The organism is Streptomyces sp. NPDC017936 (assembly GCF_044328485.1).
Classification (GTDB): domain Bacteria; phylum Actinomycetota; class Actinomycetes; order Streptomycetales; family Streptomycetaceae; genus Streptomyces.
In genome coordinates, this window is sequence record NZ_JBIRHK010000021.1 from 1 (window position 1) to 53,685 (window position 53,685).

41 protein-coding genes and 13 pseudogenes are annotated in these 53,685 nt (G+C 70.1%); 23 read left to right on the plus strand and 31 right to left on the minus strand.

Features of this window, described 5'->3' with window-relative positions:
* Window positions 1–200: 200 nt before the first annotated feature.
* The 4 genes and pseudogenes from ACH4F6_RS33815 to ACH4F6_RS33830 all read left to right on the plus strand — a co-directional run.
* Window positions 201–842, plus strand: coding sequence for a carbonic anhydrase (locus ACH4F6_RS33815; RefSeq protein WP_397964203.1), 642 nt, complete (start codon window positions 201–203; stop codon window positions 840–842).
* 296 nt (window positions 843–1,138) lie between these two features.
* Window positions 1,139–1,534, plus strand: coding sequence for a hypothetical protein (locus ACH4F6_RS33820; protein WP_397964204.1), 396 nt, complete (start codon window positions 1,139–1,141; stop codon window positions 1,532–1,534).
* Window positions 1,535–1,736: 202 nt separating this feature from the next.
* Window positions 1,737–2,372, plus strand: a complete 636-nt coding sequence (locus ACH4F6_RS33825) for a LysE family translocator (protein WP_397964205.1) — start codon at window positions 1,737–1,739, stop codon at window positions 2,370–2,372.
* Window positions 2,373–2,648: 276 nt separating this feature from the next.
* Window positions 2,649–2,849 (plus strand): annotated as a pseudogene (locus ACH4F6_RS33830) (AAA family ATPase); the annotation flags it as partial.
* Between the two features lie 465 nt (window positions 2,850–3,314).
* On the opposite strand, the pseudogene ACH4F6_RS33835 reads toward ACH4F6_RS33830, so the two are convergent.
* Both ACH4F6_RS33835 and ACH4F6_RS33840 read right to left on the minus strand, forming a co-directional pair.
* Window positions 3,315–3,527, minus strand: a pseudogene (locus tag ACH4F6_RS33835) (transposase); the annotation flags it as partial.
* A gap of 10 nt (window positions 3,528–3,537) precedes the next feature.
* Window positions 3,538–3,879 carry a hypothetical protein gene (locus tag ACH4F6_RS33840; protein WP_397964206.1) on the minus strand — a complete coding sequence of 114 codons (342 nt, stop codon included), beginning with the start codon at window positions 3,877–3,879 and terminating at the stop codon, window positions 3,538–3,540.
* A 537-nt stretch (window positions 3,880–4,416) separates the two neighbouring features.
* Between ACH4F6_RS33840 and ACH4F6_RS33845 the strand changes: the two genes are divergently transcribed.
* Both ACH4F6_RS33845 and ACH4F6_RS33850 read left to right on the plus strand, forming a co-directional pair.
* Window positions 4,417–4,743, plus strand: a complete 327-nt coding sequence (locus ACH4F6_RS33845) for a hypothetical protein (RefSeq protein WP_397964207.1) — start codon at window positions 4,417–4,419, stop codon at window positions 4,741–4,743.
* 120 nt (window positions 4,744–4,863) lie between these two features.
* A pseudogene (locus ACH4F6_RS33850) lies at window positions 4,864–5,091 on the plus strand (transposase family protein); the annotation flags it as partial.
* Window positions 5,092–5,120: 29 nt separating this feature from the next.
* Here the strand turns inward: ACH4F6_RS33850 and ACH4F6_RS33855 are convergent.
* Complete coding sequence (locus ACH4F6_RS33855) at window positions 5,121–5,690, minus strand: SMI1/KNR4 family protein (RefSeq protein WP_397964208.1); 570 nt, start codon at window positions 5,688–5,690, stop codon at window positions 5,121–5,123.
* A gap of 431 nt (window positions 5,691–6,121) precedes the next feature.
* On the opposite strand from ACH4F6_RS33855, the gene ACH4F6_RS33860 reads away from it, so the two are divergent.
* Together ACH4F6_RS33860 and ACH4F6_RS33865 are read left to right on the plus strand one after the other, a co-directional pair.
* Window positions 6,122–7,075, plus strand: a complete 954-nt coding sequence (locus ACH4F6_RS33860) for a site-specific integrase (protein ID WP_397964209.1) — start codon at window positions 6,122–6,124, stop codon at window positions 7,073–7,075.
* Window positions 7,076–7,194: 119 nt separating this feature from the next.
* Window positions 7,195–8,757 carry an FAD-dependent monooxygenase gene (locus ACH4F6_RS33865; protein WP_397964210.1) on the plus strand — a complete coding sequence of 521 codons (1,563 nt, stop codon included), beginning with the start codon at window positions 7,195–7,197 and terminating at the stop codon, window positions 8,755–8,757.
* Between the two features lie 59 nt (window positions 8,758–8,816).
* Here the strand turns inward: ACH4F6_RS33865 and ACH4F6_RS33870 are convergent.
* A pseudogene (locus tag ACH4F6_RS33870) lies at window positions 8,817–9,704 on the minus strand (DUF4158 domain-containing protein); the annotation flags it as partial.
* A 103-nt stretch (window positions 9,705–9,807) separates the two neighbouring features.
* A pseudogene (locus ACH4F6_RS33875) lies at window positions 9,808–10,622 on the minus strand (IS5 family transposase).
* 194 nt (window positions 10,623–10,816) lie between these two features.
* Here ACH4F6_RS33875 and ACH4F6_RS33880 point away from each other — a divergent pair.
* Window positions 10,817–11,407 carry an SMI1/KNR4 family protein gene (locus tag ACH4F6_RS33880; protein ID WP_397964346.1) on the plus strand — a complete coding sequence of 197 codons (591 nt, stop codon included), beginning with the start codon at window positions 10,817–10,819 and terminating at the stop codon, window positions 11,405–11,407.
* Between the two features lie 15 nt (window positions 11,408–11,422).
* Here ACH4F6_RS33880 and ACH4F6_RS33885 read toward each other — a convergent pair.
* The 3 genes and pseudogenes from ACH4F6_RS33885 to ACH4F6_RS33895 form a co-directional block, all read right to left on the minus strand.
* A pseudogene (locus ACH4F6_RS33885) lies at window positions 11,423–12,281 on the minus strand (IS5 family transposase).
* Between the two features lie 381 nt (window positions 12,282–12,662).
* Window positions 12,663–13,550 carry a helix-turn-helix transcriptional regulator gene (locus ACH4F6_RS33890; protein ID WP_397964211.1) on the minus strand — a complete coding sequence of 296 codons (888 nt, stop codon included), beginning with the start codon at window positions 13,548–13,550 and terminating at the stop codon, window positions 12,663–12,665.
* Window positions 13,551–13,622: 72 nt separating this feature from the next.
* The gene (locus ACH4F6_RS33895; RefSeq protein WP_397964212.1) at window positions 13,623–14,417 is read right to left on the minus strand and encodes an SDR family NAD(P)-dependent oxidoreductase; all 795 of its coding nucleotides are present in this window, start codon (window positions 14,415–14,417) and stop codon (window positions 13,623–13,625) included.
* A gap of 460 nt (window positions 14,418–14,877) precedes the next feature.
* On the opposite strand from ACH4F6_RS33895, the gene ACH4F6_RS33900 reads away from it, so the two are divergent.
* The 3 genes and pseudogenes from ACH4F6_RS33900 to ACH4F6_RS33910 form a co-directional block, all read left to right on the plus strand.
* Window positions 14,878–15,698 (plus strand): IS5 family transposase gene (locus ACH4F6_RS33900; RefSeq protein WP_397964347.1). Its coding sequence is split into 2 segments (ribosomal slippage): window positions 14,878–15,214 and window positions 15,214–15,698, totalling 822 coding nucleotides; the frame shifts between segments, so codons are not numbered across the junction.
* Window positions 15,699–15,971: 273 nt separating this feature from the next.
* On the plus strand, window positions 15,972–16,250 hold the full coding sequence (locus ACH4F6_RS33905; protein ID WP_397964213.1) for a peptidase inhibitor family I36 protein: 279 nt from the start codon (window positions 15,972–15,974) through the stop codon (window positions 16,248–16,250).
* A 259-nt stretch (window positions 16,251–16,509) separates the two neighbouring features.
* Window positions 16,510–16,710, plus strand: a pseudogene (locus ACH4F6_RS33910) (IS5/IS1182 family transposase); the annotation flags it as partial.
* A gap of 11 nt (window positions 16,711–16,721) precedes the next feature.
* Here ACH4F6_RS33910 and ACH4F6_RS33915 read toward each other — a convergent pair.
* From ACH4F6_RS33915 to ACH4F6_RS33935, 5 genes and pseudogenes are all read right to left on the minus strand, one after another.
* Window positions 16,722–17,462, minus strand: a pseudogene (locus ACH4F6_RS33915) (helix-turn-helix domain-containing protein); the annotation flags it as partial.
* Window positions 17,463–17,498: 36 nt separating this feature from the next.
* Complete coding sequence (locus ACH4F6_RS33920) at window positions 17,499–17,831, minus strand: glyoxalase superfamily protein (RefSeq protein WP_397964214.1); 333 nt, start codon at window positions 17,829–17,831, stop codon at window positions 17,499–17,501.
* A 171-nt stretch (window positions 17,832–18,002) separates the two neighbouring features.
* A complete protein-coding gene (locus ACH4F6_RS33925) occupies window positions 18,003–18,284 on the minus strand; it encodes a hypothetical protein (protein WP_397964215.1) in 282 nt (93 codons plus the stop codon).
* A gap of 71 nt (window positions 18,285–18,355) precedes the next feature.
* Window positions 18,356–19,215 (minus strand): IS5 family transposase gene (locus ACH4F6_RS33930; RefSeq protein ID WP_397964348.1). Its coding sequence is split into 2 segments (ribosomal slippage): window positions 18,356–18,867 and window positions 18,867–19,215, totalling 861 coding nucleotides; the frame shifts between segments, so codons are not numbered across the junction.
* Between the two features lie 96 nt (window positions 19,216–19,311).
* On the minus strand, window positions 19,312–19,611 hold the full coding sequence (locus ACH4F6_RS33935; protein WP_397964216.1) for a hypothetical protein: 300 nt from the start codon (window positions 19,609–19,611) through the stop codon (window positions 19,312–19,314).
* A 251-nt stretch (window positions 19,612–19,862) separates the two neighbouring features.
* Here ACH4F6_RS33935 and ACH4F6_RS33940 point away from each other — a divergent pair, with 251 nt between their 5' ends.
* Window positions 19,863–20,369 carry a hypothetical protein gene (locus ACH4F6_RS33940; RefSeq protein WP_397964217.1) on the plus strand — a complete coding sequence of 169 codons (507 nt, stop codon included), beginning with the start codon at window positions 19,863–19,865 and terminating at the stop codon, window positions 20,367–20,369.
* 307 nt (window positions 20,370–20,676) lie between these two features.
* Here the strand turns inward: ACH4F6_RS33940 and ACH4F6_RS33945 are convergent, their stop codons facing one another.
* On the minus strand, window positions 20,677–21,189 hold the full coding sequence (locus tag ACH4F6_RS33945; protein ID WP_397964218.1) for a hypothetical protein: 513 nt from the start codon (window positions 21,187–21,189) through the stop codon (window positions 20,677–20,679).
* A 104-nt stretch (window positions 21,190–21,293) separates the two neighbouring features.
* Here ACH4F6_RS33945 and ACH4F6_RS33950 point away from each other — a divergent pair.
* Window positions 21,294–21,506, plus strand: a pseudogene (locus ACH4F6_RS33950) (DUF5131 family protein); the annotation flags it as partial.
* Between the two features lie 192 nt (window positions 21,507–21,698).
* Here ACH4F6_RS33950 and ACH4F6_RS33955 read toward each other — a convergent pair.
* Window positions 21,699–22,436, minus strand: a complete 738-nt coding sequence (locus ACH4F6_RS33955) for a TetR/AcrR family transcriptional regulator (RefSeq protein ID WP_397964219.1) — start codon at window positions 22,434–22,436, stop codon at window positions 21,699–21,701.
* Window positions 22,437–22,523: 87 nt separating this feature from the next.
* Here ACH4F6_RS33955 and ACH4F6_RS33960 point away from each other — a divergent pair, with 87 nt between their 5' ends.
* Window positions 22,524–23,384 (plus strand): SDR family oxidoreductase, encoded by an 861-nt coding sequence (locus ACH4F6_RS33960; protein ID WP_397964220.1) that lies wholly within the window; start codon window positions 22,524–22,526, stop codon window positions 23,382–23,384.
* A gap of 301 nt (window positions 23,385–23,685) precedes the next feature.
* On the opposite strand, the gene ACH4F6_RS33965 is transcribed toward ACH4F6_RS33960, so the two are convergent.
* From ACH4F6_RS33965 to ACH4F6_RS34000, 8 genes and pseudogenes are all read right to left on the minus strand, one after another.
* Entirely contained in the window at window positions 23,686–24,117 is a 432-nt protein-coding gene (locus ACH4F6_RS33965) for a hypothetical protein (protein WP_397964221.1), read from the minus strand.
* 130 nt (window positions 24,118–24,247) lie between these two features.
* Window positions 24,248–24,526, minus strand: a complete 279-nt coding sequence (locus ACH4F6_RS33970) for a hypothetical protein (RefSeq protein WP_397964222.1) — start codon at window positions 24,524–24,526, stop codon at window positions 24,248–24,250.
* Window positions 24,527–24,822: 296 nt separating this feature from the next.
* Window positions 24,823–25,250, minus strand: a pseudogene (locus tag ACH4F6_RS33975) (hypothetical protein); the annotation flags it as partial.
* Between the two features lie 265 nt (window positions 25,251–25,515).
* Window positions 25,516–26,127: a hypothetical protein gene (locus ACH4F6_RS33980; RefSeq protein WP_397964223.1), complete on the minus strand. Its 612-nt coding sequence runs from the start codon at window positions 26,125–26,127 to the stop codon at window positions 25,516–25,518.
* 18 nt (window positions 26,128–26,145) lie between these two features.
* Window positions 26,146–28,980 (minus strand): DNRLRE domain-containing protein, encoded by a 2,835-nt coding sequence (locus ACH4F6_RS33985; protein WP_397964224.1) that lies wholly within the window; start codon window positions 28,978–28,980, stop codon window positions 26,146–26,148.
* Between the two features lie 420 nt (window positions 28,981–29,400).
* A pseudogene (locus ACH4F6_RS33990) lies at window positions 29,401–29,555 on the minus strand (IS5/IS1182 family transposase); the annotation flags it as partial.
* Between the two features lie 1,347 nt (window positions 29,556–30,902).
* Window positions 30,903–31,679 carry a hypothetical protein gene (locus ACH4F6_RS33995; protein WP_397964225.1) on the minus strand — a complete coding sequence of 259 codons (777 nt, stop codon included), beginning with the start codon at window positions 31,677–31,679 and terminating at the stop codon, window positions 30,903–30,905.
* Between the two features lie 226 nt (window positions 31,680–31,905).
* Window positions 31,906–32,493 carry an ALF repeat-containing protein gene (locus ACH4F6_RS34000; protein WP_397964226.1) on the minus strand — a complete coding sequence of 196 codons (588 nt, stop codon included), beginning with the start codon at window positions 32,491–32,493 and terminating at the stop codon, window positions 31,906–31,908.
* Between the two features lie 360 nt (window positions 32,494–32,853).
* Here ACH4F6_RS34000 and ACH4F6_RS34005 point away from each other — a divergent pair.
* A pseudogene (locus ACH4F6_RS34005) lies at window positions 32,854–32,925 on the plus strand (alpha/beta hydrolase); the annotation flags it as partial.
* Between the two features lie 412 nt (window positions 32,926–33,337).
* Here ACH4F6_RS34005 and ACH4F6_RS34010 read toward each other — a convergent pair.
* A complete protein-coding gene (locus ACH4F6_RS34010; RefSeq protein ID WP_397964227.1) occupies window positions 33,338–34,477 on the minus strand; it encodes a PucR family transcriptional regulator in 1,140 nt (379 codons plus the stop codon).
* Window positions 34,478–34,564: 87 nt separating this feature from the next.
* Here ACH4F6_RS34010 and ACH4F6_RS34015 point away from each other — a divergent pair, with 87 nt between their 5' ends.
* The 5 genes and pseudogenes from ACH4F6_RS34015 to ACH4F6_RS34035 form a co-directional block, all read left to right on the plus strand.
* Window positions 34,565–35,620, plus strand: coding sequence for a ferredoxin reductase (locus tag ACH4F6_RS34015; protein WP_397964228.1), 1,056 nt, complete (start codon window positions 34,565–34,567; stop codon window positions 35,618–35,620).
* A 7-nt stretch (window positions 35,621–35,627) separates the two neighbouring features.
* Window positions 35,628–36,746, plus strand: coding sequence for a fatty acid desaturase family protein (locus tag ACH4F6_RS34020; protein ID WP_397964229.1), 1,119 nt, complete (start codon window positions 35,628–35,630; stop codon window positions 36,744–36,746).
* A gap of 362 nt (window positions 36,747–37,108) precedes the next feature.
* Complete coding sequence (locus ACH4F6_RS34025; protein WP_397964230.1) at window positions 37,109–37,759, plus strand: hypothetical protein; 651 nt, start codon at window positions 37,109–37,111, stop codon at window positions 37,757–37,759.
* A gap of 217 nt (window positions 37,760–37,976) precedes the next feature.
* Window positions 37,977–38,864: a neutral zinc metallopeptidase gene (locus tag ACH4F6_RS34030; RefSeq protein WP_397964231.1), complete on the plus strand. Its 888-nt coding sequence runs from the start codon at window positions 37,977–37,979 to the stop codon at window positions 38,862–38,864.
* Window positions 38,865–39,176: 312 nt separating this feature from the next.
* Window positions 39,177–39,245 (plus strand): annotated as a pseudogene (locus ACH4F6_RS34035) (IS6 family transposase); the annotation flags it as partial.
* 244 nt (window positions 39,246–39,489) lie between these two features.
* On the opposite strand, the gene ACH4F6_RS34040 reads toward ACH4F6_RS34035, so the two are convergent.
* The gene (locus ACH4F6_RS34040; RefSeq protein ID WP_397964232.1) at window positions 39,490–40,623 is read right to left on the minus strand and encodes an FAD-dependent oxidoreductase; all 1,134 of its coding nucleotides are present in this window, start codon (window positions 40,621–40,623) and stop codon (window positions 39,490–39,492) included.
* 189 nt (window positions 40,624–40,812) lie between these two features.
* Between ACH4F6_RS34040 and ACH4F6_RS34045 the strand changes: the two genes are divergently transcribed.
* Window positions 40,813–41,439: a TetR/AcrR family transcriptional regulator gene (locus ACH4F6_RS34045; protein ID WP_397964233.1), complete on the plus strand. Its 627-nt coding sequence runs from the start codon at window positions 40,813–40,815 to the stop codon at window positions 41,437–41,439.
* A gap of 718 nt (window positions 41,440–42,157) precedes the next feature.
* Here ACH4F6_RS34045 and ACH4F6_RS34050 read toward each other — a convergent pair.
* Entirely contained in the window at window positions 42,158–43,027 is an 870-nt protein-coding gene (locus tag ACH4F6_RS34050; protein ID WP_397964234.1) for a helix-turn-helix domain-containing protein, read from the minus strand.
* 279 nt (window positions 43,028–43,306) lie between these two features.
* Here ACH4F6_RS34050 and ACH4F6_RS34055 point away from each other — a divergent pair, with 279 nt between their 5' ends.
* Entirely contained in the window at window positions 43,307–44,029 is a 723-nt protein-coding gene (locus ACH4F6_RS34055) for an alpha/beta fold hydrolase (RefSeq protein WP_397964235.1), read from the plus strand.
* A gap of 233 nt (window positions 44,030–44,262) precedes the next feature.
* Here ACH4F6_RS34055 and ACH4F6_RS34060 read toward each other — a convergent pair whose 3' ends face one another.
* Genes ACH4F6_RS34060 through ACH4F6_RS34080 form a run of 5 tightly spaced genes read right to left on the minus strand, consistent with a single transcriptional unit; the run spans window position 44,263 to window position 53,508 of the window.
* Window positions 44,263–45,951 (minus strand): thiopeptide-type bacteriocin biosynthesis protein, encoded by a 1,689-nt coding sequence (locus ACH4F6_RS34060; protein WP_397964236.1) that lies wholly within the window; start codon window positions 45,949–45,951, stop codon window positions 44,263–44,265.
* 39 nt (window positions 45,952–45,990) lie between these two features.
* On the minus strand, window positions 45,991–47,913 hold the full coding sequence (locus ACH4F6_RS34065) for a TOMM precursor leader peptide-binding protein (RefSeq protein ID WP_397964237.1): 1,923 nt from the start codon (window positions 47,911–47,913) through the stop codon (window positions 45,991–45,993).
* Window positions 47,910–49,667, minus strand: a complete 1,758-nt coding sequence (locus ACH4F6_RS34070) for a hypothetical protein (protein WP_397964238.1) — start codon at window positions 49,665–49,667, stop codon at window positions 47,910–47,912. The genes ACH4F6_RS34065 and ACH4F6_RS34070 overlap by 4 nt, the downstream gene beginning before the upstream one ends.
* The gene (locus ACH4F6_RS34075) at window positions 49,664–50,824 is read right to left on the minus strand and encodes a lantibiotic dehydratase C-terminal domain-containing protein (protein ID WP_397964239.1); all 1,161 of its coding nucleotides are present in this window, start codon (window positions 50,822–50,824) and stop codon (window positions 49,664–49,666) included. The genes ACH4F6_RS34070 and ACH4F6_RS34075 overlap by 4 nt, the downstream gene beginning before the upstream one ends.
* The gene (locus tag ACH4F6_RS34080) at window positions 50,821–53,508 is read right to left on the minus strand and encodes a lantibiotic dehydratase (RefSeq protein WP_397964240.1); all 2,688 of its coding nucleotides are present in this window, start codon (window positions 53,506–53,508) and stop codon (window positions 50,821–50,823) included. The genes ACH4F6_RS34075 and ACH4F6_RS34080 overlap by 4 nt, the downstream gene beginning before the upstream one ends.
* Window positions 53,509–53,685: the final 177 nt, after the last annotated feature.

The window sequence follows — 53,685 nt, forward strand, 5'->3', positions numbered from 1 at the left end:
TGCCCGCGCAGCTGGTCAGCGTCACCGCGCGCCGGGCGGAGCAGAGCGAAACCGACCGCGACGGCGACGCCTCCCGCCCGCTGCACGAGGCCGCCCTGGCCCGGCGCCTGGGGCGCCCAAGCCGTCAGTATCTGCCGACCTGGCGATGACAGAGGGGACCAGGCGGTGCGACGGCTGGTGCCGGCTCGTAGGCTGCTGGCATGAGCGAGATCAAGACCCCGACGCCCCGTGACGCCTTCGAACTGCTGCTGGCCGGTAACCAGCGCTTCGTGGCCGGCACCCCAGAGCACCCGAACCAGGACGCCACCCGCCGCGCCGAGACCGCACCGTCCCAGCAGCCCTTCGCCGTGCTGTTCGGGTGTTCCGACTCCCGGCTGGCCGCCGAGATCATCTTCGACCGCGGCCTGGGCGACCTGTTCGTGGTGCGCACCGCGGGCCACGTCATGGGCCCGGAGGTGCTGGGCAGCATCGAGTTCGGCGTGGAGGTGCTGGGCTGCCCGCTGGTCGTGATCCTGGGACACGACTCGTGCGGCGCGGTCGGCGCGGCGTGTGCCGCCCTGGAGGACGGCATGACGCCGGCCGGGTACGTCCGGGACGTCGTCGAGCGGGTGACCCCCAGTGTGCTGGCCGCGCGGGCCGCCGGACAGGTCGAGCCCGAGGAGATCCTCGCCGAGCACGTGAGGCACACCGCCGACCTGATGCTGGACCGCTCCCGGGTGCTCGCCGAGAAGGTCGCCGCCGGGCAGACCGCCGTGGTGGGCCTGCGTTACCGCCTGGCCGACGGCAGCGCGCAGCTCGTCGCCTCCCGCGGTCTCGATGTGGCGGGGATCGCCGCATCCTGACCTCTGTCGGCCGCGGCTGATCAGCGTGATGTGCCGCGGCCAGAGGGACAACGGCGGAGTGCGTGCCGGAGGTGCCTGCGATGGAGGCTGCCTCCCACGGCAGCGGACGCGCTCGCGGTTGACGGCCGCATGTCCCGCCTGTGGTGGAGCGTGTCAGGGGCCTGGCTGTCACCGGCGTCGCGTCAGGGGCTGCGAGCGGTCGAAAGCCGCTGGTTCGCACCAGAGGCGGTCACTCAACGTGACCCGTCATCGCGTCGCGGGCGCGCCATGACGGTACCTCTTGGCAGAATGTACAGGTGCAGCCACTGCAGGTTCCCTGCCCTGCTCACCTCGTCCCGGACGCCACCGGCACCAACGCCTTCCATGACGCCTACCGCAATGCCGTGACGCACAACGCTGTATTCGTCGCCATCGAATCCGAAGGCCAGCAGTGGACCGTGAAGGCGGACACCCTCGCCGCCGGCTCCGGCCACATGGTCGCCGGTGCCGTCAGCGATGCCATCCGGGCCGCGATCCTCCGCCTGGTCGACCACCACGAGGTCGATCTCGGCGCCTCCGCAGGACCGGTCCACTTCATGGTGCACAGCGTGCGGAACGAAGAACGAACTCGCCGCCGCACTCCACGCTGCCCTCTCCAAAGCCCTTGCACCCCTGGCCCGCGCCGTCCTTCCCGCATCCTGACACTCTCGTAACCACCCAGGCTGCCGTCATCTCCTGCGTCTTCCGGCCGTACGCGGCCGCGGTAGGGAACAGCTTCTTGAAGGCACGGCGTCGGTGGTGGTCACACCGTGGGCCGGAGCCGGCTGGCGATTGCCGGTCCCGGCAGCCGGTAGCTCTGGCAGGGTTCTTGAGACGCTCCAGGGCCTGGATCGAGGTCACGACGATAATGCGCTCATGTCATCGTTACTCGCCTTCTCCGCTCTGTCCGTGGTCCTGGTCGTCATTCCTGGACCCGCGGTCATGCTGGTCCTCAAGAGTGCGGTTGCTCGCGGCCGTGGCCCGGCGCTCCTCACCGCGCTGGGAGTCCTGGTCGCCGATCTGGTGTGGGCCGCGGCCTCGGTTGCGGGCCTGACCGCCCTACTCGTTTCCTCGCAGATCGCGTTCGACGTGGTTCGGTACCTCGGAGCCGCATACCTGGTCTACCTCGGTATCAAGCTCCTGGTGGCCCGGGTCTCCGCCACGTCGCCGGAGCACGGCGCAGTGCCCTCACGCGTGGGCGATCCGCACAGCCGGCTGCGCGCGTTCCGGGAAGGCCTTGTCAGCGACCTCTCCAACCCGAAGACGGTGATCGTCTTCACCAGCGTCATCCCCCAGTTCATCGACCACGGCGCGCGGCCTCTCGACACCCTGATCCTCGGTGTCGTGTTCGCGGTGATCGGCTTCCTGTCTCTGGTCGCATACGCCCTCGTCTTCAGCGCCGCTGCGAAGATGCTGCGCGACGCGCGGGTGACCCGCGCGATTCTCCGTGTGGGGGGCGCGATCCTGGCGGCGTTCGGTGTCGGACTCGCGGTCGAGCGCCCCGCCGTGTGAACCGCTACCACGCTGCCTTCGTCGGATACCCGACTCACCCACTCCGATCACAAAGAGCTACCTGTCACTTCGCGGCAGCCGACAGCACGGCGAGCACCCCCGCTGACCGGCTTGAGGCCGGTCCACCCGGACATCACGTCGGGTGGACCGGCTCATTCGGGTCGGGTGACCAGCCGGCCCCCACAGACGCCCTGTTCGAATCGCAGGAGTGCACCCCGCTGTCCGAAGTCGTAAGCAGCGCTGCGATCCTCGTGAACCGAGCCGACCGGCAAGGACGTGAACGAACCCAACGACTCGCCGGGGGACGCCACGAACGTCACCCGCGAAGCCCGTGAGCCGCTGGTCGCCGCCGCCAAGCGGCACGACATGCCTGTCATCGTGGTCTTGATGGCCACCCCGGCGTCCGTGTGCGTGGAGCGCCAACGTCCGCGGCCGGCCAACCGCACCGTGCCGGACGACACAGTGCGTGCGCAGCACAAGGCGATGGTTCACTCCCCTTCCACGCTGCTGGCGGAGGGCTTCAACGGGGTGGTCTTCGCCGACAGCCTCTGCCAGTTGCTGCCCTGCCTTCAGCGGCTGAGCAAGACGCGGATCGCCGATCGCGGCCTGGACGGCGGCGCAGGACTGGGCGATCTGCTGCTGGTGCGCCAGGTGTTCGGCCCGGAAATCCTGCCGCCGTGGCGGTGGAAACCCGGCTCCGACATCGCCGACGATGACCGTGTCGGCGAGATCCACCTCGACCAGCAGTGGGTCCGCTTTGGGGCCCCTGCGTGCGGCCCGGACGGAGGTGGGGGTGCCCCCGGCGAAGCCAGGAGGAGAGTCGATCACCGCCCGAAACCAGTCCAGCTGGTTCTTCGACCGCATTTTGTTCAGCAGCAGCTGGTGCAGTTGGTCCCAGACGCCGGCCTCGTTCCAGGCCGCCAGGCGGCGCCGGCAGGTCATGCCCGAGCCGAGGCCGAGCTCCTGGGGCGGGTACTCCCCCAGGATGCCGGTGTGCAGGACGAACAGGATGCCGCACAGGGCCTGACGGTCGGGCACCCGAGGCCGTCCCTCCACCTGCTTCGGCGGCGGCTCGGGCAGCAACGGCTCGATGAGCGACCACAGTTCGTCCGACACGGTCCACGACCGCGACCGACGCCTCCCCCCTGCCCACACCAACGAGCGATCAAGCCGACAGCCACATGATCGAACCGCTTCTGTGAGAGCCAGTTACACGTGACTGGCCGTCGCTGACTCGACCTTGGGAATCTGCACCACGTGACCACTGGCCACGTCGACGGCCGACGTGCCCGAACAGGCCACTCGTCGCGATGGCGACCAGCCCCCGCTCACCGATCCCCCCGAAGTACACCGGCTCGCTCAGCGGCCGGTACTCGTATCCGATCAACCCGCCTGGGATGCCGGTCTCCCCGAGATCCACAGCGATCTGGGTGGGCATCTCGGGTCGGGCCTCGATGGGGATCAGGACGAACTCGGGCTTCGGCAACTGCGGCAGCGGCCGGCTCACGGGAGGATCCTCTCCTGACGGACTGTCCGGCAAGACCCATGCGCCCGCGAGACGAGCGACGCATGCCGGGCGGCCGCGACATCGCCCAATCAAGCCTGCATATGCCCGCAAGGGAGCCAGGCCACTCGGCTACTGCGTCGAGGGCGTGGAAATGCCAGGCCCGATCTGTGCCCGGATGCGAGGGCAGGAGTCGTGTGGCAGAGTTCTGTTGTCGGCATATGCCAACTGCCTGGGGCCCCCGGTACGGGATCGGGACTTGACGGAAAACCCGCCATAGAGGGTGTCAGTTTCAGCGGCACAGCCCCCATCCCGGGTTCTCACTAAAGACTGTCCTGCAATTCAATGACCTCGCCCATCAGTCCAAGCTCACCCACTCAACGGGCTTCCGTTTGGGCCGGTTTCAGCCAGGAGCGAAAGTCGTTCATCGAGGCAGAGCAGGCGCCGGCAGGGTGAAATCTGAGTTGCGGGAAAATCTTTATCCACCGAATTGCCGGTTGCCCCTGGCGTCCGAATACCTCATGTGAGGTGAAACAAGCAATGGCACGCAGTTTCAGAAAATTCTACCTGAACCAGCAGGGGCGCGTCGCAAAGAATTTCAACATCGGCGGCTTCGACATCACGAACAGCTCCGCGGTCTTGGTGACGGCGGCCGAATGGAACCCTGTAGGCGCGTTCGGCCCCACCATTGACACGAGACTGAAGGTCAACGGGCCCAACGTGTGGGTATCGAACATCGTCCCGCACGGCGGCCCCACCGAAGCCGGCGGGGTCGAGTTCATGCTGCATGTGGACTCGAACCAACCCATCGCCGTCGCTGTCACGATCACCGTGTTCGAGCGCTGCGAGGCAATCCAGGGCCCGTGAAGGTTCCAGCGGGAGTCCCAGCGAGTGATCAGCAGGGCGCTGCGAAGTGTCAGGCCAGCCGGTCTGTTCCTCAGTACTCCAGCAGCGGTTCGTGTCCTGAGCTGTGTTTTCGGTGGTGGCGAACGTCAGGGCGTTCCCGTTCTCGCCGACCGCGCCTGCATCGGGGCCGGCTCCTGGGTGACCACGCCGATCAGACGTCTTCCGCACCAGGACCTCACAGCGACCCAGCGGACGATCAATCGGGCCCTGTCAGTCGCGTGGGCACCAGTCGAATGAAGCGTCGCGAGACTGAGATCCTGGCGCATCTTCCGCAGAGCCCGCTGCGGTCCCAATCGCATGACGGTCATCCAGTTGGGGCTGACACGAGATCTTTTGTTTCACGACCAGACGAGTCGCCCTTCGGCGACCTCACAGACCGGATGGTTTCCATCGGCGACCTTCGTCAGCATCTCCGCCACCGAGTCGAAATAGTGAGCCAGCGATTCGTACTCGCCCGTGATCGTGATCTCACCCACGAACCACCTGCCGACACGCCCGTCCCGCACGTCGATGAACTTTCCCATCCAGCCGTCCTGGTCCGACAGAAAGGGGATCCACTCATTACGCCAGAATGGATCGTCAGGCCGGTCCGGAGGATCGAATCCACCGGGCATGAAGCGATTCGCGTAGAGCTTCTCCATCGCCCGGATGCCCAGAAAGAAGCTTCCTTCGTCCGGGAACCCGGCGAAGCCGCAACATGCCACATCGTCGTCGACATCTTCCTCAGGAAGATCCAGGTTGTTCTGCAGCAGCCACGCCCGCAGATCCTGCGGAAGGGGGATACCCATCCGGTCCTCGGCGGCCGCGAGCATTTGTTCCGTAGCGGGCCCGGGCAGATCCGCATGATCGGCCGGGGCATGCTGCCGAAGAAGATTCATCACGCGGGACCAGCTCTCCGCCACACTCATTCCCCTCTACCCTCTTTACACGGCTGCCCCCGTACGACTGCGTCACTGGGGGTCGGAGCGCCGACCGGAGAACCTCGCAGGGATGGTACTCCGAGCAAGCTTCCTGCCTCCATCCCACGACCACCTTGAGGCCCGAAGTGCAGGACTGACCGCTCAGCGAGGTGGCCGCCCGCCAACTCCTCGCAACAAGGCCGCTGTGCCCGGCGGACCCAGCCGAGGAACCTGCACGGCACCAGCGAGGACGACGTCCGCCGTGGCGCCCTGCAGAAGAACCGCACCGGCCGCCTGGCGAGGCCGTCGAGTACACAGACCGAACCACTCCGCTCCTGCGTTTCCTTGCCGAATTGCTCTTGGGCCCCGGGCCAGTTGGCCGGAGCCCGCATCAGCTCCCAGCGCATGACGTCAGTCGCCAAGGTCGTCCTCACCCTGACGTGGCGAAGCTGGAAACGCTCACTGTCCGCGCGGCGGACGTGTTTCTCGACTCGCTTGGTAACCCGAACACGGTCCAGGACTACAGGATCGGGGGAGGCAAGACTGCCGAACGGCTCGGCAAGGCCCGGCCACTGGCGTCGGTTGCGGACGACGAGGTCGGCGAGGCCTTCGAACTGCTCTGGGGCACCGCGGTGGTCAACACCTGGAATTCCCGCCGGGCGGGGGTGCTGTCCTGGCTCGGTCGGTGCCGTGAGCGAGGTTACGAGGGACCGATGCTCCCGGCCTGGGCGAAGCGGCTGGTGGTGCCGGACTCCGAGACCCCGGCGCGCTCCAAGATGGCGATCGACCGGCTGATCGCGCGGCGCGAGGTCCACCTGCAGGAGAAGACGCTGTGGCGGATGCTCTACGAGACCGCCGGGCGGGCCGAAGAGGTCCTGGGCGTCCATATCGAGGAGTTGGACTTCGCCGGGCGTCGTTGCCTGGTCAAGGCCAAGGGCGCCCGAACCAAGGCCCGCCGCCGCGGCCAGGCGCGCGAGGACTACGTGCTGGAAACCGTGTGCTGGGAGGCCGGTACCGCCCGGCTCCTACCCCGGCTGCTCAAGGGCCGCACCCGCGGACCTGTGTTCGTCACCCACCGCCGTCCGGGGCCGGGCAAGGTCGTCAGCCCCCGCGACGTCTGCCCGGACACCGGGCTGGCCAGGCTGTCGTACGGGCAGGCCCGAGCACTGCTGGACGAGCACACTGCCTTCCGCGGCCCCGGTGCAGGCTGGGACCTGCACGAATACCGCCACTCCTCTCTGACCCACCTCGGCGAGCAGGGATCGTCGCTCCTGATGCTCATGGCGAAGTCCCGGCGCAAGAAGCCGGAGAACGTCCGCCGCTGCTTCAAGCCGTCCCCAGAGGCGATCGCCGAGCTCACGAGCCTGCTCGCTCCCGGCGATAGCAGCCGATGAGCCTCGTTCCTTGAGCGTTGTCAGCGCTAACTGTGCCGACCCCCTTCTCCTCGCGGGGCCGACCCCTTGACACCGCGGCGCCTTTTTGGCCTTTTTGGCCCTCGGTCATAGTCGGCGCCATGGACTATGACGTAGTGGTGGCCGGGGGCGGCCCGGTCGGACTGATGCTGGCCTGCGAGCTCCGGCTCGGAGGCGCGCGGGTGGCCGTCCTGGAGCGCCTCACCGAAGTGGACCCGACGATCAAGGGCGGGGCGATCACTACGCCCAGCGCCGAGGCGCTCTACCGCCGAGGCATGCTGCCCGCGCTGGCCAAGGTGCAGCGGCAGGCGATGGGCCGCTTCCAGGCATTCATTCGGGAGCGGAGCGGCGGGGACGGAGGTGGGGCCGCGGGTCAAGGGCTCGGGTTCGTCGGGCACTTCGCCGGAATCATGCTGCGCGCCGACTTGGTCGACCGTACGGAGCCGGGCCTCGGCGACGCCGGACCCGCCGCCGAGATCGCTTTCGTGGCGCAGCAGGACATCGAGCGGCTGCTCGGCGGGCGGGCGGGCGAGCTCGGCGTCGACGTGCGCCGGGGAGTGGAACTGACCGGCTTCGACGCGGATGACGGGGCCGTCACCGTGCGGACCGGCCACGGGGCCATACGCGCCGGCTGGCTCGTCGGCTGCGACGGCGGCCGCAGCGCGGTCCGCAAGCTCGCAGGGTTTGAATTTCCCGGTACGGACCCGGAGATCACCTGTCACCAAGCGGTCGTGGAGATGACCGGCGCCGAGGACCTGAAGGTCGGCTGGACCGCCACGGACACCGGGGTGTACGCCTACGGGCCGATGCCGGGCCGCGTCGTCATCGTGGATTTCGACGGCCCGCCGGCCGACCGGGACGCGCCGGTCACCGCCGAGGACCTCCAGGCGCGGCTGCGCCGCGTGTCCGGCGTGGACGTCACGATCACCGGGGTGCGGACCGCGACCCGCTTCACCGACCACGCCCGCCAGGTCACCGAGTACCGCAAGGGCCGGGTGCTGCTGGCGGGCGACGCGGCGCACGTGCACTCCGCGTTCGGGAGCCAGGGGCTGAGCCTGGGTATCGGGGACGCGATGAACCTCGGCTGGAAGCTCGCCGCGGTGATTGGCGGCCGGGCTCCGGAAGGGCTGCTGGACACGTATACCTCCGAGCGGCACCCGGTCGGTGCGTGGGTCCTGGACTGGACCCGGTCCCAGGTCGCGGCCATGCGCCCGGATCCGCAGTCCCGGGCCCTGCGCGAGATCGTCAGCGACCTGGCGGGGACGGTCGTGGGCACCACGTACCTCACCTCACGGCTCAACGGTGGCGGGGTGCGGTACGAGCTGCCGGGCGAGCACCCGCTGACCGGCCGCAGCACCCCGGACCTCGAACTCACCGACGGCAGCCGCCTCGCGGACCACCTCCACGGCGGCCGGGCGCTCCTGCTCGACCTCACCGACGACCAGGAGCTCCGGACCCTCGCCGCGGGGTACGCCGGCCGCGTCGACACCCTGACGGCCGGCTGCCCGTCCCGCCCGGAACTGGCGGCGGTCCTCGTCCGTCCGGACGGCTTCACGGCCTGGGCGGCCGACGCGGGGGCGCAGGCGCCGATGTCGACGGTCGGGCTGGCGGAAGCGCTGGAGGGGTGGTTCGGAGTGCCGGAAGGTGCGGTGACGCCGGACTGATCCGCTGCTCCGGCCGCCGTCCACCCCGCCCGCGCTACGAACCTCCTACCGCACCTGCCAGCACGCATAGCCGCTACGCCCTCCGGCGTGGCGCCGAAGTCGACCACCGTCACCAGGAGCTTCAGGAACGGCCGCACGGTGCCGAACCGGGTGACCAGCTGGGCCCGCCATGCCTCGTCGGCGTCCGAGTCGAGCGGCGGGGTCAGCTCGAACAGCGCGGTGATCGCCGCGGCCGGCTCATGCCGGGGCACCACCTGCTCAATCCGCTCCCACATCGCCGCCGGCGTCTCCACCTCGGTCGGGCTGATCTCCCCGGTGTCGGTGTCGACCTGCTCGCTGGTGGTGTCGAACACGATCTGGAACGCGGCGGCCGGCTTCGCCGACGCCCTCTCCACCCGCGGCAGGGTCTTCAGCTTCTCCTTCGCCGTCTCCCTCACCGCGGCCACCAGCCGGGTCAGCGTCGTCACCCCGGGCAGCAGCACCCGCCGCTCACGCAGCCACCCGGCCGCCGCGTCGAACAGTGCCTTCGGCCCCTCCCCGGTCGTCCAGGCCCGCGCATCCACCCACGCCCGCAGCTCCGCCTCCATCTCGGCGAACTCCGTGTACTCCAGGACCCGCCGCAGCTCACGAACGTGATCGAGCCGGGTGTTCTCCCGCTCGCCGTACGCCTTCAACGCCGACGCGTTCGCGACGCCCAACTGCTCGGCGAGGTAGTCGACCGCCTCCGCCGGCACGTCCGTCGGATCCTCCAGGAACACCCCGAGGAACCGCACCGTGGTTATCTGCACCGCGAACCCGAGCCGGTTGCGGGCCCGCCGCTACGGCTCGATCAACGCCCGGTCCGCGTCGTCCATGAAGAAGAACCGCTCCAACTCCGTACGGGACGGCGCCCCGTCGTACGCCGCATACTTCGCGGCTTGCTCACCCGTCAGAAACTCGACCGGCACCCCGGACCTCCAGACAGTCAGTGATCAATACGACTGCCGAAGGCTCCGCCCCCGCCGAACCCCAGGTCAAAGCGCTTTCAAGCCCTCCAGGGGCTTACTGGCCCTAACAAAGTTTCTGGACGTGCCGGTGGGTGATCAGGCAGACGGCGAGGCCGAGGAAGGCCTCGTGGATGTCGTCGCGTCTCTCCATCGGATGCGCAGGCGGCGGAAGCCGTGCAGCCAGGAGACCGTGCGCTCGACGACCCAGCGGAAGGTGCCCAGGCCGATGCCGTGCGGCTGGCCGCGTTCGGCGATCACCGGGCGTATGCCCCGCGCGCGAAGGAGCCGACGGTACTTGTCATGGTCGTAGCCGCGGTCGGCGGAGAGCACGTCCGGGCGGCGTCGGGGGCGGCCGACCACCCCGGCGACCGCCGGGATCTTGTCCAGCAGGGGCAGCAGTCGGGTGACGTCGTGGCGGTTTCCGCCGGTCAGCGACACCGCGAGCGGGATGCCCTGGCCGTCGGTGACGAGGTGGTGCCGCTGCCCGGGCGTGCGCGGCCGACCGGGCCGGGGCCGCTTTGGGGCCCCTGCGTGCGGCCCGGACGGGGGTGGGGGTGCCCCCGGCGAAGCCAGGAGGAGAGTCGATCACCACCCGGGACCAGTCCAGCTGGTTCTTCGACCGCATTTTGTTCAGCAGCAACTGGTGCAGTTGGTCCCAGACGCCGGCCTCGTTCCAGGCCGCCAGGCGGCGCCGGCAGGTCATGCCCGAGCCGAGGCCGAGCCCCTGGGGCGGGCACTCCCCCTGGATGCCGGTGTGCAGGACGAACAGGATGCCGCACAGGGGGCCTGCCGGTCGGGCACCCGAGGCCGTCCCTCCACCTGCTTCGGCGGCGGCTCGGGCAGCAACGGCTCGATGAGCGACCCCAGTTCGTCCGACACGGTCCACGACCGCGACCGACGCCTCCCCCCTGCCCACACCGACGAGCGATCAAGCCGACAGCCACATGATCGAACCGCTTCTGTTGGAGCCAGTTAGGTTCTGTCTCTTTGGCTTCGCTCGGTGAGACGGAGGTTGGTCTGCAGCTCGGCGTGGTTGACCGCGTGAGCCCGGATGGATGATGTTCTGCATGATGATGCGACCTCCTCGCCGAGGCATAGATCCTGTCGTACCCCCGGTCGCGACGTCCTGGCGCCGCATCGACGGTTGGTTGTCCCGACACGCGTCGAAGGCTCTGGCAGACCTCAGGCCCCCGGCTTCGTGGCAGTCCATTCAGGAAGCCGAGGCACGCTTGGGGTTCCCGCTTCCTGCGGATCTCCGCGAGTCGCTGCGGTGTCACGACGGAGATACATCCCTGCTGGGTGTGCTCCCCTGTCGGAGGCTGTATTCGGTGTCGGAGATCATCGAGGTCCGCGAGATGCGGATGGGGATATGGGAACCGGACGACCCGGACCAGGCGCAAACGCCCTGGTGGGGCACGAAGTGGGTTCCCGTCTCCGGAGGTGACGGAGACGACCACTTCATCGATGCCGGGGAAGGGATGTGGCGCAACCACCTCGGCGATGCTGTTCACGATGACCAGGCATGTTTTCTGGGGTGGCCGAGTCTGGGTTCATGGCTCCACGAAGTGGCGGAAGCCATGGAGCATCACGGTCAGTCGTCCTGGTTCGGCGCGGTGACCGCCCCCGAGGTCGACAGCAGCGGAGACATCGACTGGTGGAACTGAGTCCTGCCTCCTTGATCACCTTCGCACCCAGATGAGGATGCTCGCGAGGTGGAGGGCGGCCCGGTAGGCGATCGCGAGCTTGTCGGTTCGCATGGCCAGGCCGTGCCACTGCTTGAAGCGGTTGATGCATCGTTCGATGGTGTTGCACTGCTTGTATGCCTCGGCGTCGAAAGCGGGCGGTCGGCCGCCGGCCCGGCCGCGTCGGAGACGGTGGCCGGCCTGGTCGCTGGGCTGAGGGATGACGGCACGTATGCACGCCGGCGAAGGTGGCTCCTGATGGCTCGGGATGAATACGCGCGGTCGGCCAGGACGGCATCCGGCCGCGTCCTCGGTCTCCCGGGCCCACTTCGCGGAACGCGGATGCCGGCCATGACGGCCTCAAAGGCCGGTGCGTCACCTGCCTGCCCCGCGGTGACGCGGATGGCCAGCGGCCGCGCATGGCTGTCGCCGGCTAAGTGGATCTTCGTGCTCAAGCCGCCTCGGGAGCGTCCCAGCGCGTGGTCTTCGGGTTCGGCCCGGCCTGACGCCCCCTTTTCCAGGCACCGGCAGCGTGCTGGTGGGCTCGGCAGACGGTGGAGTCCACCGACACGGTCCAGCCGATGTCGTCAACGTCATCGGCCGCTGCCAGGAGCGCGACGAGGATCCGTTCCCAGATGCCGTCCAGGGCCCACCTGAGCAGCCGTTTGTGAGCGGGTCCGGAACGAGCCGAGCTCGTCCGGCAGGTCCCGCCAGGGTGAACCGGTGCGGTACTTCCACGCGATGGCCTCAAGGGTGCGGCGGTGGTCGGCCCACCGCCGCCCACGGACCGAATCGACCGGCATCAGCGCTCGATCCGGTCCCACATCGCATCAGTGATCACTAACCGGACGGACACATCCGATCAACTGACCAACGGATCAAAGAGACACGGCCTAGGTGTGTTGTCCCGGGACGTTGGTGACACGCGTGCTGGGTGCTTGAACGGGTGAGGGCCTTCTGGGTTCGGCGTGGATTGCGACATCTACCGCCGACCGCCAGGAGGCCCTCGTGTCCCACCGTAATGCCCCGCTGACGCCGACCGGCAGGCTGCGTCTGGCCCGGTGTGTCGTGGACGATGTAGGAAGCGAGCGCGGGGCTCGCCACGCACCATGGAATCCGCCGGGACCGGGCCTGCCGGTCTACGGTGCTCTATTCGTCGATGTGCTGGTCGGGGCATTGATGGCGCGTGTGACGTGGGTGTGGGTCGCCGGCGGTGAGGCCCGGACTGCCCAGAAGGTCAACGCGCGCGGTCGTCGTCCGGCATCGGGGAGGGGGAGGGTGCCTCAGTGGCCCAGGCCAGCAGCATCCGCAGGCCGTCGTGTGATGGGCTGCCTGGCTCGGCGGCATACGTGATCAAGGCCTGATCAGGATCGTCCGCTGCGCGCAGGGTCTCGTAGGCCAGTTCCAGATCGCCGACCACCGGATGACGGAATCGCTTGGTCCCCGAGGTCTTGTCCTGCACCGGGTGCTCAGCCCACCAGCGACGGAAGTCCTCGCTCTTCATCGACAGTTCGCCGATCAGGCTCGCCAGCTGGGGGTCCTCGGGGTGCCGTCCCGCGTCCAGGTGGAGGTAGGCCACGTTCTCGCGGGCGCAAGAGGTCCAGTCTGCATATAGTTCCCGGGACGTCTCGTCGAGGAAAGTGATCCGGGCGATGTTGCGCTCGGCTCGGTCAAGGGCTGCGTAGTCACCGAAGAGGGCGACCGCTGCCGTGTTCCAGGCCAGTATGTCCATGCGCCGGCCCATCACCATCGCCGGCATGTCCACCAGATCGTCCAGCAACCGCTGGAGCATGGGGCGCACGCATTGCGGCCGGGCCTGGCGCCGGGGAACGTGCCGGGCGGCGGACTGCGGTCGGGCAAGGCGGTGCAGGTGCCGCCTGGCATCCCCGTCCAGCCGAAGTGCGCGGGCGAGGGCGTCGAGAACCGCGCCCGAGGGGTTGGGCACGCGACCCTGTTCCATCCGGGTGTAGTAGTCGACGCTCACTCCGGCGAGCTGCGCGATCTCCTCGCGGCGCAGGCCCGCGACCCGGCGCTGGCCTCCGAAGTCGGGCAGGGCAACGTCCTCGGGATGCAGAAGAGAACGGCGGGTGCGAAGGAACTCGCCCAGGTTGATCGCTGTGCTCATACGACGATTGTGGCCGATCGTGATGGGTGGCTGCCTGGCCCTGCCGGGGCCAGGCAGCCACCACACCCGCCGTCAGGAGGCGGGGATGGCAGTCACCAGGCCCCCGTCGACGGCGATGTCCTGGGCAGTGATGTACGACGACCGCGGGGAGAGAAGGAAGGCCACGGTCTCGGCGATGTCCTGGGCCTGGCCCAGCCGCCGCAGCGGCACCTGGGAGCGGATGGCATCGTGCGAGGCAGGGTCCGGGTTGGCGGCATCGAACATCTCGGTCACGATGTAACCCGGGCTGATCGAATTGACCCGGATACCGCGCCCGGCGAGATCACTGCCCAGCGTGCGCGCCAGATTGTGGACGGCGGCCTTGGTGGCCGCGTACACCGGTGCGACAGCCAGGCCCCGGTGCAGTGTCCACGAGGCGTTGATCACGATGGAACCGCCACCCGCCGCCTTGAACAGCGGCAGAACCTTCTGGACCGTGAAGAACACCCCCTTGAAGTTGACGTCAACGCTGAGGTCGAAGTCCTGCTCAGTGACCTCGCCACTGCGCTGGAACACTCCGACCCCGGCGTTGGCGAACACCCCGTCCAGACGTCCGTGGCGTTCACGGATCAGGGCGGCCAAGCGGTCGAGATCGGTGAGGCTGGCGGAGTCGGCCCGGACCGTGAACAGCCGGGCACCCTGGTCGGACACCTTGTCCAGTTGTTCAGCAGCGTGGTCGAGGCGGGCATCGTCGCGGCCGGTGATGACGATATCGGCGCCGGCTTCCAGGAGCAGACGCGCGGTGGCCAAGCCCATCCCGCTGGTTCCGCCGGTGATCAGGACGACACGGTTGTGGAAGCCGGTCACATCGCTGTTGCTGTCGGTCATGACCACAGCCTCGCCACCAACCGTCGGGCCAACCAGGCCCAAAACAACCTGTGTCTCCCAGAGCCCCCTTCTGCAGGCAGCCGAGACAGCCGTCACCCCGCCGCCCTGGACGTCCAACGATGCGACACGCACCACCCGGCCCTGGGCGTCAACCCCCGAAGGGCTTCCGGAGCCGACCCCTTAGGGCTCGCAGAAAAACAACACGCTGATTTTCAAGCCTCGTTGAGCAACTGTGGTAGCGGCCGTCGACCTGCTGCGATCTCCCGTGTGGCAAGGTAAGGACCTCTCCGGACCCGCGCGGTGCAGATCGCTATGACCTGCAAGTCCAGCGTCCGATACCATAACGACGCGCTCCAGAACCAGAACCGACGCGTTGTTTTTCTGCGAGTTACTGATCATTTCAGAATGAGTTTGACTCAGAGGCCTGGCAGTTGAGCTGGTGGGCGGCAGAGTTCTGCAGGTGTCGGATGACCTTGTGCCTGACGATCTGTGGGAGCGTGTCGCCCCGCTGCTCCCGCCTCGCCCGCCGCGGCGTCGGCGGTATCCAGGCAGTCTGCCTGCGGATGACCGTGTGGCTCTGCGCGGGATCGTCTACGTCCTGTGCACGGGTGTGACCTGGGCGGACGTGCCAACAGAGACGATCGGCTGCAGCGGGGTGACGTGCTGGCGGCGCCTGCGGGACTGGACCGAGGCCGGCGTCTGGTCCCGTCTGCATGAGATCCTTCTCGCGGAACTCCGCGGAGCCGGCCTGTTGGACATGGACGACGCCGCGATCGACGGCTCGCATGTACGGGCCCTGAAAGGGCGGCTCACACCGGACCTTCGCCGGTCGACCGTGGCCGCCGCGGCAGCAAGCACCATGTGATCACCGACCGGCACGGAACACCCCTTGCCATGTCGTTGACCAGCGGAAACCGTCACGACGTCACCCAGCTCATGCCGCTGCTGGACGCGATCCCCCGCATCCGCGGCCTGGTAGGCCGGCCGCGCCACCGGCCACGACGGCTCTTCACCGACCGCGGCTACGACTACGACAAGTACCGCCGACTCCTCCGCGCTCGTGACATCACGCCGAAGATCGCACGCAAGGGCACCGCCCACGGATCCGGCCTGGGCAAGACCAGGTGGGTCGTCGAGCGGACCTTCGCCTGGCTCCATCAGTTCAAACGCCTGCGGACCCGTTACGAGATACGCGCCGACCTCCACCTCGGACTGCTCCAACTCGCCTGCAGCATCATCTGCTTGCGACGACTCCGAATCCCCTGCCGAAACGACCGGTAGGCCGCGAGAACGCCATGGCCCACCCCTTCCGGAGACTGTGACCTATGTCATCTCTGTGAACCGCATGCGCGCGGTGATCGTCTTACGACCGGATTCCTTCGAGGAGTGACAGCTGGACGCGGCGACCGTGGCCGCGCTCCCACAGGCAGCAACGGGAAAGAGGTAGGTATGAAGCTGACAGTCAAGACCGCGGTATTGGGAGCGGTCCTCGCCTCTACCGCCGTACTGGCAGCTCCGGGAACCGCATCGGCTGACCCCGCCAAGGACGGGATCGTGAGCAGCTGTCGGGAAGGCATGATCTGCTTCTTCGACGGCCACAACCTCACCGGGGACGTCGTGCAGCTCTATCCGGTGCAGACCCCCAACATCGGCTGGGCGTGGAACGACCGGGCCAGCTCGGTGTGGAACCGCAGCGGCGACGAGCTCTGCATCTGGACCGATGTCGACTACAACGGCATCTCCTACCCCATCGCGCCGGGTGCAACACAGGAACTTCTGTTCCTCTACGACAACGCGGTGTCCGGCTTCTCGATCAATCAGTGCGGAGGCTGAACCGGCCGGTTGGTCGAACCCGCCATCCTCCCGCGCAGCGCGGGAGGATGGCGGGTTCGGCCAGGTGGCGTCCCGTGAGACACCGTGGGCGCATTCGGCGGTGGCCGCCGGATGACCTCGCGCGGGACCGTGACTGATCGCTTCATCAGGTCTGTGGCGAGCCTTGGTATCCCGGCCGCGTAGCGGCACGGTTCTGCAGGTGCCGGACGATCTTGCGCCTGATGACCTGGGAGAGCGCATCACCCCGCTGCTCCCGCCCCGCCCCCGGATCGCCCGCCGTGACGCTTCGCGCGGCTCAGGGCCGGGCAGGACCCGCTGGGTCGCCGAGCAGAACTTTGCCTGGCTCCACCAGTCCGGACGGCTGCGCACCCGCTACGAGATACGCGCCGACCTCCGCCCCGGCCTCCTCCAACTCGCTTACGGCATCATCTGCTCGGGACGACTCCGAACCTCGTTTTGAAACGATCAGTTAGCCAGGTCGTAGGCAGCGAAGAGGTGCCTGACCCCGTGCGGGCAGGGGTAGGTCGCCCGCCGCCGGGGCCGGGGCTCCCGGTCGGGGTCCTTGTGCCGTCCGCCGCGCTCGGCACACTGTCGACCGGGTTGGGGCTGGAGGTTGAGCGGGCCGAACTCGTCCAGGCATAAGACGACTTCGGGCTCGCCGTCCTCGGGTATGACCTCCCCGTCGGCGATCGCGTAGAGGTGCTCGACGCGGGCCTTCTTGGCGGCATAGTCGGGATCGCGGGAGGTCTTCCAGGTCTTCATGCGTTGAAACGACACGCCCTCCTCGCGGAGCAAGATCCGAGGGCCCTCATGGCTGATGTCGTCGACCACCCCCTCGGCGACCAGGAAGTCGGCCAGCTCGGCCAGGCTCCAGGTCGAGAACGGCAGACCGTGCTCGGTCGGCCTGGACCTGGCGATCTTCATGATCTCGCCCCGCTCCGGCAGGGTGAACGTCCTGGGCCGACCGCCTTTGTACTTCGGGTAGAGGCAGTCGAAGCCGTCGGCGTTGAAGTGGTGGATCACATCCCGGACCCGGTCCGCGCTGTTGAACGTCACCTCGGCGATCTTCGCCACGGGCATGCCCCGCGCAGACAGCAGCACCATCTGCGCCCGCCGCCAGGTCACCACCGACCCGCTGCCCCGGCGGACGATCCGCAGCAGGCGCTGCCCCTCGTCGTCATCGATCTCGCGGACGCGTACCCGCTCAGCCACCAGCACAGCTTCTCTGCCGCGCGCTGCCAGCGATGGTCATTCCGTCGGCGTGCCGATCCGCAGCCGGTTGCCGTCAGGGTCACGCAGCTCAATCTCACGCCCCCACGGAGCATCCTTCGCCTGCACCCCGAACTCGGAGGCGATGGCATCGACATCACGAACGCGGAGGTAGACCAACGTGTCGGGACGGGCATCGCCCCTGTGCTCCGACAAGAACAACCGCACCCCGCCCCGAGCGACTTCGACGAACGCGGGAAGTCCCGGTTCGAAGCGGTGTTCCCACTGCTTGGCGAAGCCCAGTCGCTCGTACCACCCGACCGCCACCGCAGCGTCCTCGACGCGAAGAATGGGAATGACTTCCTCGTCCATGGCGTCATCGTCGCAGACCGCCCAGGGCGGACGTTGCCTGATGCGGCACTGGCTCGTGATCACCGTATTGATCACGAGCGTTGTCAACAGTGAGTGGTTGAGGCGTGTTTCAAGGTTGGCGGGGCGTTATGGACGAGGGGAAACCGGTTGCTCGCCATCGCACTCGTGGTCCTAGGGGATGTCTCTTCGGTCGGCTGACGGACGCCACTCCTGGCGGTACTGGGAGTGCTCGGCGTAGGACTGTGCCGGCACTTTGAGCGCATGAGCGAGCCCTGCGCGACGTGAATCCGCCGAGTCCATCGCCTGGTAGTCCCTGGCCAGCATGTCGACCAGATCGAGCATCGGCAGGTGGCTGTCGAGGAGGGCGTCGGCACCGAGGCGGTGGGCCACCTCGGCATAGGCGTGGTTGTCCTCCATGTTGCGGTCCCGAAGGAACTTCACGAGGTCGTCCATAGGTCGGTCTTCGCGCAGAAGCAAGGGCCATCGGGTGGGTTCACCGTGATCAGTTCAGCTGCGGAGCTGGGTCACCTACGGGCCCAGATAAGGATGGCAGCGAGGTGGAGTACGGCTTGGTAAGCGATGGAGAGCTTGTCCGTCCGCAGGGCCAGACCGCGCCACTGCTTGAGCCGGTTGATGCATCGCTCGACCGCGTTGCGCTGCTTGTACGCCTCGGCGTCGAAGGCCGGCGGGCGACCGCCTGCGCTACCTCGCCGCAGACGGTGACCAACCTGATCGGACGGCTGCGGAATGACAGCACGGATCCCTCGTCGGCGCAGCTGCCCACGGATCGCACGCGATGAATACGCGCGATCCGCCAGGACGGCCTCCGGACGCGTCCTCGGTCTGCCGCGTCCGCTCCGGGGAACGCGGATGCCAGCCATGATGGCCTCGAAGGCCGGTGCGTCACCCGCCTGGCCTGCGGTGACGTGGAGGGCCAGGGGTCGTGCATAGCTGTCGCTGGCGAGATGGACTTTTGTGCTTAGGCCGCCGCGGGAGCGTCCGAGACCGTGATCGTCTGGTTCGGAGCGGTCCGCAGCCCCCTTTTCCTGGCTCCGGCGGCATGTTGATGGGCTCGGCAGACGGTGGAGTCCACCGACACGGTCCAGCCGATGTCGTCGCTGTCATCGGCCGCTGCCAGGACTGCGGCGAGGATCCGTTCCCAGGTGCCGTCCACGGCCCACCTGATCAGCCGTTTGTGAGCGGTCCGGAACGAACCGAGCTCGTCCGGCAGGTCGCGCCAGGGCGAGCAGGTGCGGTACTTCCACGCGATGGCCTCCAGCGTGCGACGGTGGTCGGCCCACCGCCGCCCACGGACCGGATCGGCCGGCATCAGCGGCTCGATCCGGTCCCACATCGCATCAGTGATCACTAACCGGACAGGAATATCCGATCAACTGATCAGCTCTCGAAGAGACACGCTCTAGTCAGACTGGAAAGACGCATAACCGCTCCGGCACGCCGCCGAGTCCGGGCACGGCTGTCAGGCGCCTGGTCGTCGAGCAACGCTGAGTCGCGCCTCTTCACCCCTCATGTCCTGGGGCCGGCGTTCATCGATCACCGCCGCCGCCTCACGGCAGGCGCCGCAAGCGTTCTCCCGCTCCGGCAGCCACAAGTGGTCAGACGGCGACATGCCATCTTCCTGGATGCCGCACAGGGTTTCGTCGAAGACTCCAAAGGCGTGCGACACGTCGGCAGGCAGGCCGTCCGCGACGGCTCTCTCCCCGCGCATCTCCATCGGCAGGTATGGCGGCCGCGCGATCTCGAACGACTCACCACCCACCTGTGTGACGGTATGGCACCACCAGCAGGACCAGATCTGCTCTTCCCGGACAGTCGGCGCCACTGGCCATCGCCACATAGCCCGTCTCCACACATCGCACTCCACGAACGGATCCTGGCACGCGCACATGCACAGCCACCAACCCCGTGACCGGCCTCGACGTACCGAACACCCCTGCCAGGACGAAACGCTCTTTCGGCTCGAGGTTCAACCCGTAGGAGCCTTGGGTGCGTGGCTCGCATACTGGTCCAATGAGTTCGACCTCCACGCGCCACCGGTTCCGGGACCCCCGGAGCACGAAGTACGACTTCCTCACGTCGGTTCTCGTGCGCTGTCCCGGCTGCGAAAAGGTCGCGCACATCGGTACAGCACCAGACCCGTCCCGGGTTCACGACCAGGGCCTTTTCGCGCCGAGGCGTCTCGTTTGTCGGAGCTGCGGGATGGCGAAGGACTGGAGCCGCGGCGGTGTGGCCTTGCACCGGGACCGGCACGCGCCGGCCACAGACCCGTCCTTCGATGCCCGCCTCTGGCTGCAGACCGAGACCCGGCACGGGTGGGTATGGGCCTACAACCTGGAACACCTGGACCTGATCAGACGATTCGTACAGGCATCGCTGCGTGAAGGGATTCCCTGGCACGACCACAGCCGAAGGATGACCGTGGTGGCACGCCTGCCGGCATGGATGCAGCAGGCCAAGAACCGTGACGAGGTGCTGCGGGCCATCGCCCGCGTCCACGCCTCATTGCTGCGCACCTGACCTTGGCTTCAGCCAGTTCGGCGTGGCTTCGTGCCCTTCCCGTGGTGGGCAGGTCGACTGAACGCCTCACCGGTGGCGAGGACTCCGCCCACGTCGTGGCAGGCGACGGGCTGGCGGTTCGTCGAACCCGGTGGTCGGTCAGAGCCGGGACGAGACGGTTTGCCGGGTCATCGCCGGCGGGGAATCCGGTCCCAGGGCCTGACCGCTCCCTCCGCAGTGGCTGCATGATGTGCGCGACCAGTGCGAGTGGGCCGTAGTGCCGTTCTTCTTCAAGCTTCTTTGCACTCTCCCCGTGATGAACGTTCGGTCATGGTCCGCTCCCAGGCTCCTGGCGAGGTTCGCCGGCTGGTAGCGGTCGCGGAGTTGGCGGGGTGGGCTCGTTGCCCATGTCGATTCGCGCGCACCTGGCGATCAGTTCGGCCGCCTCGTCGGCAGCGTCGGCCGCCTTGGCCAGGTCACCTTCCCCGAGGAGGGCGAGGGCCGTGTTCATCCGCTCGACAGCGACGGGGAGGCGCGTTCCGCCGCCGGGACGATGGCAGTGGGCCGTCAGAAGACGCAGCTGGTACTGAGCTTCGACGAGATCGTCGAACCATTGCTGCAGGAGGGCCTGGTCAGGCGCACGTCCGGCGGGGATCTTGTGGCGGTAACTGGCGGCTCTGGTCAACGCGTGGAAAACGCCGTCGTAGGCGGCGGCCCGTTGGTCCCGGCGCCACGTCGCGGCCTCGTGTCGTGCTTGCCGTCGTTCGGACAGGGCTGAGCCGATCACGGCCGTCAAGGCCCCCAGAGCCGCACCTATCAGGCCAATGATCGCCGATGTCATTCTGCCCCTCTGGAAGTCGAGACTCCGAGCAGGTCCGGGGGGAGGAGCCGTAGCCGAGCAGTCACGTTCCGTTCCAGTCCCATTATTGCTGCTGGCGGTGGGCCATGAGTACCTCGACGACGATTGAGTGGACCGAGGTCATCTGGAATCCCACGACGGGCTGCGACCGGATCTCGCCCGGATATGACAACTGCTATGCGTTGAAGCCGACCAAGCGGCTGAAGGCGATGGGTCAGGTGAGATACCAGCGGGATGGTGATCCGCGGACCAGCCGTCCTGGGTTCGGGGTCGCTGTGCATGACGAGGCCCTGCTCGAGCCACTGCGACGAGTCTCCGCGCTGCCCCGGTGGGCGGTTGAGGCGTGTTTCAAGGTTGGCGGGGCGTTGTGGACGAGGGGAAACCGGCCGGAGCCGGGTGGCCGCCCGTGGCCCTTCTCGGTGGACGCCACTTCATCGAACGATCTCTCCTCGGGAGGCCTTCTCATCTGCACGAGGGCTCCTGCCGCGCGATCAGGCATGCGGAGCGCCACCGTCCGCCACAAGGCGGGTGAGCCACTCGCGCAGCAGGTGCTGCTCGGCGTCGCTCAGGACACCGGCATCGTCGGGGAGAGCGGCGCGCAGCGCGCGGGCCGCCGCGACGGGGCCGGTCTCCGTGGTGGGGACCGTGGGTTCGGCGCGAGTGATGGCGGCGACCATGGCCTCGCGGAGGGCGGTCAGCAGCGCCGGATTGCGGCGGTCTGCCGGGGTGGAGTGCCAGGTGGTGACCGCGCCTCGGCCGGTGGCCTGGATGATCTGGGCAGCCAGTTCCTCGTCGACCCGCAGCCACCCCCCGGCCGCCAGTCGCCGCACCCGGCCATGGAGGATCTCCAAGCCCGCGCGGTGTGCCATGTCGGCCCCCCGGCCGGTGGCCCTGTTCATCACCGCGAACAGCTCGGGGCGGGAGATCCCGAACTCCACCACCATGTCCCAGCCGCGGCGCAGGTCCTCCACCGCGTCCCGTGGTTCGGGATCGAGCGGCGCGCGCTTGTTCTCCAGGAACTGCGCGTAGCCGTGCTCCGCGACGGCCTCGAGGAGACCCTCCTTGTCGCCGAAGAGGCGGTAGATCGCCGGCGGCTGCATCCCGGCCGCGGCGGCGACCGCACGGGTGCTCACCGCATCCGGCCCGCCGTTCTCCAGTAGCTCGACGGCCGCCTCGACGATGCGGCGACGAGGGCTGTCGGGGGTGTCGGGGGTGTCGCGCGTAGCCATGAACCGATGATATCGAGAACTTGGTTCCACTGATATTCCAGTGTTAACGTAAAAGTGATTCCACTGGAAACAGCGTCGGGAGAACCCATGATCATCGTGACCGGAGCCACCGGAAAGCTCGGCCGTCGCACCGTCGAACGCCTCCTGGAGCGCGTTCCCGCCGACCGCATCGGCGTCAGCGTCCGCGACCCCCGCAAGGCCCAGGACCTCGCCGACCGCGGCGTCCGTGTCCGGCAGGGCAGCTTCGACGACCCCGCCTCGCTCGTGCATGCCTTCGAGGGCGCCGAGCAGCTGCTCCTCGTCTCCCTCGACCGCACGGGCGAGGAGTGCGTCACCGGCCATCGCACCGCCATCGACGCCGCCGTGAAGGCCGGCGTCGGCCGCATCCTCTACACCAGCCAGATGGGCGCCGCCCACGACTCCCACTTCCAGGCGTGCCGCGACCACGCCCGAACCGAGGACCTGCTGCGCGCCACCGGCCTGCCCTGGACCGCGCTGCGCAACGGCTTCTACGCGGCCAGCGCCTTGCAGTTCCTGGAGTCCGCCCGCCACACCGGCGACATCGCCCTCCCCGCCGACGGCCCCGTCGCCTGGACCGGCCACGACGACCTCGCCGAGGCCACCGCCGCGATCCTCACCGAGGAGGGCCGCTTCGAAGGGCCCACCCCGCCGCTCACCGGCGCGGCAGCACTCGACTTCGGCACCATCGCCGAGATCACGTCCCAGGCCACCGGACGGCCCTTCACCCGCACCGTCGTCCCCGACGACGCCTTCCACGAGCAGGCCCTGGCGCACGGCGTCCCGGCCCCCGTCGCCGACCTGATGCTGAGCATCTTCGCCGCGGCGCGCAATGGTGAGTTCGCCGCCGTCGACTCGACGCTCGCCGAGCTGATCGGGCGAGAGCCCGCCACCTTCGGGGCCCTGCTGGAGCAGGCCTGGGCCGAATAGCCGGACTCACAGTCGTCGGTCGATCCCCTGAAGCTTCCACCCCGCCGGCTGCGCTCACCGTTGCACGACGGAGCCTGGCAGAGGGAAGGTCGACGTCTGTGCCGTGCCACAGCCGCGGTTGTCAGGAGGGGCCGCAGGCGGCTGCATGCCTCAGAGGTGATTACGCCGTAATCACTCGGCTCAGGACGGCACTCTGCGAGGACGTCGATCACCGATCGGGGTTTGTCGAAAAGCCGCATCAAAACATCGGCGGCGGCCTCCGTACCGCAGCCGGCTGTGTGGATCCGAGGAGAGGGGTGGACTACGGCCACGGGGACATAGGTGTTCCGTCCGGGGCCGGCCCGTACGGCCACATCGGCTCCTTCTTCGCTTCCTCCTGCAGCACGGCCAGGGTGATCAGTGCGTCCGCGTCACCGGCATCGGCGGCCAGACGGGCCAGGTGTGCGGCGCTTGCCCGGTCGTTCGCACCTGCCCGCATCAGAGCCAGCGCAATGAGGGCTCTGATGCTGCCGGCGCCGAAGGCTTGCTCGTACAGGCCTTCGGCGCCTTCCAGCTCTCCCGCTCTCTCCCGCAGCGCGGCCAGTGATCTCGAGGCGCCCACGTCACCTGCACGGGCGGCGTGCCAAGCCACATGCTCAGCTCGCCTGCGGTCCCCCGCCGCCTCCCTGACACGGGCCAAGTGGTTCAGGACGCCGACGTCGACGACCTGTCGGGCCAGCGTCTCAACGTCCACGCAGCAGGCCAGAGCCGTGCCCGGACTCAGCAGAGTCGGCCGGGTGGACCTCCAGTTCGTGAGGATCCCACTCGTCGATCGGCTTGCCAGGTCCTGCTCTCCCCTCGACGGCCGCTTCACAAGCAGCGGTTCACCGCTGCTCCAGCAGCTCTTCCCCGGGAAGGTGCAACCGATGGGCGAGTGCCGCCACCGTTCTCGCCGACGGCACGGGCCCGTCGGACTGAAAAACCGCTGACATCGGCATACGCACCAGACCTGTCCGGCGGGCGAGTGGCGTCTTTTCCAGACCGGAGCGGGCCAGTCCATCACTCAATCGCCTGCGAAGCTCCGTCAGCGCGACATCGAGATCGTTCTGCTCGTCCTGCACCCGCTCCCCGCCAGTGATGTGTCCGTCCGTGTCCATCTTCATTCCGGTGAACCCCGGAGAACACCGATTCCGCGACCTTCGAGCCCGTCAATACCTCATCACCTGAAGTGAGTTTGCCGTGTCTGTCACCGTCTTCCTGCTCGCCATCGCACTCATGGTCCTGGTACTGCAACGGTGCTTGTGCTGATTGCTTACCGGTTCAGGGACTGTGTCCGCGGCGCTTGTAGTGACTGATACGGGCCTGGTGCTGGCGTCGTCGCCAGGTCGACCAGTGCAGGATGGGGTCGACCGGGGTGGGCCGGCGGTCGGTGAGTCGGGTGATCAGGCGTCTGATTTCGGGAGGCTGAGGTGGATGAGCTGGGAGGATCCGTTTCTGCTTTCTCCGCGTCCAACTGTCGGGCCCGCAGGACGGTCAGGCAGGCGTGGGCGGCCATGACCAGGGTCATGTGGCGGTGCCGGCCGGGACAGCGGCGGATTTGGTAGTCGTCCAGGCCGCATTCCTGCTTGGCGGTCTGGAAGCACTCCTCGACCGCCAGCGGTTGCCCGCGATGCGGATCAGCAGCCGCTGCATGCGGTCGGGACCCGCATGCCCAGCCTCTTCCGCAAGCGTCCAGCCGTTCTTCCGCTCCAGCGGCGCGATCAGCCCTCGCATGTGCGCCAGCGCAGATTGCCGCGGCTCCTCCCGGTTGAACCGGTGCACGAACCGCTCATGCAGAGCGCTCAGTTCACCCGCCCACAGCCTGACATCAGCAAGGTCCCCGCCCATGACCACACCGACGAACGAGCTGGCCAGCAGTCACGGCAAACACCGTTGCAGTACCAGGCCGCCGCGAGCACACGAGCGACATCGTCCAGGCCGTCACTGGTCTGCTGTCCCCTCAGCAGACCACGTACCTGATTCCGGCACGGCAGGTGTGATCACCAAGCCCCGCCGAGATCCTCGACGTCTCACCACCTGCCGTGCCCGAGCTTGTTGGTGATGGTACGAACCTGCTGCAAGACCGGCAGCAGGAGCGGTTCAGAAGTGTCCGTCAGGCGCGGCCCGAGTACAGGATGACGGTGCCCTCTCGTACATCTTCCGACGGGACCGGGTGCGTTCCCTCGACGAGGCCGGTTATCTGATCCATCAAGCTGTAGGCGACGCCGGTGAGGGAGCCGGGTCTGGACGTCCGGATCTTTTGCCTGATGCGCCATGGTTTTCCGTCCACTTCAACCAGCAAGTCAGTGCTGGTCTCCTGGTAAGCGATGTCCAGTACGGTTCCTCGCCAGCTCTGCCCTATGTCGTAGTTGTAGAAAGCGTCGGCGCTCAGCGCAAGTTCCCGTAGGACGTAGGCGTGCTTGATGAGGCTTGACGCGTCGGGCCGCGGCGTCCACAAGCAGGCGTCATGCCCGGGGGGCTCCGGAGAGGCGGGCAGGCCCTGCGCTGCCAGCTGGCAGCGCAGGGCCTCACGCGTGCAGTCCCACTTCAGGTCAAGGCGGACGGTCTTCCGAGCGGGTGACTCGACCAGCAGCCCGGGACGCTCACCGACGATTTCCAATCGGCTGAAGCACAGTCCCCACTCCGCGGTGGGGCGTTGCACGGCAGCCAACTCTCCGAGTAGCCGGCAGGCCCGTAGCACCTGCCCCTTGTCGCCAATGCGCATCGTTACCGTCCAGCTGGTTCAGGCCGGGTTTTCGATTTCGTTCACCCATGGATCGCAGACTTGCCTGCCCAAGCAATAGCCTGTGATGACTCCTGTGTTGTGCCCGTCGAACTTCGGGCCACTGAAGTCGACGACGACTCGTACGCGCGTGCTGTCCAGGAGTTTGCAATCCTTGTGGTTGTGATCTTCCCAAGGCCACAAGCCTCGGCATTCGACGAGGCGTATGGGCAGCTCGTAATTCCATCGCCACGGATTTTCGAGCTGTTGATACTTTCCCGGCGCCCCGAAGGTGGTTCTCTTGGTGACGGTGCGCGCGACCTCCCAGTCCAGGTTGTGCTTGACTTCCATCTTGGTCTGTCCCCAGCCGTCGTCTATCCGGGAGACGTACCAGCCGTCGCGGAGGTTGATGCGCTTTCCGTCACGGTCGTTCCAGAATTCCACCAGGTCATCGCCGGGTTCATAGGGAGCCGGATCATCGGCCGCGCTGCGGAGACGCGCCGACTGCGAAGGCATGGCCAGTGGGCTGTCCGTGTACGTGACGACCATCGCCGGAGGCTTGCCCACGGACGTCCGGGAGGAGTGGAAGCCGCGGTCGTACTCGGCGGTATCGCTTTCGTCCGCAGCGCTCAGCACCAGTCCGTGGTTCGCCTGCCCGGAGGCCCAGGCCTGAGCCATGTCGGTGACCGGCCAGGTCCACAGGTCGCCCGTCGAGGGGCTGTCCGCCGTGCACGGCACCGGATCCGAGGCGACGGCGGCGCCGTCTTCGGTCAGGCCGGGCTGATTGCTCCACTGCAGTGTTTCCGGGGTCCAGGCCGAGGTGACCCGCCGGGCCTTCAGTCCTGCCCCGGTGGAGCCGCAGCCGAAGGCGTTGGAGTTCTCCAGCTCCAGCCGAGCGCCGGTGATCGTTTTGCCGGCCAGCTGCGAGGTGTCGAAGTGCAGGTAGGCACGTTCGCGTATCACCGGCCCGCTGAAGGAGTACAGCCCGGACCACAGGGTTTCCGTGTAGCCGATGACGTATCCGGTGTCATCGAGCCACAGGTCCGTCTCCGCAGGCAGGGTGACCGTATGCTGCCCCGGAGGATCCGTCGGAGGATCCTCCTCGTAGCCCGGCTCACCCGGTTGGTTTTCGTAGTAGGGCGGATCCGGCTCCTGGGTGACGGGCTGGGTCCAGTCCTCGCCACCCTCCTGGGAAGGCAGCGAGCCCGGCAGCTCGCCCGTGTCCCGCAGCCGGTCGAGATTGGACGCGGTGTAACCCGGCAGGTCGTAGAAGTCCTCGAAAATGAAGGGCTCGCCTTCCAGCGCCCCGGGGGGCAGGCCGTCGTCGCCCGCGGCGGCGAAGCGCACCGTCCTGGCGGGCTCATACTCGATGAACAGCTGAGGGGCATGCCCGCGCGGGTCGGGGTGGTTGCGTTCGGTGGAGACGTACTGCCGATAGTTCGGGGTGGTGTTCTCGACGACGCCTCGAAGGAGAAGGCCGTAGTCGGGGGTCGTGCCGTCGGCCCAGGTCTGCACGATCTGCTCGATGGAGTGGATCAGTTGTCCTTCGCCCCATGAGCACGTGTCGCTGTATGCCGCCTGGTTGGCCGCTTGACCGGTCCGGGTGGTGGTCGGCTGGGAGGACCAGGTGAAGGTCGCCGGGTCGAAGGGCGATGTCACCATCTGGGCCACGATGCCGGAACCGACCTGGGAGCCGCAGGTGGTGGAGCGCCAGTTCCACATCTGCAGGTCGGCATTGAGGATCTTCCCGCCGGCGATGTCGGTGTCGTTCACCAGGAAGCGCAGGTACGTGCGGCAGTGGCCTTGGCTGTTGGAGCCGGCGCGCAGATAGGTGGAGGCGATCTGGGTGGTGGTCGGCCCATTGGAGCACATGAAGGTGTCGGCGTCGAGGCCGGCCCCGATCCAGACGGGATCGGCTGCGATGGTGACCGGGTACTGTACCGTGCTGTCCGCCAGGAAGTCCGCGTCCGGCTTGATCACGAGGATGGGGTCACTGTCGGATCCCGCAAGCCGGGCAACGGTGCTACCGATGCGTCCCTTGTCCGGGGACTGTCCGGCTTTGGCGTCCAGCATTTCCGCGGCGACCGGCCGCGCGGTCGGCTTCTTCTTGTCACGGGTGACCAGTTGCGGTGTGCCGTCTTTGGTACGGCCGTATGTCATCGCTTCCGGCAGAGTCAGCGGCAGCCGTACGGCCAGGGGGCTCGTGGGGCGTTTCCGAAGGACCACCTTCAGGGCGAAGGTGTCCGGCAGCGCCCGCACCACCAGGTCCGCGCCCGGTGCCACGGCATCGGTGTAGGTGGCGGAATCGCCGTCGAGCTTCGGTCGGGGCAGGTCGCGAGGCCAGTCGATACCCGACGTTCCCTTGCCGGTCACCACGGTCACCAGTCGCCGGTTGGAGCCGGAGGAGAACACCATCCGGCCTTTCACACGTTTCGGCTCGATGGCGTTGTCATCTTCGACCAGCGTTGTGTCGATCGGCTGCCAGGAGCGCGGAGATGTGCCCGTCTTCACGCGTACCGGTTCGGTACTGAGTGTCATGGACAGGGTCTTGCCGTCAGGATTAGCCCACACGGTCGCGAATTCGGTGTTCCTGGCGCTGACTTCGACGCGTTCGCCACTCTTCTTTGCCTGTGTCCATGCGGCCTCGGTATCCCCGGCCAGGGTACTGCCGGTGCCTTGCTCCCCTTTTGTTGAGCCGGTCTCGCGGACGACAGGTTCCGTTTCGACCACTGCCCAAGCAGGAACGCTGCCGATCGGCCCGAGCAGGGCGGCAGTCAGAGCCGCGAAGCGGATCAGGCGCCGACGTCTGCGCCTCTGGGAGGGCACCGGACGCCAGCCCTTGGCGGACGATTTCACCGATGACTCCCTCTGTGAAGTGCCGCCGTCTGCGCCCGGGTCGTCGTTCTCGGGACCAGCGCGACGGCCGTGGCCACGAGGAATGTGCTCCGCATTCGGTTCATGGCTTCCCCTGTTGTGTGGAGCCCGGCAACTCCTGCCGAGCGGAAAGCACTTACTGTGTGGGCCGCGGCAGCACAAGATCAAGCATGTTGCGGTGTCCCGGACAAACAGAGGGTATGTCCGGGCTGGTCAGCGGCCTCCTCTCCCGCTGTCCCGGACAGCCGCCGGGCCGTCGGCAGTTTCGGACGCCGACGGTTGCAGGGCCGCAGAGGCGCTGCCGCCGGTGCCGGGCACCTGCGTCCGCCTTGAACTCCGGCGGGTAGTTCTTCACGATGACGAGATGTCCGTCCCGAGATCCTCAGGATCCAGTGAGTCTTTTCAGCGCTGACGCTCCAGGGTGAAGATGGCGGCACCGATGGACGAGAGGCGATTCGGACCGCAGCGGGCTCGGCGAAGATCCGCCAGGACTTCAACCTCGTGACACTTCGTTCGGCGGGTGCCCGCGCTGCTGACAGAGCCCGGTTGGCCGTCCGCAGGGATCTGCTCCACGAAGGTCCGGCACGGGCACTTGGTGTTCCGGCGCCAAAACCGCCGAACTCGCCCTTGGAGCAAAACACTTCGTCCGGCGCTCGGTATGTCGGTGGGAAACCGCAGGCAGGAACTGTGAACTCGGATCGGCCAGGCCCCGCATTCCGGGCAGGCAGCGCCGACCGCGGCGTATTGCGCGTCAACGCGCACCATCTCGATGCCTGCGTTCACCGACAGCACCACGACGTTCCTGATCGACGGGAACAACAGCTACTGCAGTCGAAGCACACCCTCTTCCACGGCCCGGACTGTCAGCCCGACCTCCGTGACCACGGCCTGCCTTCAGGCGCCTTCGAATGCCACCCCGAGACGCCGGCCGTCCCCCGGAATGGCTGATGCACGGAAGTTGAGCCAGAACCGGAGTTTCGACAGCACCAGGAGGTGGGGCATTCGACCGGCTCTCAGGCAGACGCGGACGCGCGCTCGTATGCGCTGAGGTCAGCCGGTGCGGCGGGAGCGGGCCAGAGCCAGCCACCCGAGGACCGTGGCGATCAGCCCCAGGAGCAGGGTCTCAGCGCCCTCCCGATCCCCGGCCTCCTCCCGCATCCCGGCCAGGCGGAACAGGGCGTCAGTACTGCCGTGGTCGGCGGTGCGGAGTCGGAGGTGGTGGGCCCATTGCAGGCGGTGCCGGTGCTCGGCTGCTTGGGTGAGGTTGTGCAGGTCGTCGGGGTGGATGAGGTGGGTGTGGGCGGCGTGCCGGAAGGATGCGGGCGGGCATAGGTGGTGGCGGGTGGTGCGGCTGTGCTGTTCCGGTGTCCCACACGGCGGTGAACGCCGTTTCAGGGTGTGGCGGTGGACGTGCTCGGCGTCGCCGTACAGGTGGAGGCCCTGGACGCCGTGTTCGGCGGAGGCGTCGAGGACGGGATCCTGCTGGGGGAATCATGGCGGTGCCATGGTGTTCCGCCCCTCTCGTCATGGTCTGCTCGCGCTGCTGGTGCCGGTGGCCCCGGTACGGGGGCCGGGGTCCTCGGGGTGTGCCACGTCAGCCGGGGAGACGTTCGATGTGACAGCGGGACCATCGTGCCGTGGACGGACCCAGTGGAGGCACCACCTCGTTGTATGCGCTCCCCGCGGATCAAGCAGCGCCCCTGTCCGGCCGCTCACAGGTTTCCCGTCAAGTGCCGCGAAACCAAAGGAGGTCTTCCCCGTGGGGTGCCTGCGGCCGGCGGTCCGCGCCCATGCGACGAGCCCGTTCTCGCGAGCCGACCGGAGCCGAATGCGGGCGGCGGATTCCGGGAGCCGCGCACACGTGGGAACCGTGCGCAGTGGGCAGAGCGCAGGGGCGGGCCCGATCAGTTGGCCGACGTGTTCCGTGTCATCTCGGCTGCCTCGGTGATGGCGCGTTGTCTGAGATCGCCGAACAGCTGCATCGTGACGGCGGCCAGGACGTCGTCCCCGTCAACAGTCCGCCCGTCCCCGCGGCGGGTGGACAGGGCGAGGAGGGGGTCCTTGAGCAGCGGGGCCGGGGCTGGCTCGCCCGGCACCACCAGACTGACCGTCCCGAACCGCTTGACCCCGCCCTCGCGGACGACCTTGGCCGCGTCCCGGGCCAGGGCCGTCAGGAACACGCTCGCGATTCCGTCCAGGTCGCGGACCATCGCCGGGACCGCCCTCACCCCCCGGCTCCTCAGCAGCCTTCTCACCCCGGCTTCGAACCGGTGGGCGCCGGCCACACCGCTCGGTGTACGCGTCCCGCGGCGCTCACGGAGAGACACGAGCGCACCATCGGCGTTGCGCACCTCGCCCATCAGGCCGTGGAAGGTCGGGCTGTGCAGGTACCACGCCGATCCCACCTCCACCTCGACGTTCCGGTCGATCGCCGAGATGAGGTCCTTGGGAATCAGCCTCTTCCTGGCCTCCTCGGCCGCCGCGCTTCTCGCGCCGTCGATGATCTCCGTCAGCACGGTCCGCGTCACCGACGCGGCGGCCCACGCGGCCGGCCGGGAGACGTGCAACGAGGTCACGTCCCTGAACACCGCTTTGACGAGCTGAGGCTTGAACGGCAGGTCGGTCACGACGGAAGCGGTCTGCGGACCGCTGCGCTCGGTGCGTAGGGGTTGTGTGGTCATCGAAGAATGCGCTTTCTGCTGTCGGGGGTGTCAGTGGCCCATGCCGCACCGGGCGGCGAGACCACAGAGCTCTGCGGAGGGCGCCGAGCCGGCACAGGGCCTGCCGGGCGGGGCCGCCGGCACACAGAGGTGCAGGCGGCCCCGCCCGGGTTCTCGGCGTTTCGGCGACCGGGCGTGCGGCAGGGGTGCCACCCGGGTGACGCGCTGTGGTGCGGCGCCGTGCCGGTCAGGCGACCTGGTACCTGCCGACTTCCAGGAAGTGGCGCAGTGCTTCGGGTGTGCTGTCGTCGAGGGCGGCGTTGGCTGCCGCGCGCAGGGCCGGGCTGATGGACGGGTCGGCGAGGATGCGGGCGATGGCGACGCTGTCGTCCTCGGCCTGGGCGATGCGGTAGCCGGTCTCCAGCCAGGCGCGGATCGCGTCGGAGTCGTCGGCGTCCAGGAGGGCGTTGACCTCGGCGATGACGCGCCGGCCGCTGTCGGGGTCGGCGAGCAGGCGTGTGATGGCGACGCGGTCGTCCTCGGCCTGGGCGATCCGGTAGCCGGTCTCCAGCCAGGCGCGCATCGCCTCGGGGTCGTTGGCGTCCAGGAGGGCGTTGGCTTCTCGTGTCACACGCCGGCCGCTGTCCGGGTCGGCGAGGATCCGGGCTATGGCCACCCTCAGGTCGTCGGCGTCCGGCTCGTCCGTGGACGAGGACACCGCGGGCACCGTCACCGCGGTCGGTGCCGCCGTGGCGGCGAAGGACGGGGTGGCGAGCAGGAGGGCCGGGGCGAGGATGCCCACGGCGATGCCGGGCGCTACGCGGTGCAGTCGCAAGGGTAATGCTCCTCTTCGTTTGCTGGGGAGGTGAGTTGAGGAAGCCTCAGGGCGTCCACTTCGGTAATGCTGCCACCTGGGTCTGACAGTGGCAGTTGCCCCGCTGCGGTCGCAGGGCACCGTCGCCGCGGACGTGGCCGGTGTTTCCTGGCGGCGCGCCTTCGAGAAGGGCGGCCTTGAGCGCGACTCGTGGCTGTCGGGGCATGATCGGGGCGGGACGATTCCTGGGGCGGTCGTGGTGTGGTCCGAGCGTGTGGTGGTGTGCGACGTGGTTCGGCTTGTCTGCCGGGACCGGGGCGGGCCGGGGGGCCGGTCGTGCTGCTGCACGGCTCGGCCGGTCATGCGGGTGAGCGGGAGGTGGTGGCCTCGCGGCTGATCGCCCGGTATCGGGTCGTCGCGGTCGATCAGCGCGGGCACGGCGCGAGCGAGCGTCATCCGCAGGATGTCTCCCGGGCCGCTTGTGTCGCCGACGTCGTCGCTGCAGTCGAGCAACCCGGCCTGGCCGCCCCGCCGGTCACCCAGTTGCAGCCCGCCGCGCGCCCGTGGGTCGGCTCGTGCCCGAACAGCGCCCTCCACGACGACATGAAAGCCGTTCTCCAGGGCATGGCGGACCAGGTCGCCGACCGGATGCTCGATGAGCGCGTCGACGAGCGGGCCGGTGCGCATCGTCCACCGGATCCAGTCGAGCCGTGTCCGCCACCGCGCTGCTCAGGGACAGTGCCCCCGACGGGCTTCCCGAGGCCTTGTCCGGTCTTCACATCGACCCCCGGTCCCAGCTGGCTCATACCGCTCTTTCCCGGGCCGCACGAGCCGGCTGACGGCACCGAGAACGAGGCAGTACTCGTCAGCTGGTCCGAAGACCGACCGCCAGCGTCAGTTCAAGGACCCGGTGTGGCGATGCGAGATCCGGAAACAGCTCCCGCAGCTGCGACATCCGGTACCGGACTGTCTGGGGATGGACGAACAACGCCGCCGCCACCTCCTCCCGCCTGCCCTGGTGCAGCAGCCACGCCCGCAACGTCTCCTCCAGCCGCCGTGCGGTCGCGACAGGCAAGGTCAGCAACGGTGCGAGGGCTCGGGCACGCAGATCTGCGAACGCGTCCGCGTCGGCGCTCAGCACCAGCTCGGGCAGGTGGTCCTCGGTGTCGCGGATGTCAGAGGAGAGGGAGCGCGCGCGTACGGCTCGTGCGTACGAGGCGGACGCACGAGTCCATGGCCGGGCCGGGCCGACCACGGCGGTGCGACCGGCCAGCTGCCGCAGGAGATGTGATCGGTCGGCATCGGGGACGAGCAGCACACCGGTGGCGTCCGGCAGATCGTCGAGGACGAGGGTGCTCGGATCGAGCGCGCGGTAGGCAGGCCGGGCCTGGGCGGCGGGCAGCAGGACCGCGGTCAGCGACACCGGAGGCTGCCACCCGGCTCGTTGAACAGAGGCCAGCAGCACGTCCGGGCTCGCGTCGGCGAGGAGGTCGCGAGCCAGGTGTTCCAGGTGGCGCTCGTGGGCTCTGCCCCGGGCGGCCAGTTCGTCGGCGTGGCCCGCGGCGCTCGCGGCGGAGAGCTCGTCGATGTAGGCGAAGGTCAGCTCGGCGAACTTGGCGACCTCGGCGGCGGGCAGGCCTGCGGGTACGGCACCCGCTGCCAGGCATCGCCAGGCCACGCGGGCGCCGACGCGGTAGGCGCTGAGCAAGGCGTCCATCGAACGGCCGTCGCGCACCTCGCCGCGGCCCAGTTCGTAGGCTGCGTCACCGGCGTCGCCGCCTGTGGCGTTCCCGCTCGCGAGGTCCAGGTAGTGCCCCAGAGCGGTGCGGACGGCTCGGCGGATGGTGCCGCCCATGTGGCCCGAAAGGGCGTTGGCGTAGGGAGGGACCTCTTCGATGATCGCCTGGACGACCTCGTCGGCGGTGGTCTTCAGCGCGGCCCGAAGTGCGGTGACCGTCGTCTCGTCCAGGGCCAGTTCGCTGGCCCTCCGGATTGCATGACTCACGTTTTTGTTCCCTGCGAACAATTCAGCCGACCAGATTTACGTCTTGCGGTCAGGACTTTACGCCTTGTGGCGCAGCAAGCTGGAGTCATGATGAGTGCGGCCCTGCGCAGCAGGGCGTGGAAACTGCTGGAGATGGTCACGACGCCGCTGCTGCCGTCGGACTACCTGGACCTGGTCAGTCCGCTGCGTGCGGGCGCTGACCTGCGTGGGCGCATCGAGGCCGTGCACCCCGAGACGGGTGACGCCGCGACCATCGTGATCAGACCGGGGCGGGGCTGGCGCGGCCACACAGCCGGTCAGTACGTGCGGATCGGGGTCGACGTCGACGGGGTGCGCCTGTGGCGTGCCTACTCCATCACCTCGCCGACGAACCGCCAGGACGGCCGCGTCACGATCACCGTGAAGGCGATCCCGGAGGGCAAGGTCAGCAACCACCTGGTCCGTAAGGCGAAACCGGGCACTCTGGTCCAGCTCGACCAGGCGACCGGTGACTTCGTGCTGCCGCAGGCCAAGCCCGCCAAGGTGCTCTACCTGACGGCCGGCAGCGGCATCACGCCCGTGATGGGCATGCTGCGCGACACCGCGTTCGACGACGTCGTCATGGTCCACTGCGCGCCGCGGCCGCAGGACGTGATCTTCCGCGACGAACTGCACGACCTGGTCGCGGACAAGAAGCTGCGGCTCATCGAGGTGCACACCGACACGGACGGCACCCTCGACATCACCCGTCTCGACGAACTCGTGCCCGACTGGGCCGAGCGCGAGACCTGGGCCTGCGGGCCCGCGGGCCTGCTCGACGCCGCCGAGGGGCACTGGAGCGAGCACGGCGTACAAGAGCGCCTGCACACCGAGCGCTTCCGCCCCAGCATCGTCGTCGCCGGCGACGGCGGCGAGGTCACGTTCAGCGCCACCGGCAAGACCGTCGACGCGGACGGCGCCACGCCGTTGCTGGACATCGGCGAGGAGGCCGGCGTGCTCATGCCCTCCGGGTGCCGCATGGGCATCTGCTTCGGCTGCATCACTCCGCTCAAGGCGGGCGCCGTCCGCGACCTGCGCACCGGCGAGATCACCGAGGCCGAGCCGGGCGTCCTCATCCAGACCTGCGTGTCCGCCGCGGCGGGCCCCTGCGACATCGAACGGTAGGAACATCTTGACCGCCATCGACCCCACCGCCCACCTGACCGCGGAGCAGATCGAGGAGCTCGGCCGCGAGCTGGACGCGATCCGCGACGAGGTGATCGCCGACCGCGGCGAGAAAGACGCCGCCTACATCCGTAAGGTCATCTCCGCGCAGCGCAAGCTCGAGCTGGTCAGCAGGGGCGTGCTGCTGTTCTCGTTCTTCCCGCCCGCGTGGCTGCTCGGCACCGCCGGTCTGTCCGTGGCGAAGATCATGGACAACATGGAGATCGGCCACAACGTCCTGCACGGCCAGTGGGACTGGATGCGGGACCCGAAGATCCACTCCACCACCTGGGAGTGGGATCACGTCTCGCCGGCCGACCAGTGGAAGCACTCGCACAACGAGCTGCACCACACCTACACCAACGTGATCGGCAAGGACAACGACCTCGGCTACGGCATCATGCGCGTCGACGAGGACCAGAAGTGGCACCCGTTCCACCTCGGCCAGCCGCTGTGGAACTTCATCAACGCCTGCTTCTTCGAGTACGGCATCGCGGCGTACGACCTGGAGCTCGGCAAGAACCTGCACAAGCGCCGCCGCAAGAACCCGGAATTCCGCGCGCGGGCCAGGGCCGTGGGCCGCAAGATCCGCAAGCAGGTGCTCAAGGACTACGTGATCCACCCGCTGCTGTCGGGCCCGTCGTTCCTCACCACGCTCGCCGCCACGTTCACCGCGAACCTGGTCCGCAACCTCTGGTCCCACTCGGTGATCATGTGCGGACACTTCCCCGAGGGCGTGCAGGTCTTCGAGCGCCGGTCGATCGAGGGCGAGACGCGCGGCCAGTGGTACCTGCGCCAGATGATGGGCTCGGCGAACATCAGCGGCAGCAGGGCCATGCACTTCATGACCGGCAACCTGTCGCACCAGATCGAGCACCACCTGTTCCCGGACCTGCCGAGCAACCGGTACGCCGAGGTCGCGGTGAAGGTGCGCGCGCTGTTCGAGAAGTACGAGCTGGAGTACGTCGCCGGGCCGCTGCCCAAGCAGGTGTTCTCCGCGTGGCGCAAGGTCTTCCGGCTCTCGCTGCCGAACAAGGAGCCCAAGGTCAAGACGCCGGACCGCGAGCAGGAGCTCGTCGCGGCCTGATTCCCGGGACAGGTTCAGCTCTTTCGGCCGTACCGGCGGCACCGCCGGGTTCGGTGAGATCCGTTGCGGACGGCAGGCGACCGCGACGTCGGACCGTACGACACGGGATCCGGAGCAGTTCAGTGGCCGGCTGCGCTACCCGGACGTGCGCCAGGAGCTCAGCGCACAGCCCCCGGCGAGGTGGTGTAGTGCACGGAGCGGATGGCCGCCGACGGCGTGCGCTGCTGCTGGTTCAGCGACCGCTGGTCCATACCGTGGCTGGGGGGGGCGCCCTCCGCACGCGTGGCCCGGCGGGACGACACCCCGTCGTCGCGGAGACGCCGGCGGTGTTCACCGCCTCCGCCTGGAGGCAGCAGCCGAGCATGCCACTCGTTCGGTTCCTGTCACTGCTGCTGTCCGACCGGCTCGTCCCGTACACCTGGCCTGCCCGGAACGGGCACGCGAGCCGCACGGTATGGACCACACCTCAGTGCGCGAACGAGGCCCGTGCCCGCGATGAGGAAAGACGCCGCGCGCAGGAGCTGGTGGAGCGTGCGGCGGAGCAAGAGCGGCGGGAGCGGGAGGAGGCGCAGGCCCGAGCTGATCGGCTGGAGACTGCCCGCCTGCAGGCGGAGGGTAGGGAACGGGCGGCTGCCGCCGACCCGAGCCGGGCGGCCCTGGCCCGTCACTCGCGGCGGCTCCCCGGGATCGAGGAGGCCATGGCCGGGCTCCGCCGAGAACGGGGCACCGACGTAACCGTGGGCCGGAGCGTGGGCGACAGCCGGTATTCCGGTGGCGTCCCGCTCGTCGACGCGGAGAGCGGGACCCTCCTGCCCATCTTCGACCCGCTCCCGCGGTCCGGCCGCTGTCCCGGCTTCCTCCTGGACGTCGGGCTGCCGCTGCTCCTCCCCACGGAGGAGCGACGCGAGCGCTTCGAGGACTTCCGGGCCGCTGGTGAGCGACTGCGCCAGGCCACAGCCGCAGCGCTCACCGACGTCGAAGGTCCGGCGGGTTACGGGACCGGCCGGGCCTGATGCCCACCCGGGTGCCGCTGCGCGGTCGACGGCGTGGAGGGGCCGTCGCCGCGCACGGCGGTCCGCCGTTCACCCACAGAGCGGCGTCGCGGCGTCGCCCGCCGGCTCCTTCGAGAGGCGGAGCGGGAAGAGGACGGGATGGGGATGCCCTCGTACGGGGTAGGCGAGCGGGACGACGCGGGGCGGTCCGGCGCGCTGCTTGAGGGAGGGTCAACGTATGCAATTCGACGACGATGCTGCTCTGGACACGTCCGAGGTCGAGGACGGTCGGGGAGGTGCGCTGGGCGGGATCCCGGGCGGCGGGAAGACCATCGGCGGTGGACTGGTCGGGCTCGTGGTGCTGGTCGCGTCCGTGCTCTTGGGCGTCGACCCCGGCATGTTCGGCTCGGGCGGCAGCGACACGTCCTCGTCCGGCACGTCAGCCGCGGACCTCGCGGCGGACTGCCGGACCGGTGCCGACGCCAACCGCAAGGAGGAGTGCCGGATCGTCGCCGTGGTCGACAGCGTGCAGGCATTCTGGAAACAGGCGGAGACAGCCGTCGGCAAGCCCTACCAGCAGGCCCCGACGTTCCTGTTCACCGGCAGTGTGAACACCGGTTGTGGGAACGCGACTTCCGACGTCGGCCCCTTCTACTGCTCAGCCGATGACAAGGTCTATCTCGACCTCGGCTTCTTCAACGACCTGAGCAGCGAGTTCGGCGCCAAGGGCGGCCCGTTCGCCGAGGCCTACGTCATCGCGCACGAATACGGCCACCACTTCCAGGACCTCAGCGGAACGATCTCCCGCGGCAACGGAAGGGGCCAGAACAGCGGCTCGGTGAAACTCGAGTTGCAGGCGGACTGCTACGCCGGAGTGTGGGCCCACCACGCCACCACCACCCCCGACCCCAAGAGCGGTGAGCCACTGATCGTCGACTTGACGAAGGACGACATCAACCGCGGGCTGGACGCGGCCGCAGCCGTCGGAGACGACCGTATCCAGCAGCGTTACCAGGGCAAGGTCACACCCGACACCTGGACCCACGGCTCCGCGAGCCAGCGCCAGCAATGGTTCTCCACCGGCTACCGCTCCGGCCGCGTCGCCAGCTGCGACACGTTCAGCTGACCACACTGACGACCACGGTACGACGCCCGGCCGTCGGGCCGCCGCTGGTGGGCAGATCGGGTACTGTGCCGCGTCGCGGTCCGTGGTGACTGACGTTGTCGCCGTGATGTCGTCGAGGTGAGGCCGGTTTCGGTGAGGCATCCGTTGATGAGGTTGCTGCGGTACTGGATCTGGCGGAGACCGTGTCGGAGCGCGCTGAGGGGCACTGTCACGTCGGCTGATCAGGTGGGATGATCTTCGGGTTGATCGAGCCGGGAGGGATCCTCGGCGGACAGTGCGCCGTCGCACGGGAGGCACCGGTATCCGGTCGAGGTGATCCCTCACTGCGTGTGGCTGCACTTCCGCTTCCCGCTCAGCCTCCGCGAGACGGAGGAGTTGATGCTCCATCAGAACCGGCGGGACGAGACCGCGGCCCCGCGCTCCTTCCGCCACCTGACGAAGAAGACGCGTGCGGTCCCGCGGGGGGTCGTCATGGACAAGCTCCGCTCCGTCCCGAGCGTGACCACCACTCAAGACCAATTTCGCCGATAACGGCTGTGCCGATGTTCCCCAAGGCCATGATGGTTCACCGGCCAGGCTCGGGGCGGAGCGCGTTCTGGCCACTTCGTCCGGCGTTGGGGGATGGTCAGCGGCTGTCGGCGATGGCGAAGTCGGGCAGTTCGGTGGACAGCAGGTGGTTGGCGGCACCGTCGAGGAGCTGTGCCGCCTCCGTGGAGCGGGGAAGCATGGTCTTCTCGTAGGCGTGAATGGCTTGGTCGATGGTGTGGTGGTGTGCGATGGCGAGGGCGAGTTCACAGGCGTCCAGCATGGCGAGGTTGACGCCGACGCCGAGCGGGGGCATGAGGTGGGCTGCGTCACCGAGCAGGGTCACCGTGGGGTGGTGCTCCCAGGTGTGCGGGACGGGCAGGGCGAAGATCGGGCGGTCGATGTAGAGGCCGTCGTTGTCGGTGATCAGCTGGCGCAGGCGGGGTGACCAGTCGCGGTAGCGCTCCAGGAGGTGGGCGCGGATGCCGCTGGTGTCCTGGGGGGTGAGGCCGCTGACGGTGATCCAGTCGGCCGGGGCGCGCTGGATGATGTAGACGCGGATGTGGTCACCGCTGTTGCGCTGGGCGAACAGGCCGCGGTCGCCGTCAGCTGCGGCGGCGCTGCCCTGACCGACGAGCTCGGCGATGTCGGGGTGCCGGGTCGTGACGTCGTGGAACCAGGCTTCCAGGAAGCTTACGCCGCTGTACTGGGGCATGGCCTGAGAGACGGCGCGGCGGACCTTGGACCACGCGCCGTCGGCACCGATGACGAGGTCGCATTCGACGGTGGTGCCGTTGGTGAAGTGCAACTGCTGAGGGCCTTCGGCGGGGCCGCTGACGGCCTGTAGGGCGTGGTCCCAGCGCACGGTGCCGGGCTGAAGCGAGTTGAGCAGGAGGTCACGCAGCTGACCGCGGTCGATTTCCGGCTTGAACCGCTCGTCCTGCTCGGGGACGTGATGGAAGAGGGTCGTGCCGGTCGGGTCCATCTGACGCATCTCCTGCCCCTCGGGGCGAGCCAGTTGGAAGAACTCCTCCAGGAGGCCGGCTTCGTGCAGGGCGGTTTGGCCGTTGTCGGCGTGCAGGTCAAGGGTGCCGCCTTGGTCACGGACGTCGGGGCCGGCGTCGCGGTCGTAGACGGTGGCGGTGATGCCGTGCCGCTGGAGGATGCGGCCACAGGTCAGGCCGCCGGGGCCGGCGCCGATGATGGCGATGCGGGGTGCGGGAGTGGTGTCCATATGTGCTCCGTTCGTTTGTGCAGCAGTGGCATGACTGCCCTGACCGCTGAGCCGGCGCGACGGCGGGGGCCTTGTCGAGAAGAGGGGGCCGGGCAGCCCTCGCAGCCGCCGCTCCAGAAAAGCACACCAACTCAATAAGTGCAACGACTCAACTTTTGAAGTTGGTCAATCGAAGGGTAGGATGTCGGTATGCCCAGCACGACGACCAACACCACGGCAGGCACCTCTCCTGCGCCGATGGGGCGCCGCGAGCGCAAGAAGGCCGCCACCCGCCAGGCCATCGCCGACGCCGCACTGCACCTGTTCCTTGAGCGCGGATACGACGCGGTCGGCATTCGCGAGATCGCGGACGCCGCCGACGTGTCCACCACCACGCTGTTCAAGCACTTCCCGGTCAAGGAAGCCCTCGTCTTCGACGAGGACGCCGACCAGGAAGCCCGCCTGCTCGCCGCCGTCCGCGAGCGGCCCGAGGGCCGGTCCATCCCCGCCGCACTGCGCGAACACGCCCTGACCACCCGGCTGGCCTCCGCCGACGATGACGCCACCTTCACCGCCTTCACCAACCTGGTGGCCGGCACCCCCGCGCTACGCGACTACGCTCAGAACATGTGGCTGCGCCATACCACCGCACTCGCCCAGGCCATTGCCGAGGAGAGCGGCCTAGCCGCAGGCGACCCCGCCTGCACCGCCCTGGCGCACTTCGCCCTCGAAGCCCCCCGCGCGGCCTACGCCCATGACGACCCCCGTCAAGCCATCAACCGGGCCTTCGACCTCCTGGAGCACGGCTGGAACGCGTTCTCCCGAACGAAGGAGTGAGCAAGCGTATTGCCATGCGGTGGCTCGCGATCCGGGCTCATCGGATTCGGCCGGGCCGACGGCCTCCTTTACCGCACGGACGCGCAATAGGCTGTGCTGGAACCGCTGTTGCCGAAGGGCGAAAAGCCCGGACGGCCACCGACGCGGGCCAGACGGCAGCGCGGCGACGGCCTCCACCACGCCGGCCGGGCCGTCGCCCGCACGCACCACCTCGCCCTCGCCGCATGCGACAACAGGCCGGCCACCCGCTTCAGGATGCGTGAGCACGGCCTTCCGCAGCGCCCTTCAGGTGTCGGCGGTGACCCAAGCCAGAACCACGGCACGGGCGTTCAGGTGCCACCGCATTCCGACGATCGCCGAACATGAACCATGCGCAGCGCAGATGACACTGCCTGATCACCACCACCGCCACCTGACGAAGCCGCACTCCAGAAGACCACCATCGGCCCGGTCCCGTGACCGTCACAGCCACCGAGGCGCACGTACGGCCGGACCGCGGTCGCACAACGAACTGATCAGTCCAGGCCACACCACCCGCTTCTGATCACAAACATCGGTCCTGGACGACGCGCTGCGAAAGCTCGGCATGGAGTGGGCATGACCGGCTCCGAAAGAACCTCCGGAGGCGAAAACGTCTGCGTCATCCTGCAGCCCGTACGCCCGGAAGGAGGAAGAGGCGCCCACTGCGGTGGATGGCGGGCTGCTGCCGGTCCCTACGTCACCCTTGAGGTGCACGTGCCCGTTGATCAGCTCCGGGAGGCGCGACCGGTGGCCGTGCGGCAGAGGCGAGCAGCGCCAATCCGTCAGCGCTGTCCGTACCGGGAACCGGGTGGTAGATGACGAGCGTCTGGCCGATCGCGCCGTCGACGCTCAGCCGCTCCCGGTTCAGCCACAGGCCGCCTGCCTGAGGATGGTCGATGTGCTTGGGCGCGCCTTCGCACGCCACCACGTCGTGGCGGGCCCAGAGTCGGCTGAAAAGAGAGCTGGCGAGGGAGAGTTCGCCGACCAGCTCGATGCACCGGGGGTCGTCCGTGTCGGCGCCGACGGACCGGCGGAAGCCGGCGACCATGCCCGCGGCGGCCTTCTCCCAGTCCGGGTACAGGGCCTGCTCGGCGGGGTCGAGGAAGATGCTGCGCAGACGGTTGGCGCCCGCCGTGAAGCGCGGCGACAGAGCCGTCGCCAGCGTGTTGGCGGTGAGGACGTCGAAGTAGCGGCCCTCGACGAGCGCGGGGAGCGGGAGCGTGGCGACGAGCTGCGCGACGCCCCGCGGAACGGTCTCTTTCGCGGGCCGACGCCGACGCCGGCGGGGACGGTCCGCGCCGAGAGCGAGCAGGTGCTCCGTCGCGTCGCCGTCCAGGAGCAGCACACGGGCGAGGGACTCCAGGACCTGCACGGAGGGGTTGCGGTCCCGGCCCTGCTCCAGACGCAGGTAGTAGTCGACGCTGATGCCGGCGAGCATGGCGACCTCCTCCCTGCGCAGGCCCGGTACCCGCCGCACTCCCAGAACCGGGACGCCGGCCTGCTCGGGAGTGACGAGCTCACGGCGGGCGCGCACGTAGTCGCCCAGGAGGTTCGGTTCGCCGGTCATGACCCCACGGTAGTGCGCACGGCCGTGCGTCCGGGTGGCCCTGTCACCCCCAGGATCGTGAAGGCCCTGGCTCGCCCGGCACCGCTGCGGCAACGTTGCCACCGGCCCACCGAGCCCGGCCCTTCCCCGCAGGGGGAACTGTCCGGCCGGACCAGACGACACACGTCCGGCCGGGCGGGAGGCCTCAGGACGCCCGCCGGCAGGGCATCGGCGTGACCGGACGGTGAGCCCTCTTCCTCCCGCGTCCCGACGCGGGCCCACACAGCAAGGAGCACAACCATGTCGACGTTCCTCCTGGTCCACGGCGCCTGGCACAGCGGCAGATGCTGGGAGCGGGTGGTTCCGCTGCTGACGGCGGCGGGCCACCGGGTGCTCACACCGTCGCTCACCGGCTACGGCGACAAGGCACATCTGGCCGGCCCCGACGTGGGACTCGACACGCACGTCGATGACATCGTCACGCTGATCACCGAGGAGGACCTCACCGAGGTGACACTCGTCGGGCACAGCTACGCCGGACTGGTGGTCTCGTCCGTGGCCAACGACGTCCCGGACCGAATCGCACAGCTGGTCTACCTCGACGCGATGGTCCCCGAGGACGGCGAGACGGCGGTCGACGTCATGCCGGTGACCCAGCACCTGATCGACCTCGCCCTGCGGTCGGAGAGCGGCTGGCGGGTGCCGCCGCCGCCCGAGATGCCGCCGCCCGCCGGCCTGTTCGGGGTGAGCGACCCGAACGACGTCGCCTGGCTGCGCACGATGCTGTCCGACCAGCCGGTGCACTGCCTTCGGCAACCGGTGCGGTTGAACGAGCCGGCCGCGAGGCGAATCCCGCGCACGCACATCCACTGCACCGTCCTGCCGGAGGGGTTCGTCCGGCGTCCCGTTCCCGCGATCCAGCCCAACGGCGCCCCGGCGCAGGTGTGGGAGCTGGCGACCGGCCACGACTGCATGATCACCACACCGGCCGCGCTCACCGACCTGCTGCTCCGGCTCGGCTGACCCTCCCGTCGGCCAGCGGCCCGGACAGGCCGGATCGCGTTCGGTCACGACGCCGAGCATCGCCTCGGCGGCCTTCTCCACGCGTACGAGCATGCCGCCTGACCCGGACGAGGATTTCGGCAAGGGCCGCGTCGTACCGGCGTCCAGCACGGCCAGGATCTTCGGGTCCCGGGCCGTCGCCGGCGTGCTGTTCGACCGGTGACGGCGTCCGCCGGCCACCGTGGGCCGTGCCGTCAGCCGTCCGTGCGGCGCCCGAGCGGCAGCAGGTACTGGAGCGGCTGGTCCATGTCGTCCAGGCCCAGCAGTTCGTGTGCCAGGTCGTCGTGGAAGCCGCCGAGCGGCGTGCCCGCGAGCCCCAGGGCCGCGGCGGTCAGCAGCAGCGTCTGCGCCAGGTGCCCCGTCTCCAGCAGCCCGAGGCGCAGCGCCCGCAGGCCGTAGCGCCGGCGCAGCAGGCCCAGCTCCACGTACAGTCCGGCGACGACCGGCGCGCCGTCGACACCGATCCGGTCCGGGTCCTCCTCGGGACGGGAGAAATAGGTCGACAGCGCCTCGACTTCGGCCTTCTCGGGTGCCGGGCCCACCCGGCGCAGCGTCCGGTGCTCCGGCACGCAGTCGTACGTCGCCGCGGGGAGCCCCGCCACGTCGAGGACGAGCAGCCGCACCCGTGCGGTGTGGAGGGCGCCCGCGCTCGGGTAGGGGCGGTGGGTGTAGATCCGGTCCGAGCCGTCCGGGAACCGCCTCCGGGTCCGGCTGCTCTCCGCCAGCGCGTTCCACAGCAATGCGCCGAGCGTGCCGGCGTCCAGCGGCCCGCCGATCTCGCCGCGCGCGGACGACCGTGCCGCCAGCGCTGCGGACAACGGCACCTCGGGCAGCGGGTCCGCCGGCAGCGGCGTCTCGGGGCCGTGGGTGTGGGCCGCCGCGTCGGAGGGAGCGTGGCGCAGGGCGGAGTCCTCGTTGCGGCCGATCCGGATCTGGCTCCTCTCCAGGTACTGCCAGTCGGGCGCGCGGTGCCCCTGCGGGAAGTACGACACCGGCTCGTCCGTGTCCAGCAGCGTGCGGGCGGCGAGCCGGCACACCGCGCGCTCCTCGTCCGGGGAGACGCCGAGCCGGTTGAGGAGCATGTGCAGCTGTGACGCCCACACCCACCGCAGCACCGCGTCCACGTCGGCGGGCGCGAACTCCGTTCGGGCCCGCAGCGTCCCGTCCGCCGCGCGGACCCGGTCCGCCCACTCCACCAGCCAGGGTTCCCCGGCCCCGCCCTGCGCCAGTCCCTCCCGCAGGGACGCCGCCCGGCGGCCCAGCGCGGAACGCTGCGCCGCGTAGACGGAGTTGATCCGCATGTGCACGGCCGCGGCCGGGAGCAGGGGCACCTCGGTGACCCAGCGCCAACCCGCCGCGTGGCCCCGCAGCCACTTCGCCGCCGTGACCCGGTCCATGTCCAGGGCGTACGCCGTGGCGTGTGCCAGGTCGGCCGCGAGGACGAGCCGGCCCGACCCGCCGGCCGGCTGCCGCCGGAGCGTGCGCAGCGCCGCCACGGCCACCCGGGAGGAGACCGTGAAGACGTCCTCGGCCGTGGGCAGCGCCCGCGGCCCGCCGTAGCGGCGCGTTTCGGGGACGTACTCCACCATGCGGACCTCACCGTGGTGCGAGGGCCATGGGCCACCCACGGACGGCACCGCCTTGGCGGCCCGGGCCAGCGTGGACGGCAGCTCCGCGGCGGCCGAGGGGCTCAGCCCCGCGACCCGGATCCGCAGGTGCGGGCCTCCTTCCCCGTACCGGATGAAGAACCACTTCGCGGCCCGCCCCGAGGCGACCAGTCCGTCCAGCAGCCCGGCCGCCTCCTCGGTGAGGAAGGCGTCGGTGTCCTCCGTGTTCGAGTGCAGGAAGAGGTGGTAGCTGTGCCAGGTGCCGGTCGTCGTCATGGAGGCCCTCGTTCGTTCGGGGGTCGGGAAGGGGCGGGGTCAGGGGAAGGGGTGGGGGTGGACCGCAAGGTCGTCCGGGTGCAGCGGTCGGTCCGTGCGGCCCAGCCGGTACGGCGTCCGGAGCAGGCGCGGCAGGCCCCTGGTGCGGTGGTTGACGTGACCGAACGTCATGGGCAGCGAGCCCGGCACGACGACCTTGGCGCAGTGCAGGCCGAACCGGTCCCTCAGCCCCGGCTCCGTCTGGTCGACGGCGATGACCTCCAGGCCCTCGCCGGTCAGCCGCCGCACGGTCGCGTCGAGCAGCACGCCGAGGTCCGCCACCGGCTCCGGCGCACCGGGCCAGGCCTCGGCGACGGAGCGGGTCGGAGTGTCGGCGAAGAGGAACGCCAGCCGCGGGGCCGCCTCGGCCAGGGAGTTCACCCCCACGTGGTCGTCCAGGGTCACCACGAGTTCCGGGTCGTCGAGCATCGGGAGCAGCCGCGCCGGGTCCCGCAGTCCGTTCCCGGGACCGGAACGGCGCGCGGACTCCAGGACGTTGGTCACCACCTCCGCCACCGCCGAACGGATCGCGACGCGCGGGTCGTGGTGGGCTCCGGCGGCCAGCAGCATCCTCGGAGCCCCGGGGTGGGAGCCCTCGTAGCGACAGACCGCGACGACCGCCGGGACGCCGAAGTCGTTCGTGGCGTCGAGGAGCACGAGGCGGTAGCCGGCCAGCTCCGCGCGGTCGGCCAGCAGGGCCGTCTCCGGATCCTCGGGCGGCGGCTCCACGCGGGCGAGCGGGGTGGAGGCGTACCAGGCCATCAGGAACGCGTCCCGCTCCGCGACTTCGAACAGCCCGTAGAGCACCGCTTCCTCCAGGCTGTTGCCCAGCCCGCAGCCGTTGGAGGACTCGTACACCACGCGCGGCCGGTCGCCCGGCACGTCCCAGTACGCCACGTGCTCGGGCACGGCCACGGCCCGGCGCCGGGTGAGGGACCAGCCGTGGACCCAGTCCAGTTCCAGGTCGGGGCTGTACGGGACGGTCCGCGAGGCGGGATGGCCCTGGTAGGCGGGGTCGGGCAGCCCCAGGCGCACGGGATCCACGGCCCGGTCCGGCCCGAGCTCGCCGAAGGACGCCCGCAGCCGGGTCCGCCGGCCGGTCGGCCGCATGCCCGCGAACCGCTCGACGCTCTCGAAGAGCGCCACCCGCTCGCTGGTGCGGAAGTCACCGGCCCGCCCGTATCCGCCGTCGTCCACCATCCGTCCGTCCGTGACGAACGCCGTCGTCAGGCAGAAGGCGGAGTCCTCGCTGCGGAACAGCCGGCGCACCGGGCCGAACCGCTCGTCGTGCAGCACCGCGCGCAGCTGCGCGACCTCGGTGCGGGGGTTGGCGCCACGGAGCACCTCGGGGTCGGGCAGCGGACGGGGGCCCGACGGCACCGGTACGACGTCGGCGGCCGAGTCGTCCGGCAGCGGCCGGCAGACCGCGCAGCCGCCGACCGGACGGACCCGGTGGGTGGACCAGGTGGCGCGGCCGTGGTGGACGAGGTGCACCGTGGCGGTGGCGTCCGCGCCCGGCCGTGGTCCCGGCGACTCGTCGTCGGCCGCCTCCAGCAGCTCAAGGGCGAGTGCGCCGGTCGCCCCGCCCAGCGCGGCCGAGGGAGTCCCCGCCAGGGCCAGGGCCGGACTGTGCCACGGCACCCGCCCGCCCGTCGTGGCCAGCCGCTGGTACTCGGCGCAGGACAGACAGGCGGCGGCGCCCGGACGCAGGACCGGCCCCACGACGGCCAGGGCTCCGTCGAACCGCACCGGGACGAGGCGCACGGGATGGGCCAGCGCGTGGCGGCTGAGCCGTTCGGCGAGTTCCAGCGTCCACCGGGGCAGCAGGACGACCGCCGGACCCGCCGTCGCGGCGAGCGCGGCCCCGGCGTCGAGCACCGGCACGGGCAGCGGGCCGAGGACCGGACGTCCGGCGTGACTCACCGGCCCTCCCCCCGGCCGTACAGCACCGAGAATCCGAACGCGCGCAGTCGCGCGACGAGCGGAGGGGCGGCGTCGCCGGACTCCCGGACGCGCAGCCCGGTCAGCCGGCGCAGCACGGTCTGCAGTGCGGCCTCCCGGAGCGCGAGGTCCGCCAGCCAGCCGTTGGTCCAGCCCCTGTCCTCCCAAGGAGCCGTCCGGACGTCCGCCGTGGCCAGTGCCGCCACCGCGCCGTTCGCCCGGCAGAGGTGCCCGACGGCGAGCCCCTGGGCGGCCGCGGCGGTCGCGGCGGCGGCCGACAGGGCGGCGAACGCCGCCGCGTCGCCCGGCGTCGCCTCCACCGCGTGGCCGAGGACGGGCCCGTGGGCGGCCGGATCCGTTCCGCCGCGCACGACGGCCAGGTACGCCTCCTCGTCGGCGAGACGCCGCACCTCGAGTCGGGCTGGCGTGCCGAGGCGTGCGGTGAGGGCCGTCCACCAGTGGCCGGCCTGCGGATGCTCCCGCCAGTGCGCCTCGGGCAGTACCGCGCCCGCGGCCGGGAAGGCTTCCGCCGCGGCCTCGCGCAGGGCGCGGCCCAGGGCGTGCGCCGGATCCGCGCCCACCGACGCGCGCCCGACGCCGGGCCCCGCCAGCCGGAGCTCCGCGGCCCGGCAGAACGCCTCCAGACGGGCCAGGTCCAGGCGCGCCGCGCCGGCCAGCACGGCGCCCTCCGGCAGTTCGCACGAGGCGAGCGGCACCGGCGACTGACGCAGGGCTCCCGGCGCCGGGCCCGGCAGGACCCCGACGCGTTCGTCGGTGAGGGCCGTCACCCGTCCCAGCGCCTCGGCGAGCGCCCGGGCCGGCTCCAGGCGGGTGCGGCGGTCGGCGTCGATCAGGCCGGGCCCCAGCCAGCTGCGGTAGTCGGCCCGCAGGGGCCGGGCGTCGGCCACGAGGACCGCGGGCAGTCCGGGCACCAGTCGCGGGTCGTCCCCCTCGCTCGCCGGGTCCGGCAGCCCGCCGACCGCGCACAGCAGCCGCTGCGCCGCCGAGCCGCCGAGCAGCGCGACGAACGCGGCCGGACCGGCTTCGGCGGGCTCCGACGGCGGGTGCGCGGCGAGCGCGGCCGCGTCCGAGGAGACCTGTTCCGGGCTGCCGGGGGCCGTGACGTAACCCCGGCCGCCCCGGACCCCGACGGCCACGGCCCGCCGGCCGCCTCCGGCCTCGCGCAGCAGGACCACGTCCTCGGGCAGCGCCGGGTCCACGGCGTGCGACCAGGCCACTCCGGCGTCCGACAGCGCGCGCGGGACGGCCTCCGCCAGCGGGCCGCCCGGGGCGCCGGACGCGACCTCCACGCGGGCCGCCGCCAGCGCGGCGGCGGTGTCGGCGGGCCGCCCCGCCGTCGCCGCGACCCAGTCGGCGGCGCGTCCGGTCGGCGCCGACACCACCAGGTCGTGGGCCCGCAGACGCTCGACGAGGGTGTCCAGCGCCTTGCGCGCCCGGGTGCCGGGCGCGGCCCTGCGGTCCAGTTCCGCCGCGTCGCCCGTGCGCAGGGGCTCCTCCAGCAGACGCCACAGGGCGGGCAGCGCCGTGCTGCCCTCGAGGGTGACGCTGCCGCGCCGTCCGCGCAGGTGCAGGCCGGCCCGCAGCGGGGTGACGGCCACGTCGGGGCGCAGTCGCGGAAGGGCCGGCTCCGTCGTGTGGCCGGCGGCCTCACCGGTGGTGTCGCCGCCGGCCCGGGCGTTCACCGGAAGGGTTCCGGGCGCCGAGGGAGTGGTCATGCTCCGCGCTCCCTCGCGTCGACGGCCGCCGCCATCTCGGCGCGCCAGTCGCACCCGGTCAGGCGGGGCACCGTGCGGATGACGAGATGGGCGGCGAGGTAGCGTTCCAGCGGCGTGACGTCGCAGATCGCGAGGAGCCGGTACAGGGCGTTGGTGCAGGCCCGGTAGACCAGGTAGTCGGGGCGGCTCCACATCGTCCCCTCGGGGTCGGAGCGCCGCAGCAGGCGGTGGAACTCGCTGTAGCGGGTACGCAGGTCCCGGCTCCATCGTTCCGTCGTCTCCGCGTCCCCGGTCGCCGCCGCGCGCTCCCGGTACTGGAGCGGATCGCCGTGCAGGTCGGCTCCCGCGGCGTGGCGGTCCTGCGCCAGCCGCCAAGCGGCGGCCGACCAGTGGGCCCAGTCACGCTCCCACCCGCGTGCCGCGCCCCCGGTGATCCGGCCGACCAGCGCGGTCACCGTGTCGCCCGCGCTCTCCCAGCGCCGTTCGAAGCCCTCCCGCAGTCGGCCGTGGGGGTCGTCATGGACGAGGAAGTCCTCCAGGTGGGACACGTACGACCAGTGGCCGCCGGCGAGCCCGCCGGGGTGGGCGGCCGCGTGCGCGGCGAGCGCCGTGACGGCGAGCTGCACGCGCGCCTGCGCGCCGTCGCCGTGCTCGCCGAGGAACCCGGTGCCCGCCCGGAGCGCTTCCAGCCCGCCGCTCAGCAGGTCGTCGCGGAGCGCCGCGCCATCGTCCCCGAGCAGACGCCGCAGGGGAACGAGGTCGACCGGTTCGAGGCGCACCGTGTTGTCCGGCACGATCGGGTGGTAGGGCGGCGCGACCAGCTCGGCGCGCCCGTTGCGGGCGGCCTGTTCCAGCAGTTCGGCGTCGGTGAGGTCGCGCCGCGAGGGGTGGGCGCCGACCCAGTCGCGCAGCGCCCGTGCCGCGTGCTCGGCGGCCGGCCCGAGCCGTGCCGGGGCGCCCCGAAGACGCAGCCGCACGTGCGGGCCGTGCAGCCAGTGCCGTTCGACGTGGGCGGCCAGGCCCCGGTCCCGGCACTCCGCCGTGAGCGGCAGCACCGCCTCCCCCAGCAGCCGTGCCTTGACCGGCTGGTGGTAGTACGCCACCACGTCGAGCACCTCGTCGGCGCCGCCGTCCGCCGGGAGCGGGGTGGACGTCATCGCGACCTCCCCGCCCGGTACGTCTCCGTGACGAGCTCCACCGCACGGGTCGGCACGGCGGATCCGCCCGGCGCGGGCAGCGCCTCCTCGAGGACCGCACCGCCGGGGTGGCGGGAGAGCCATTTGGCCAGGCAGCGCAGGTGGAGCGGGTTGCCCAGGTCGACGAACTGGGGCTTGGGGCGGCGCAGGTGCGCCAGGAAGTCCTCGGTCACCCGGCCGGTGGGGGCGGTGGGCGCGGGGTGCAGGAAGACCTGGTCGGGCAGGCCGAGCAGGGCGCGCCAGCGTGCCACGGGCTCCACCGGGGTCCCGGGGGCCGCCGTCAGCTCAGCGTGCAGGGCCCGCACCACTCCGGCCGGCAGGGTCCACCGGCGGCGGTTCAGGACGACGTGCCGGTGGCGCAGCCGGGGGGCGAGGACCACCTCGCCCCCCGGGGCGTCCACGGAGTGCCGGGGCGGCAGCGACCGGAAGTCCACCACGCCGTGCGGGTGGTCGGACAGCAGCGCCGCGATGCGCCGCGGCAGCATGAGCGGGGCGAGGAAGCCGGGGTAGAGCACGTCGAGCGGTTCGCCGGTGGCCGTGACCCGGAACCGCACCTGGTCGCCGGCCTCGTCGTGGAAGAGTTCCACGTCCGCCTCGGCCAGCGAGGTCCAGCGGCGGTCGGGCCCGATGTCGTCCGGGACGAGCAGCGGGTGCAGATTGGCGTTGAACCCTCCGACCGGTCGCATCTGCGCGGCGCGCGCGCCCGGTCCGAGGCCGCGGCGCAGCTGCGCGGCCACGTCCTCGGCCGCGTCGGGGTCGAGCGCGTCGAGGAACCTGCTGGTGAACCGGCCCCAGCCGCCGTACACGCGGTTCACGCAGAGCATCCCGCCGTCCGGGTCCCGCTGGAGGAAGTACGCGTAGCTCAGGGGGCGCTCGACGGCCCAGCGCGGCAGCCGCTCGCCCAGTCCCTTGACGGCGTCGGCCGGCAGCAGGACCTCCGTGCCGTCCGGCGATCCGGCCGCGGCGGTGCGCACGGCGTCGGTGAGTTCGGCGCGCAGGGCCATGAGCGCCCCGACGCCGGTGGGGAACCCGGCCGGATCGTCCCGGCCCGGGGCGGTGACGCGGGCGGCCTGCTCCCAGGCCTCCTCGACCTCGGCGCCGAACTCCCAGGGGTGCGGGCAGTTCCCACCTGCGCCGTACCGCTCCACGAACCGGTCGCGGGCGGCCCGCCGCATCACGTGTGCGAGGTCGAACAGTTCGGCCAGCGCGGTGACTTCGCCCAGGGCCTCGTGGTCGGCCCCGTCGAGGAACCCGTCGAGTGGCACCGGCCGTGGGGCCACGACGTCCTCGGAGAGGACGTTCAGCGGCGCCGAACCCGTCGGGACGGGCCGTCCGGCGTCGGCGAGCAGCCGGGTCCAGCCGTCGGCGAGCCCGGCGAGGAGGGCCGGGCGCCGCGGCGCGGGTGCGGAGGCGAACGCCGAGGTCTCACGGGACAGTTCCGCCAGCCGGTCCGCGAGGCGGCCGGCCGCCTCGGGGCCCTGCCCCCCGACGCCGGGGAGCGTGCGGAGCCACGCGGCCAGCCGGCCCGCCGGGTCCGGGTCCTGCGGCGGGACCGGACTGGTCGGCACCAGCAGACCCGCCTGCCGGAGGCGTTCGAGGAAGGCCAGCGCCGCCGCGCGGTTCGTGTCGGGCGCCCCGGGCAGGGCGGAGGCGAGCAGCTCCGCCATCTCGTCGAGCGGCGCGGGAGTTCCGGCGTACGGGGCCAGGAGCCGCAGGGACCCGTTGAAGGCCACCTCCGCCGCGTCCTCGTCGGTGACGAGGTAGCGGCCACCGGCGAAGGCGACCCGGTCGCGGGCGTACGTCGCGCGTCCGTCGGAGACGCGCGCGGTGCTGGTGACGCGGTGCGGAAGCCCGGCGCCGTGGCGCGGGTCGGCCAGCAGGGCCTCGGCGAGGGCGGTCGTCAGGGTGCGGTTGACCTTCACCGACGCGTGCAGAGGGCCGTCCAGGAGGGGCTGTTCGCCCCACGACCGCACGCGCGGGCGGCCGGCGCGCGCTGGGGCCGGCCGGCCCCAGCCGACGGCCGTGAACCACGAGAAGGGACTGGTCTTGGTGCCGGCCCGCAGGGCGTGGCGCAGCACCGTGGGCTCCTCCTTGCGGGCTTTGCGGTCGTCGGCCCGGCGGCCGGCACGTTCGACCGCGCGCAGCAGGTCGCCGCTGGTGAGCGCGACGGCCCGGGCGAGCGCGGGTTCCCGGCACAGGGCGGCGAGGGCCGCCCGCTCGGCCGCGAGTGCCGGTTCGGCGGCACCGCCCAGCTCGGCCGTCAGGGCTCGGCGACGGTCGCGCAGCTCCAGCCAGGATGCGAGCCGGGGGACTCGCCGCGGGAGGTCGTCCAGGCGGTCCAGCACGGCGGGCCGCGGCTCGCGCCCGTTGTGCAGTGCGCGGCGCAGCGGCAGGACGACGTCACGGTGGTACTGCTCGCCGTGGCCGGACCGGCTGGCGTACAGGTCGTCGCAGAGCGGCTCGCGCAGCGCGCGCAGCGCGGCTTCGAGCGAGGTGAGGCGGGCGAGGGCGGCACGGAACGCCGCCGTGGCCGGAGACTGCGCGGGGCAGGTCAGCACGGTGGCGCGTACCAGGGCGTACGGCGCCGAGTCGACGAGGTAACTGTCGTGCCCGGGTGGTGTGTCGGCGCTCGCGGTGTGCGGCATGGGCTGTTCCGTCCCTTCGTGCCCGTGGTTCCCGTGGTACGGCACCGTCGCGGGGCGGGCCCCCGGGGGGGGGGGGCCCCCCCCCCCCCCCGGCCGGGCGGGGGGCCCCGGGGGGGGGGCCGGGGGCGCGGCCGCCCCAGGGGGGGGGCGGGGGCCCAACACCGGGCCGGCCCCCGC

What these genes read in the sequence shown, in the direction of transcription:
- ACH4F6_RS33815 (WP_397964203.1), top strand. Translation starts at nt 201, where the DNA reads ATGAGCGAGATCAAGACCCCGACGCCCCGTGACGCCTTCGAACTGCTG.
- ACH4F6_RS33825 (WP_397964205.1), top strand. Translation starts at nt 1,737, where the DNA reads ATGTCATCGTTACTCGCCTTCTCCGCTCTGTCCGTGGTCCTGGTCGTC.
- ACH4F6_RS33845 (WP_397964207.1), top strand. Translation starts at nt 4,417, where the DNA reads ATGGCACGCAGTTTCAGAAAATTCTACCTGAACCAGCAGGGGCGCGTC.
- ACH4F6_RS33855 (WP_397964208.1), bottom strand. Translation starts at nt 5,690, where the DNA reads ATGAGTGTGGCGGAGAGCTGGTCCCGCGTGATGAATCTTCTTCGGCAG.
- ACH4F6_RS33865 (WP_397964210.1), top strand. Translation starts at nt 7,195, where the DNA reads ATGGACTATGACGTAGTGGTGGCCGGGGGCGGCCCGGTCGGACTGATG.
- ACH4F6_RS33880 (WP_397964346.1), top strand. Translation starts at nt 10,817, where the DNA reads ATGCGACCTCCTCGCCGAGGCATAGATCCTGTCGTACCCCCGGTCGCG.
- ACH4F6_RS33890 (WP_397964211.1), bottom strand. Translation starts at nt 13,550, where the DNA reads ATGAGCACAGCGATCAACCTGGGCGAGTTCCTTCGCACCCGCCGTTCT.
- ACH4F6_RS33895 (WP_397964212.1), bottom strand. Translation starts at nt 14,417, where the DNA reads ATGACCGACAGCAACAGCGATGTGACCGGCTTCCACAACCGTGTCGTC.
- ACH4F6_RS33920 (WP_397964214.1), bottom strand. Translation starts at nt 17,831, where the DNA reads ATGGACGAGGAAGTCATTCCCATTCTTCGCGTCGAGGACGCTGCGGTG.
- ACH4F6_RS33925 (WP_397964215.1), bottom strand. Translation starts at nt 18,284, where the DNA reads ATGGACGACCTCGTGAAGTTCCTTCGGGACCGCAACATGGAGGACAAC.
- ACH4F6_RS33940 (WP_397964217.1), top strand. Translation starts at nt 19,863, where the DNA reads ATGAGTTCGACCTCCACGCGCCACCGGTTCCGGGACCCCCGGAGCACG.
- ACH4F6_RS33945 (WP_397964218.1), bottom strand. Translation starts at nt 21,189, where the DNA reads ATGACATCGGCGATCATTGGCCTGATAGGTGCGGCTCTGGGGGCCTTG.
- ACH4F6_RS33955 (WP_397964219.1), bottom strand. Translation starts at nt 22,436, where the DNA reads ATGGCTACGCGCGACACCCCCGACACCCCCGACAGCCCTCGTCGCCGC.
- ACH4F6_RS33960 (WP_397964220.1), top strand. Translation starts at nt 22,524, where the DNA reads ATGATCATCGTGACCGGAGCCACCGGAAAGCTCGGCCGTCGCACCGTC.
- ACH4F6_RS33970 (WP_397964222.1), bottom strand. Translation starts at nt 24,526, where the DNA reads ATGAAGATGGACACGGACGGACACATCACTGGCGGGGAGCGGGTGCAG.
- ACH4F6_RS33980 (WP_397964223.1), bottom strand. Translation starts at nt 26,127, where the DNA reads ATGCGCATTGGCGACAAGGGGCAGGTGCTACGGGCCTGCCGGCTACTC.
- ACH4F6_RS33995 (WP_397964225.1), bottom strand. Translation starts at nt 31,679, where the DNA reads ATGACCACACAACCCCTACGCACCGAGCGCAGCGGTCCGCAGACCGCT.
- ACH4F6_RS34015 (WP_397964228.1), top strand. Translation starts at nt 34,565, where the DNA reads ATGATGAGTGCGGCCCTGCGCAGCAGGGCGTGGAAACTGCTGGAGATG.
- ACH4F6_RS34025 (WP_397964230.1), top strand. Translation starts at nt 37,109, where the DNA reads ATGCCACTCGTTCGGTTCCTGTCACTGCTGCTGTCCGACCGGCTCGTC.
- ACH4F6_RS34030 (WP_397964231.1), top strand. Translation starts at nt 37,977, where the DNA reads ATGCAATTCGACGACGATGCTGCTCTGGACACGTCCGAGGTCGAGGAC.
- ACH4F6_RS34040 (WP_397964232.1), bottom strand. Translation starts at nt 40,623, where the DNA reads ATGGACACCACTCCCGCACCCCGCATCGCCATCATCGGCGCCGGCCCC.
- ACH4F6_RS34045 (WP_397964233.1), top strand. Translation starts at nt 40,813, where the DNA reads ATGCCCAGCACGACGACCAACACCACGGCAGGCACCTCTCCTGCGCCG.
- ACH4F6_RS34050 (WP_397964234.1), bottom strand. Translation starts at nt 43,027, where the DNA reads ATGACCGGCGAACCGAACCTCCTGGGCGACTACGTGCGCGCCCGCCGT.
- ACH4F6_RS34055 (WP_397964235.1), top strand. Translation starts at nt 43,307, where the DNA reads ATGTCGACGTTCCTCCTGGTCCACGGCGCCTGGCACAGCGGCAGATGC.
- ACH4F6_RS34060 (WP_397964236.1), bottom strand. Translation starts at nt 45,951, where the DNA reads ATGACGACGACCGGCACCTGGCACAGCTACCACCTCTTCCTGCACTCG.
- ACH4F6_RS34070 (WP_397964238.1), bottom strand. Translation starts at nt 49,667, where the DNA reads ATGACCACTCCCTCGGCGCCCGGAACCCTTCCGGTGAACGCCCGGGCC.
- ACH4F6_RS34075 (WP_397964239.1), bottom strand. Translation starts at nt 50,824, where the DNA reads ATGACGTCCACCCCGCTCCCGGCGGACGGCGGCGCCGACGAGGTGCTC.
- ACH4F6_RS34080 (WP_397964240.1), bottom strand. Translation starts at nt 53,508, where the DNA reads ATGCCGCACACCGCGAGCGCCGACACACCACCCGGGCACGACAGTTAC.